At 55.4% G+C, this 57,671-nt stretch carries 48 protein-coding genes and 3 tRNA genes (2 of these 51 only partly in view); 21 read left to right on the top strand and 30 right to left on the bottom strand.

The features are described from left to right. Window positions 1-21, bottom strand: the 5' portion of a protein-coding gene (nrdA, locus tag QZQ97_RS01060) for a class 1a ribonucleoside-diphosphate reductase subunit alpha (RefSeq protein WP_311991862.1). 2,268 nt of this gene lie to the left of the window's left edge; the window shows 21 of its 2,289 coding nt (coding positions 1-21); the start codon lies at window positions 19-21; its stop codon lies beyond the left edge, outside the window. Between the two features lie 428 nt (window positions 22-449). After that, a complete protein-coding gene (gene ubiG / locus QZQ97_RS01065; RefSeq protein ID WP_311991864.1) occupies window positions 450-1,175 on the bottom strand; it encodes a bifunctional 2-polyprenyl-6-hydroxyphenol methylase/3-demethylubiquinol 3-O-methyltransferase UbiG in 726 nt (241 codons plus the stop codon). Window positions 1,176-1,387: 212 nt separating this feature from the next. On the opposite strand from ubiG, the gene gyrA reads away from it, so the two are divergent. Continuing rightward, window positions 1,388-4,039 carry a DNA topoisomerase (ATP-hydrolyzing) subunit A gene (gyrA, locus tag QZQ97_RS01070; protein WP_311991865.1) on the top strand — a complete coding sequence of 884 codons (2,652 nt, stop codon included), beginning with the start codon at window positions 1,388-1,390 and terminating at the stop codon, window positions 4,037-4,039. 170 nt (window positions 4,040-4,209) lie between these two features. Then, the gene (rcsC, locus tag QZQ97_RS01075; RefSeq protein WP_311991866.1) at window positions 4,210-7,080 is read left to right on the top strand and encodes a two-component system sensor histidine kinase RcsC; all 2,871 of its coding nucleotides are present in this window, start codon (window positions 4,210-4,212) and stop codon (window positions 7,078-7,080) included. A gap of 53 nt (window positions 7,081-7,133) precedes the next feature. Here the strand turns inward: rcsC and rcsB are convergent, their stop codons facing one another. From rcsB to QZQ97_RS01090, 3 genes are read right to left on the bottom strand one after another with little or no spacing between them, the layout of a single operon-like run. Further along, on the bottom strand, window positions 7,134-7,784 hold the full coding sequence (gene rcsB / locus QZQ97_RS01080; protein WP_004947156.1) for a response regulator transcription factor RcsB: 651 nt from the start codon (window positions 7,782-7,784) through the stop codon (window positions 7,134-7,136). Then, entirely contained in the window at window positions 7,777-10,479 is a 2,703-nt protein-coding gene (gene rcsD / locus QZQ97_RS01085; RefSeq protein WP_311991867.1) for a phosphotransferase RcsD, read from the bottom strand. The genes rcsB and rcsD overlap by 8 nt, the downstream gene beginning before the upstream one ends. 21 nt (window positions 10,480-10,500) lie before the next feature. Then, entirely contained in the window at window positions 10,501-11,655 is a 1,155-nt protein-coding gene (locus QZQ97_RS01090) for an MFS transporter (protein ID WP_311991868.1), read from the bottom strand. A gap of 815 nt (window positions 11,656-12,470) precedes the next feature. On the opposite strand from QZQ97_RS01090, the gene QZQ97_RS01095 reads away from it, so the two are divergent. Beyond that, window positions 12,471-13,589, top strand: coding sequence for a porin OmpC (locus QZQ97_RS01095; RefSeq protein ID WP_006317923.1), 1,119 nt, complete (start codon window positions 12,471-12,473; stop codon window positions 13,587-13,589). A 153-nt stretch (window positions 13,590-13,742) separates the two neighbouring features. Beyond that, window positions 13,743-14,159, top strand: a complete 417-nt coding sequence (locus tag QZQ97_RS01100) for a VOC family protein (RefSeq protein WP_311991869.1) — start codon at window positions 13,743-13,745, stop codon at window positions 14,157-14,159. On the opposite strand, the gene QZQ97_RS01105 is transcribed toward QZQ97_RS01100, so the two are convergent. Next, window positions 14,153-14,731, bottom strand: coding sequence for a TetR/AcrR family transcriptional regulator (locus QZQ97_RS01105; RefSeq protein ID WP_311991870.1), 579 nt, complete (start codon window positions 14,729-14,731; stop codon window positions 14,153-14,155). The genes QZQ97_RS01100 and QZQ97_RS01105 overlap by 7 nt on opposite strands. Window positions 14,732-14,844: 113 nt before the next feature. On the opposite strand from QZQ97_RS01105, the gene QZQ97_RS01110 reads away from it, so the two are divergent. After that, a complete protein-coding gene (locus QZQ97_RS01110; protein WP_311991871.1) occupies window positions 14,845-15,312 on the top strand; it encodes a nuclear transport factor 2 family protein in 468 nt (155 codons plus the stop codon). A 146-nt stretch (window positions 15,313-15,458) separates the two neighbouring features. Here the strand turns inward: QZQ97_RS01110 and QZQ97_RS01115 are convergent, their stop codons facing one another. Further along, a complete protein-coding gene (locus QZQ97_RS01115) occupies window positions 15,459-15,899 on the bottom strand; it encodes a DUF2946 domain-containing protein (protein WP_311991872.1) in 441 nt (146 codons plus the stop codon). A 166-nt stretch (window positions 15,900-16,065) separates the two neighbouring features. On the opposite strand from QZQ97_RS01115, the gene QZQ97_RS01120 reads away from it, so the two are divergent. The 4 genes from QZQ97_RS01120 to QZQ97_RS01135 all read left to right on the top strand — a co-directional run bounded on the left by QZQ97_RS01120 (window position 16,066) and on the right by QZQ97_RS01135 (window position 18,207). Beyond that, complete coding sequence (locus QZQ97_RS01120) at window positions 16,066-17,484, top strand: PepSY-associated TM helix domain-containing protein (RefSeq protein ID WP_311991873.1); 1,419 nt, start codon at window positions 16,066-16,068, stop codon at window positions 17,482-17,484. 67 nt (window positions 17,485-17,551) lie between these two features. Next, window positions 17,552-17,881 carry an osmotically-inducible lipoprotein OsmE gene (osmE, locus tag QZQ97_RS01125; RefSeq protein WP_006317915.1) on the top strand — a complete coding sequence of 110 codons (330 nt, stop codon included), beginning with the start codon at window positions 17,552-17,554 and terminating at the stop codon, window positions 17,879-17,881. Between the two features lie 156 nt (window positions 17,882-18,037). Then, a tRNA-Ser gene (locus QZQ97_RS01130) sits at window positions 18,038-18,125 on the top strand. A 6-nt stretch (window positions 18,126-18,131) separates the two neighbouring features. Further along, window positions 18,132-18,207, top strand: a tRNA-Thr gene (locus tag QZQ97_RS01135). A 93-nt stretch (window positions 18,208-18,300) separates the two neighbouring features. On the opposite strand, the gene QZQ97_RS01140 is transcribed toward QZQ97_RS01135, so the two are convergent. From QZQ97_RS01140 to QZQ97_RS01155, 4 genes are all read right to left on the bottom strand, one after another. Beyond that, window positions 18,301-18,543 (bottom strand): DinI family protein, encoded by a 243-nt coding sequence (locus QZQ97_RS01140; RefSeq protein WP_006326765.1) that lies wholly within the window; start codon window positions 18,541-18,543, stop codon window positions 18,301-18,303. Between the two features lie 151 nt (window positions 18,544-18,694). Next, window positions 18,695-18,771 (bottom strand) — tRNA-Pro (locus QZQ97_RS01145). Window positions 18,772-18,849: 78 nt separating this feature from the next. Continuing rightward, window positions 18,850-20,631, bottom strand: coding sequence for an LPS biosynthesis-modulating metalloenzyme YejM (gene yejM / locus QZQ97_RS01150; RefSeq protein ID WP_311991874.1), 1,782 nt, complete (start codon window positions 20,629-20,631; stop codon window positions 18,850-18,852). 9 nt (window positions 20,632-20,640) lie between these two features. After that, window positions 20,641-20,868 (bottom strand): YejL family protein, encoded by a 228-nt coding sequence (locus QZQ97_RS01155; RefSeq protein WP_006317912.1) that lies wholly within the window; start codon window positions 20,866-20,868, stop codon window positions 20,641-20,643. A 177-nt stretch (window positions 20,869-21,045) separates the two neighbouring features. Between QZQ97_RS01155 and yejK the strand changes: the two genes are divergently transcribed. Then, window positions 21,046-22,056, top strand: coding sequence for a nucleoid-associated protein YejK (gene yejK, locus QZQ97_RS01160; protein WP_004947114.1), 1,011 nt, complete (start codon window positions 21,046-21,048; stop codon window positions 22,054-22,056). Window positions 22,057-22,140: 84 nt separating this feature from the next. On the opposite strand, the gene rplY is transcribed toward yejK, so the two are convergent. Both rplY and QZQ97_RS01170 read right to left on the bottom strand, forming a co-directional pair. Continuing rightward, window positions 22,141-22,425, bottom strand: a complete 285-nt coding sequence (gene rplY / locus QZQ97_RS01165; RefSeq protein WP_006317910.1) for a 50S ribosomal protein L25 — start codon at window positions 22,423-22,425, stop codon at window positions 22,141-22,143. A 286-nt stretch (window positions 22,426-22,711) separates the two neighbouring features. Next, entirely contained in the window at window positions 22,712-24,469 is a 1,758-nt protein-coding gene (locus QZQ97_RS01170; protein WP_311991875.1) for a DEAD/DEAH box helicase, read from the bottom strand. Window positions 24,470-24,778: 309 nt separating this feature from the next. Here QZQ97_RS01170 and rsuA point away from each other — a divergent pair, with 309 nt between their 5' ends. The 3 genes from rsuA (at window position 24,779) to QZQ97_RS01185 (ending at window position 27,674) form a co-directional block, all read left to right on the top strand. Further along, the gene (gene rsuA, locus QZQ97_RS01175; RefSeq protein ID WP_006317908.1) at window positions 24,779-25,492 is read left to right on the top strand and encodes a 16S rRNA pseudouridine(516) synthase RsuA; all 714 of its coding nucleotides are present in this window, start codon (window positions 24,779-24,781) and stop codon (window positions 25,490-25,492) included. A gap of 30 nt (window positions 25,493-25,522) precedes the next feature. Continuing rightward, window positions 25,523-26,719 carry a Bcr/CflA family multidrug efflux MFS transporter gene (locus tag QZQ97_RS01180; protein WP_311991876.1) on the top strand — a complete coding sequence of 399 codons (1,197 nt, stop codon included), beginning with the start codon at window positions 25,523-25,525 and terminating at the stop codon, window positions 26,717-26,719. A 610-nt stretch (window positions 26,720-27,329) separates the two neighbouring features. Then, window positions 27,330-27,674: a YejG family protein gene (locus tag QZQ97_RS01185; RefSeq protein WP_311991877.1), complete on the top strand. Its 345-nt coding sequence runs from the start codon at window positions 27,330-27,332 to the stop codon at window positions 27,672-27,674. An 8-nt stretch (window positions 27,675-27,682) separates the two neighbouring features. On the opposite strand, the gene yejF is transcribed toward QZQ97_RS01185, so the two are convergent. From yejF to QZQ97_RS01225, 8 genes are all read right to left on the bottom strand, one after another. Then, entirely contained in the window at window positions 27,683-29,275 is a 1,593-nt protein-coding gene (gene yejF, locus QZQ97_RS01190) for a microcin C ABC transporter ATP-binding protein YejF (protein ID WP_311991878.1), read from the bottom strand. Window position 29,276: 1 nt separating this feature from the next. Then, entirely contained in the window at window positions 29,277-30,302 is a 1,026-nt protein-coding gene (locus QZQ97_RS01195) for an ABC transporter permease (RefSeq protein WP_311991879.1), read from the bottom strand. Further along, window positions 30,299-31,393 carry a microcin C ABC transporter permease YejB gene (locus tag QZQ97_RS01200; RefSeq protein ID WP_006317899.1) on the bottom strand — a complete coding sequence of 365 codons (1,095 nt, stop codon included), beginning with the start codon at window positions 31,391-31,393 and terminating at the stop codon, window positions 30,299-30,301. The genes QZQ97_RS01195 and QZQ97_RS01200 overlap by 4 nt, the downstream gene beginning before the upstream one ends. Window positions 31,394-31,403: 10 nt before the next feature. Then, a complete protein-coding gene (locus QZQ97_RS01205; protein WP_311991880.1) occupies window positions 31,404-33,212 on the bottom strand; it encodes an extracellular solute-binding protein in 1,809 nt (602 codons plus the stop codon). An 89-nt stretch (window positions 33,213-33,301) separates the two neighbouring features. Next, entirely contained in the window at window positions 33,302-34,888 is a 1,587-nt protein-coding gene (locus QZQ97_RS01210; protein WP_311991881.1) for a cyclic di-GMP phosphodiesterase, read from the bottom strand. Window positions 34,889-35,146: 258 nt separating this feature from the next. Next, window positions 35,147-35,722 (bottom strand): bifunctional murein DD-endopeptidase/murein LD-carboxypeptidase, encoded by a 576-nt coding sequence (mepS, locus tag QZQ97_RS01215; protein WP_311991882.1) that lies wholly within the window; start codon window positions 35,720-35,722, stop codon window positions 35,147-35,149. A gap of 410 nt (window positions 35,723-36,132) precedes the next feature. After that, the gene (locus tag QZQ97_RS01220; RefSeq protein ID WP_311991883.1) at window positions 36,133-36,843 is read right to left on the bottom strand and encodes a phosphatase PAP2 family protein; all 711 of its coding nucleotides are present in this window, start codon (window positions 36,841-36,843) and stop codon (window positions 36,133-36,135) included. Window positions 36,844-36,894: 51 nt separating this feature from the next. Continuing rightward, a complete protein-coding gene (locus QZQ97_RS01225) occupies window positions 36,895-37,869 on the bottom strand; it encodes a CobW family GTP-binding protein (protein WP_311991884.1) in 975 nt (324 codons plus the stop codon). 313 nt (window positions 37,870-38,182) lie between these two features. On the opposite strand from QZQ97_RS01225, the gene QZQ97_RS01230 reads away from it, so the two are divergent. Then, window positions 38,183-38,491, top strand: coding sequence for a type 1 fimbrial protein (locus QZQ97_RS01230; RefSeq protein ID WP_311991885.1), 309 nt, complete (start codon window positions 38,183-38,185; stop codon window positions 38,489-38,491). Window positions 38,492-38,540: 49 nt separating this feature from the next. On the opposite strand, the gene QZQ97_RS01235 is transcribed toward QZQ97_RS01230, so the two are convergent. Then, complete coding sequence (locus QZQ97_RS01235) at window positions 38,541-40,022, bottom strand: mannitol dehydrogenase family protein (protein WP_311991886.1); 1,482 nt, start codon at window positions 40,020-40,022, stop codon at window positions 38,541-38,543. 335 nt (window positions 40,023-40,357) lie between these two features. On the opposite strand from QZQ97_RS01235, the gene uxuA reads away from it, so the two are divergent. Then, window positions 40,358-41,551 carry a mannonate dehydratase gene (uxuA, locus tag QZQ97_RS01240; RefSeq protein ID WP_311991887.1) on the top strand — a complete coding sequence of 398 codons (1,194 nt, stop codon included), beginning with the start codon at window positions 40,358-40,360 and terminating at the stop codon, window positions 41,549-41,551. Between the two features lie 131 nt (window positions 41,552-41,682). Here uxuA and yeiP read toward each other — a convergent pair whose 3' ends face one another. Together yeiP and mtr are read right to left on the bottom strand one after the other, a co-directional pair. Then, window positions 41,683-42,255: an elongation factor P-like protein YeiP gene (yeiP, locus tag QZQ97_RS01245; RefSeq protein WP_006317872.1), complete on the bottom strand. Its 573-nt coding sequence runs from the start codon at window positions 42,253-42,255 to the stop codon at window positions 41,683-41,685. Window positions 42,256-42,384: 129 nt separating this feature from the next. Then, window positions 42,385-43,629 (bottom strand): tryptophan permease, encoded by a 1,245-nt coding sequence (mtr, locus tag QZQ97_RS01250; protein ID WP_311991888.1) that lies wholly within the window; start codon window positions 43,627-43,629, stop codon window positions 42,385-42,387. Window positions 43,630-43,941: 312 nt separating this feature from the next. Here mtr and QZQ97_RS01255 point away from each other — a divergent pair, with 312 nt between their 5' ends. After that, window positions 43,942-44,196, top strand: a complete 255-nt coding sequence (locus tag QZQ97_RS01255) for a YkgJ family cysteine cluster protein (protein ID WP_004947052.1) — start codon at window positions 43,942-43,944, stop codon at window positions 44,194-44,196. A gap of 6 nt (window positions 44,197-44,202) precedes the next feature. On the opposite strand, the gene QZQ97_RS01260 is transcribed toward QZQ97_RS01255, so the two are convergent. The 4 genes from QZQ97_RS01260 to QZQ97_RS01275 all read right to left on the bottom strand — a co-directional run bounded on the left by QZQ97_RS01260 (window position 44,203) and on the right by QZQ97_RS01275 (window position 49,906). Next, on the bottom strand, window positions 44,203-45,381 hold the full coding sequence (locus QZQ97_RS01260; RefSeq protein WP_311991889.1) for a sugar efflux transporter: 1,179 nt from the start codon (window positions 45,379-45,381) through the stop codon (window positions 44,203-44,205). 165 nt (window positions 45,382-45,546) lie between these two features. Beyond that, on the bottom strand, window positions 45,547-48,027 hold the full coding sequence (gene torA / locus QZQ97_RS01265; protein WP_311991890.1) for a trimethylamine-N-oxide reductase TorA: 2,481 nt from the start codon (window positions 48,025-48,027) through the stop codon (window positions 45,547-45,549). A 12-nt stretch (window positions 48,028-48,039) separates the two neighbouring features. After that, window positions 48,040-49,200 carry a NapC/NirT family cytochrome c gene (locus QZQ97_RS01270; protein ID WP_311991891.1) on the bottom strand — a complete coding sequence of 387 codons (1,161 nt, stop codon included), beginning with the start codon at window positions 49,198-49,200 and terminating at the stop codon, window positions 48,040-48,042. A 259-nt stretch (window positions 49,201-49,459) separates the two neighbouring features. After that, on the bottom strand, window positions 49,460-49,906 hold the full coding sequence (locus tag QZQ97_RS01275) for a nucleotide triphosphate diphosphatase NUDT15 (protein WP_311991892.1): 447 nt from the start codon (window positions 49,904-49,906) through the stop codon (window positions 49,460-49,462). Between the two features lie 247 nt (window positions 49,907-50,153). Here QZQ97_RS01275 and fruB point away from each other — a divergent pair, with 247 nt between their 5' ends. From fruB to fruA, 3 genes are read left to right on the top strand one after another with little or no spacing between them, the layout of a single operon-like run. Next, window positions 50,154-51,287: a fused PTS fructose transporter subunit IIA/HPr protein gene (fruB, locus tag QZQ97_RS01280; RefSeq protein WP_311991893.1), complete on the top strand. Its 1,134-nt coding sequence runs from the start codon at window positions 50,154-50,156 to the stop codon at window positions 51,285-51,287. After that, entirely contained in the window at window positions 51,284-52,225 is a 942-nt protein-coding gene (fruK, locus tag QZQ97_RS01285) for a 1-phosphofructokinase (protein WP_004947035.1), read from the top strand. Before fruB ends, fruK begins: the two co-directional genes overlap by 4 nt. Window positions 52,226-52,236: 11 nt before the next feature. After that, complete coding sequence (fruA, locus tag QZQ97_RS01290; RefSeq protein WP_311991894.1) at window positions 52,237-53,925, top strand: PTS fructose transporter subunit IIBC; 1,689 nt, start codon at window positions 52,237-52,239, stop codon at window positions 53,923-53,925. 61 nt (window positions 53,926-53,986) lie between these two features. Here the strand turns inward: fruA and nfo are convergent, their stop codons facing one another. Together nfo and QZQ97_RS01300 are read right to left on the bottom strand one after the other, a co-directional pair. Further along, window positions 53,987-54,826: a deoxyribonuclease IV gene (nfo, locus tag QZQ97_RS01295; RefSeq protein ID WP_311991895.1), complete on the bottom strand. Its 840-nt coding sequence runs from the start codon at window positions 54,824-54,826 to the stop codon at window positions 53,987-53,989. 108 nt (window positions 54,827-54,934) lie between these two features. Continuing rightward, window positions 54,935-56,014: a YeiH family protein gene (locus tag QZQ97_RS01300; protein ID WP_311991896.1), complete on the bottom strand. Its 1,080-nt coding sequence runs from the start codon at window positions 56,012-56,014 to the stop codon at window positions 54,935-54,937. A 317-nt stretch (window positions 56,015-56,331) separates the two neighbouring features. Between QZQ97_RS01300 and yieE the strand changes: the two genes are divergently transcribed. Further along, window positions 56,332-57,204: a DNA-binding transcriptional regulator YeiE gene (gene yieE / locus QZQ97_RS01305; protein WP_311991897.1), complete on the top strand. Its 873-nt coding sequence runs from the start codon at window positions 56,332-56,334 to the stop codon at window positions 57,202-57,204. A gap of 216 nt (window positions 57,205-57,420) precedes the next feature. Next, on the top strand, window positions 57,421-57,671 hold the 5' end (the start) of the coding sequence (locus QZQ97_RS01310) for an amino acid permease (protein WP_013813770.1). It continues 1,228 nt past the right edge of the window; 251 of the gene's 1,479 nt are visible here — the first part of the coding sequence; the start codon lies at window positions 57,421-57,423; its stop codon lies off the right edge, out of view.

Below are 57,671 nucleotides of genomic sequence, written 5' to 3' on the forward strand. Positions count from 1 at the left end.
TACAAGCAGACTTTGGTTCATGTGGTTGTCCGTATGATTCGCCCGTACAGAAGTGTAGTCGCTCTGTTCAGTATGTAAACACTACATATAGGGGTTGTATGTCGGTGAGGTAACAAGATAGTGAGAAAACAGGGCGTTTGCAAGTGAACAAAACCGGCCTATTTTGTGGATAACTTGGGGGTGAAATTTGGCTTTCGGCTGTGAGTGCGCGCTGTGACTGGGGCGGCAAGCTTGTCAATAAGCGTGATAAGAATTTCCTTAGATCTACAAAAACGTGATCGTTTGCCGCTTTATTAAACGTTAGAAAAAAACGTGATATTGATCTGATTTAATTTTCTTAAAAACCGTTTACAACGGCAATTTTGATCGAAGGTCGCAAATCGGGCATTTATTCGGATGGAGATGCGCACCGGATCCGGCGGAGCCAGTCCCGGTGCGGGCCGGAATATTTATCCTTCGTGTTGAGTATGTACCATATAGTTCACATCAACGTTGCGGCCAAGTTTGAAATGGTCGGTGACGGGATTGTAATGCAGGCCAATCATGTGTTTTTCGCGCAGTGGCGTACCATCGACCCAGCCGAGCAGTTCAGAAGGGCGGATGAACTTCTTATGGTCATGTGTACCCTGAGGCACCATCTTAAGAATATATTCCGCCCCGATCACCGCCATCAGCCAGGCTTTGGTGTTGCGGTTAATGGTGGAAAAGAACACGTGGCCGCCCGGTTTCACCAGGTGAGCGCAGGCGCGCACCACCGAAGCCGGATCGGGAACGTGTTCCAGCATTTCCATGCAGGTCACCACGTCATACCCTTGCGGGTTGGCCTGCGCGTGGCTCTCCACCGTTTCTTGCACATAAGTGACATTCACGCCGCTTTCCAGCGCGTGCAGTCGGGCGACTTGCAGCGGCTCCGTGCCCATGTCCAACCCGGTCACCTGCGCGCCTTCGCGCGCCATGCTTTCCGCCAAAATGCCTCCGCCGCAGCCCACGTCGAGCACCGTTTTGCCAAAAATGCCGCCGGCGCGCTGCAGGATATAGTTCAACCGCAGCGGGTTGATACGGTGCAACGGTTTGAATTCACCTTCCAAATCCCACCAGCGTGAGGCTACTGCCTCGAACTTGGCGATTTCCTGATGGTCAACGTTTTGCGTTTGGTTGGATGATTCTGCATTCATGGGCGTGTTTGGCTCCTTGTTCTCGTTGCGCGGATTATACATGCATCGGCGCAGCGCCGTCTGCGCCGATACATTTTTACCGCACATATATGCACAATTTCAGCGAAACAGCGGCGGTTATTTTCCCGTAAAGCGTGCTTTGTGATATAGTTTTACACCTTTGCCACTATGGCAGCGGGCAGATGAATCATTAGTAGAGGGATAGCAGCTCCATGAGCGACCTTGCCAGAGAAATCACACCGGTAAACATCGAAGACGAGTTGAAAAACTCGTATCTGGATTACGCGATGTCCGTCATTGTCGGACGTGCGCTGCCAGATGTTCGTGATGGACTGAAGCCGGTGCACCGCCGCGTTCTGTACGCGATGAGTGTATTGGGTAACGACTGGAATAAACCATACAAGAAATCGGCCCGTGTCGTCGGGGACGTGATCGGTAAATACCACCCACACGGTGACAGCGCGGTATACGACACCATCGTGCGTATGGCTCAGCCGTTTTCACTGCGCTATATGCTGGTGGACGGTCAGGGTAACTTCGGTTCCGTCGACGGCGACTCCGCCGCGGCGATGCGTTATACCGAAGTGCGCATGTCCAAAATTGCTCACGAATTGCTGGCGGATCTGGAAAAGGAAACCGTCGACTTCGTGCCTAACTATGATGGCACCGAGCAGATCCCGGCCGTCATGCCAACCAAGATCCCGAACCTGCTGGTTAACGGCTCGTCGGGTATCGCTGTGGGCATGGCTACCAACATTCCGCCGCATAACCTGTCTGAGGTTATCAACGGCTGCCTGGCTTACATCGATGATGAAAACATCAGCATCGAAGGCCTGATGGAACACATCCCGGGGCCGGACTTCCCGACTGCGGCGATCATCAACGGCCGCCGTGGCATCGAAGAGGCCTACCGCACCGGGCGCGGTAAAATCTACCTGCGCGCTCGCGCCGAAGTAGAAACCGACGCCAAAACCGGTCGCGAAACCATTATTGTTCACGAAATCCCGTATCAGGTGAACAAAGCGCGTTTGATCGAGAAGATCGCCGAGCTGGTAAAAGAAAAACGCGTGGAAGGTATCAGCGCGCTGCGTGACGAGTCCGACAAAGACGGCATGCGCATCGTGGTTGAAATCAAACGCGATGCGGTCGGTGAAGTGGTACTGAACAATTTGTACTCGCTGACTCAGTTGCAGGTTACCTTCGGTATCAACATGGTGGCATTGCATCAGGGCCAGCCAAAACTGCTGAACCTGAAAGACATTTTGCAGGCGTTTGTCCGCCACCGCCGTGAAGTGGTGACCCGCCGTACCATCTTCGAACTGCGCAAAGCTCGCGATCGCGCCCATATCCTGGAAGCGTTGGCCATCGCGCTGGCAAACATCGATCCGATCATTGAACTGATTCGCCGTGCACCGACGCCTGCGGAAGCTAAAGCCGCGCTGGTTGCGCAAGCCTGGGACCTGGGCAATGTGGGCGCGATGCTGGAACGCGCCGGTGACGACGCAGCCCGCCCTGAGTGGCTGGAGCCGGAGTTTGGCATCCGTGACGGCAAATACTACCTGACCGAGCAGCAAGCTCAGGCGATTCTGGATCTGCGCTTGCAGAAACTGACCGGCCTGGAGCATGAAAAGCTGCTGGACGAATATAAAGAGCTGCTGACTTTCATCGCTGAGCTGATCTTTATTCTGGAAAACCCGGATCGTCTGATGGAAGTGATCCGCGAAGAGCTGATGGCTGTCAAAGAGCTGTACAACGACGGCCGCCGCACCGAGATCACCGCCAACACGTCAGATATCAATATCGAAGATCTGATCAATCAGGAAGACGTGGTCGTTACGCTGTCGCACCAGGGCTACGTGAAGTATCAGCCGCTGAGCGACTATGAAGCGCAACGCCGTGGCGGTAAAGGCAAATCAGCCGCACGTATTAAAGAAGAAGACTTTATCGATCGCCTGCTGGTGGCCAACACCCACGATACGATCCTGTGCTTCTCCAGCCGTGGCCGCCTGTACTGGATGAAGGTGTACCAACTGCCTGAAGCCAGCCGTGGTGCTCGCGGTCGCCCAATCGTCAACTTGCTGCCGCTGGAAGCCAATGAGCGTATCACCGCCATTCTGCCGGTGCGGGAGTATGAAGAAGGGCGTCACGTGTTTATGGCAACCGCCAGCGGCACCGTGAAGAAAACCGCTTTGACCGAGTTTAGCCGCCCGCGCAGTGCCGGCATCATCGCAGTCAACCTCAACGAGGGTGATGAGCTGATTGGTGTTGATCTGACCGACGGCAGCAACGAAGTCATGTTGTTCTCCGCCAACGGTAAAGTGGTGCGCTTCCCGGAAACGCAGGTGCGTTCGATGGGCCGTACCGCCACCGGCGTTCGTGGTATCAATCTGGGCGAAGGCGATGGCGTTATTTCCCTGATTGTCCCGCGTGGTGAAGGCGATATCTTGACCGTGACCCAGAACGGTTATGGCAAACGTACCGCGGTCACCGAATACCCGACCAAGTCGCGCGCGACTCAAGGCGTTATCTCCATTAAGGTGAGTGAGCGCAATGGTCAGGTTGTCGGGGCGGTACAGGTGGAAACCACCGATCAGATCATGATGATCACCGATGCCGGTACGCTGGTGCGTACTCGCGTGTCGGAAGTCAGCGTGGTTGGTCGTAACACCCAGGGTGTTACGCTGATCCGTACTGCGGAAGACGAGAACGTCGTCGGTCTGCAGCGCGTTGCCGAGCCGGTGGAAGATGAAGAGTTGGACAGCCTTGAGCCGGGCGCGGAAGAAGCAGAAGAAGACGCTGCACCGCTGGACGACGCTGACGATGATTCTGAAGCCGCAGATGATGCGGAAGATGATAACGCCTAAGCGGTAAGGGGGCGGCGTGATGCTGACCCCGGATCCTACAGTTGCAAACAGGGCCTGGCAGCGATGCTAGGCCCTTTTTCAGTTCTATGGTTTAATTGCCGTGCCAAAGTCAGCAAGCCCGGCTCGGACGTGAATGCGCTGGCCGTCACTCAATTTTTCATGGTATCCGATTGAAATATTTAGCTTCTTTTCGCACCACGTTAAAAATATCCCGCTATCTGTTCCGGGTGCTGGCGATTATGCTGTGGTCGCTGGGCGCGCTGCTCACGACCTTCTATATCCTGAATATCCTGAACGATAAAGAGACTGACATTCGGCAAGAATACAGCCTGGATTTCGATCAGGCGCAGAGTTACATCCGTCATTCTGCCGATATTATTCGGGATATCAAGTATATGGCGGAAAATCGCCTTAACGGTTCGGTCAGCAGCCTGGATATGTTCAGTGGGATATTCCCCGGCAAGAACAGTACGCCGGAGTTTCTTCCGCTGTATCCGGAATCCAACTGTTCGCTTAACACCACTTACCGCAGTTCGCTCAATTCGCTGAGCGGGCTGATCCAGTATTGGAAAGAGAATTTCGTCGCGGCCTACGATCTCAACCGGGTGTTTTTCATCGGCGGCGACAGCCTGTGCATGGCGGAGTTCGGTGGCGGCAATGCCGTGCCTAACCGCGAGAACGTGTTGAAATCGCTGCACGAGCGCATCCTAAAATACCGCAACGCCAAAAATCAGGATAAAGACAATAACCTGTACTGGATCAGTCCTAGCCAACAGCGGCCGGATATCGGTTATCTGTATGTACTCACACCAATCTATATTGGCAACAAGCTGGAAGCGTTGCTGGGCATCGAGCAGACCATAAGGCTGGAAGATTTCGTCTCGGCGGGCAACCTGCCGATTGGCGTGACCCTGCTGGATGAGAATAATGAACCCATACTGCGTCTGGCGGAAGGGGAACGCTCTGCCGCGACGCTCGGTAGTTACCCGGATGCGCACACCTATTTTGGTTATGATGATAATTACCGCCATCTGATTATGAAGAAGGCACTTCCGCCTTCGTCGCTCAGCATTGTTTATGCCCTGCCGGTAAAGAGTGTGGTCGAGCGCTTCAAGGTGCTGATCCTCAATGCGCTGCTGCTGAACTTGCTGTCGGCCATTGTGCTGTTCAGCCTGGCCTGGCTGTTTGAACGCAAAATGTTCCTGCCGGCGGAGAATAACGCCTTCAGGCTGGAAGAACATGAACAGTTCAACCGCAAGATCGTCGCCTCGGCGCCGGTGGGGATACTTATTTTGCGCATCAGCGACGGCACCAATATTCTGAGCAATGAGCTGGCGCACAATTACATCAATTTGCTGACCCACGAAGACCGTGACCGCATTACGCGCATTATCTGCGAACAGCAGGTGAATTTTGTCGATGTGATGACCAGCAATAACAACAATCTGCAAATCAGCTTCGTTCACTCCCGCTACCGTAACGAGGATGTGGCGATCTGCGTGTTGGTGGACGTCAGCGCACGCGTAAAAATGGAGGAGTCGCTGCAGGAGATGGCGGCGGCGGCGGAACAGGCCAGCCAATCCAAGTCGATGTTCCTCGCGACCGTCAGCCACGAACTGCGTACCCCGTTGTACGGCATCATCGGTAATCTCGATTTATTGCAAACCAAGGCACTGCCGCAGGGTGTTGACCGCCTGGTGAATGCCATGAACAACTCGTCCGGGCTGCTGTTGAAGATCATCAGTGACATTCTGGACTTCTCCAAAATTGAATCCGAGCAGTTGAAGATTGAACCGCGTGAGTTTTCCTGCCTGGAGGTGATCACTCATATTGCAGGCAACTATCTGCCGCTGGTGGTGAAGAAACGGCTGGGGCTTTACTGTTTCATCGAACAAAACGTGCCGGAGCGCATTTCCGGCGATCCCGTGCGGTTGCAGCAGGTTTTGTCCAACCTGCTGAACAACGCGATTAAGTTTACCGACACCGGCTGTATCATTCTGCAAGTCTGCACGCGCGGCAGCTATCTGGAGTTCAGCGTCCGCGATACCGGCGTCGGCATTCCGGAAAAAGAGATTACCCGTCTGTTTGACCCCTTCTTCCAGGTGGGCAGCGGCGTGCAGCGTCACTTCCAGGGGACCGGGCTGGGGCTGGCGATTTGTGAAAAACTGATCAATATGATGGATGGCGATATCGCCGTTGAATCGGAGCCGGGGTTGGGCAGCCTGTTCACCATCCGTATTCCTCTGTTTAACGCTCAGTTCCCGATCCCGCAGGCCAGCGATACCTGGCAAGGGAAAACGCTGTGGCTGAGCATTCGCAACCAGCGGCTGGAAAGCTATCTGATGGAGATCCTGGGCGGCTACGGCGCTACGGTGCTGCGTTATCAGGAGCAGGACACGGTGGCCGGAGAGGTTATGCTCAGCGACTATCCGCTGATGGTCAATTCGCCGCTGTTGGCGCAAATCCAGTTTTCTATCGAGCACATTGGCCCATCGCAGGAAACCCGACCGGGTTACTGGATGCATAGCACCTCAACGCCGCGTGAAACCCTCGCGTTGCTCAACCGGCTGTTTGGCACCAGTACCGAAAGCGGCAGCACTTTGATGCAATTGCCGTTGCCAACCAAGGCCAGTACGGTGGACAACGGCGATATTCATCTGCTGGTGGTGGATGATCATCCGATTAACCGCAGATTGCTTTCCGACCAGCTCAGCTCGCTGGGTTATCAGGTGGTTACCGCCAACGATGGGATAGATGCGCTTGACGTACTGAGTCGTAATACCGTCGATATCGTGCTGACCGACGTCAACATGCCAAACATGGATGGCTATCGCCTGACCCAGCGTCTGCGTCAGCAGCACTTTACCTTGCCGGTGATTGGCGTGACGGCGAATGCCCTGGCAGAGGAAAAACAGCGTTGTATGGAGGCGGGAATGGATAACTGTCTGTCGAAACCGGTCACGCTGGACACTCTGGAACAGACGCTGGCGTACTACAGCCAGCAGGTGCGTCGCATGCGCGCCGAGTCGCAGGACGCCTAGAAAGCAAAAGGGCGCAGCATAAAATGCCGCGCCCTCGGTTAACCCTGAAGGTTTTACTCTTTATCCAGCGGTGCCATGCTGACGGAAGAGAGGTAGTTGAGCAGCGCGATATCGTTCTCGACGCCCAGCTTCATCATCGCCGATTTCTTCTGGCTGCTGATGGTCTTGATGCTGCGGTTGAGTTTCTTGGCGATCTCGGTCACCAGGAAACCTTCGGCGAACAGGCGCAAAACTTCGCTCTCTTTCGGTGACAGACGTTTATCACCGTAGCCGCTGGCGCTGATTCTCTCCAGCAATTTGGAGACGCTTTCCGGCGTGAATTTTTTGCCTTTTTGCAACGCGGCCAGCGCTTTCGGCAGGTCGGTTGGCGCACCCTGTTTCAGCACGATGCCTTCGATATCCAGATCCAACACGGCGCTTAAGATTGCCGGGTTGTTGTTCATGGTCAGAACGATGATCGACAATTGCGGATAATGGCGTTTGATGTATTTGATCAGCGTGATGCCGTCGCCATATTTATCACCCGGCATCGAAAGGTCTGTGATCAGGACGTTCGCGTCCAGTTTGGACAGATTGTTGATCAGTGCTGTTGAGTCTTCAAACTCCCCAACGACATTCACCCATTCAATTTGCTCAAGTGACTTCCGGATGCCAAACAGTACGATAGGATGGTCATCAGCAATAATTACGTTCAGGTTATTCATGTTGTTGGCTACCTTGCTGCAGCAGTCTACTGACGAAAAAATCAATCTGACTGATGTTATTCTCGATCTTGAGCGCATCACCGTCTGCGATGTGCTGTTCTAACGATTCACACAGTTGCTTGCCGGGAAGCAGATTTAACATGGCAAACACGCCTTTCAGGCGGTGTGCTGTCTGTGACAGAGCATCGAAATCACTGCTGCCCGCCTCAGTATACAGTTTTTTGACATCATCGGGTACTGTATCAACGAATAGGCCATAGTAATCACTTGATTTCAATTGTTTTTCATAGAGTTGGATGTCATTGGCAGTCAAAGATAGCGCGATTTCCTCCTGATCCAGCGCGGCCATTTGCTGTTCGATAAGCATTAGCACCGCGTCGATCATTGCGCCACTCAGGTTATAGTTTACCCGAATATAACGCTTTTCAAGCTGTTGCCAACCAGCTTCATCGCCGGCCAGCAGCAGAGTGTAGTCGTCGGCCCTTTGCGGAGTATCGGTCAACAGCACGTCGTAGTCGCGATTAACCTGGCGGTCGTCGGCAATGATGCAACTCGCGCCGTAAGCGTGCAGCAGCGTGGTGACGATGCCGCGTACTTCTTCAGAAGTGACGTCCAGCAGCGCGGTCACGCCGTCGAGCAGTTTCTCCTGCGCTTCGGTGTCCTTTTTCTCCATTTCCATCGGCACACGGATGGTATAGCGGGTACCAATGTCCACCTTGCTGCGAATGTCCAACTGTCCGTTGAGCTTTTTGCACAATTGGTTGCACAGGAAGAAGGTGAGACCAGATCCATGATTAAAGCGATCCACCAGCGTTTGGCTGAGGAACGGATAGTTCAGATTGCTGATTTCTTCGTTGGAAATGCCCGACCCGGTATCATTGATATGGAATACCAGGCGATCCTGGTGTTCCGGCTCATGATCGATCACCAGCGAGATCTTGCCGTAGGCGGTAGTGATGGTGGCGTAGTGCACCAGCAGTGAGATCACCTTGCGCAGCGCATTGGCGTCACCGATATATTGCTGTTCGACGTCAAGATTGACATGGTTGAACAACGACAGACCTTTTTGATTGATGGCCGGCAGGGCCTCCAGCAGCAACTCATCTATCAGAGCGGCAGGGCTGAAAGGCTGGCGAGAAGGCTGCCAGTCTTGCGTTTCCAGGCGGGTAAGCAAGGTTATGTTTTCAATCAATCCCAGTACCGATGCCGATTCCGCGACCAATTGGTTCAGCAGCGTCTGTTGCTGTTCTTCATCCGGCTGGGTGCGCAGCCGATCGGCCAAATCGTGCATCTGGCGCACCGGTTGGTTCAGTTCGATACCCAGGTTATGCAGCATCAGTTTTCGCGCCTGCACGTTTTTATCGTATTCGCGCCGCGCCTGCTGCAGCCTTTTATTCACCATCACTTCTTTGTCCTGATCGTTGAGCAGGAACAGGTAGGTTTCCGGTGACAACTGGCTGCGGAAGATGCGAATTTCGTACACCTCATTGTTGACCGTTGCCTGAATGACGCCGTGATGCTGTTCGGCCATATGGGCGATTTTTTGCAGGCTGAGGTGGGGCAGCAGATGTTGCGCAATCTTATTGCTGGCGATCACCGAATTGCTGGCGAAGCTGTACACCAGCAGGCCGGAAGGCAGGCTGGCAATGATTTCCTGATTCAGCGCGCGTTCGGCCGCCAGTTCAACCGCCATGCTTTCGCTCGGCCGGATGTACTGGCGGCGAATGGAATAAATGCCGATCATCGACAGCGCCAACAACAGCAGATTAATGGCGATCAGCCAGACATTGTTGCGCAGCAGGTCAATCGCCAGATTGAGGGCCGAGACACGGTACACCACTTTCAGCGGCGCATTCGGCAGCGGAGCGCTGAATTCTACCCAACTGGCGCTCAGCGATACGCTGGCGTTGGTCGTCGTTTCCACCGGCAGAGTGCTGTCATCCAAATCGGTTTCATCAGGCAGCAACATAAAGTTGGAGCGCGCCATATTGATTGGAATGATGTCGTTAATCGGCAGATCGAAAGCAATGACCGTAGCCAGGTGTCCCGGTTGGTTAAAGGTGGTGCGAATTGAAAATGAATAGGCGTTCTGGAAGCGCTGCTTACGCAAGCTGGAGAAACTTTCCCGTTCGTCCAGCATGTTGGCCTGTTGCAGCATTTCTGCCCGGCGATCCTCGGCCGATGTTGTCAGGTAGCTTTCTCTAAAACGTGAAGCCAGCTCTTTCAACGGTTGAGTGGTGATCAGGCTCAGGCTGTTATCCTGACCGTTAAGATAATACATGGCGTAGTTTTCAGACTTGGCGCCCCAACGGGTATCCAGGTAATCTGAAATCCTGGCGATCATCGCCAGCGTGCTGTCGTCATGGCTACCGAAAATAACCGCATCGGTTTTTTTGTGCGGTTTTTCTACATAATAAACGTCCGGGCGCAGGCGGGTTTCCTGCAGGCTGGGATCGCTGCTTAAAGAAGAGGTATTGCCGAACTTATCGTAGATCTGGTAGGTGATATAACGATAGCTGTCTATGCGTTTTTGCAGACCGTTAGCGATGCCGTTCAATGCATATTTTTTTTCCGCCAACCAGGCGTTGGTATAGTTGTAGCCATACAGGCCGATGGCAATCGTCAGCAGAACGGTAAATAACAGGAAGAAGCGGGTGATATTGCTCGAGCTAATCGTCAGTTGTTTGTTTTGCATAGTTAACTGCACATTCCTGAATCAACGGGTTACGGCTCTGGCGCTGGCGGTAACCGCCAGGAGTAATACGGCGACGCAGGCAAAAGCCACCGTCAGGCTGGAGAACTGGGCAATGAAGCCGATCAACGCCGGCCCGGCGAGAATGCCGGCATAGCCTACGGTCGTCACTGAGGCGATGGCCAGGTTTGCCGGCATATCCTGTTGGTTGCCTGCCGCGCTGAACAGGATCGGCACCACGTTGGAGGCCCCCAGCCCAACCAGCATAAAGCCGACCAGCGAAACCATCGCGTTGTTGAAGACAATGGCCAGGCTCAGCCCAATAGCCGCGCATAGACTGCCGAGCAACAGTACTTTATATCTGCCCAGGGAGTTCACCACCCGATCGCCATTCAACCTGCCGATGGTCATGGTGATGGAGAACAGTGCATAGCCTAAACCGGCCTGGCTGTGCTCGACGCCGCGCAGGGTGGTGAGGAACAAGGCGCTCCAGTCGAGCATTGAGCCTTCCGCCAGAAACATGATAAAGCACAGGATGCCGATAAACATCACCCAGCCGCGCGGCAGCACGAACATGGGCCCACCTTCTTCGCCGCCGCTTTCACGCAGTAAATTGCGGCTGGCGAGCGTCAGCAGGGCTGCGATGGTCAGCACGGTAATCAGCGTTGCCAGCAAGGGTGACAACCCCAGCCATAGCATCACGCTGACGCCACCGGCACCGGCTATGCCGCCGACGCTGAAGAAACCATGGAAGCCGGACATCATTGCCTTGCCGCTGGCGCGCTCTACCACCACGGCCTGCACATTCATCGCAACGTCGATCATGCCGATAGCTGCGCCGAACAGCAACAGGGCCAGCGCCATGCCGGCTGTGTTATCCATCAGCGCCAGCAAGGGGAGATCAATGCACAATGCCAGGCCGGCGAGCAAGATCACCGGGCGGCAACCCAACCTTCCGGTCAGATAGCCGGTCAACGGCATGGCCAGCATGGAGCCGGCACCGATACACAGCAGCAACAAACCCAGTGATCCATCATCAATACCGATCCGCGCTTTGGCAAAAGGTACCAGCGGCGCCCAGGCGGCCATGCCGAAACCGGCGATAAAAAAGGCCAGACGCGTGGCTATTTGCGCCGGGACGCCGGGTTTTTGCTGTTCATTGCACAGGGTAGAAGTCATGTGGGCATCAGGATCTGTTGTAAAAAGTGCTGGCTGAAAGTAATGGACTGTTTTTATCACAATACGCGATCCGGGTCGAAAGGATTCGCGCTGCTGTTAGGGGGGAAGCCGGTCCGGCGCTCCCGTTATAGAGCATCGGCCATCTTCCGCTGTGGGGCATTTGGGCAGGCCATCAGAATACAGCCTGAGCGCATTCAGTCCTGAATAGAGCGCTATTTAAGCACTTTTTAAGTAATGCGATTAATCAATAGTCAAAATAGGGGCGTTAACGATTTGTGCTGCAGTTAATTAAGGGAATGATATCGACAGGTTATTATTTCTTGGCGAAAAATGCGATTTTCGGATGGTTGTTATGAAAATGTGAAGGAATAAAAAAACCGGCCAGAAGCCGGTCGAAATGTACGAAAATTATCTTACAGATAATGAAGGTAATAATGAAAATAATGATGATAGCGGGGTAATTATAACGCCAGAATGATGAGATGATTTTGGCACAATGTGCTTATTGTTGATGAGTTTTGTATGGCTATCTGCTTTTTCTTATATTTTTGTATAACGATATGATTTTTAATATATTAATGTATTTTTTATCATTACGTGCTGTATTTGTCTTGTCTGTAATGTTTTGTGGAAGTTCGCGCGTATTTACATTTTGAATCATTTATTAATTACAATGAAACACTATCAGATGCTTGGTATCATTTTCTTTCTGGATTAATATAATCCCTGTTACCAGAATGGTAATGCACAGTCGCGCTAATAATGCTCAGAAGGGCAGTGGCCATAGCTCGACATAATTAATGAGGATAATAACGATGAAACTTCGAGTACTCTCTCTGATAGTACCCGCGTTGCTGGTTGCAGGCACAGCAGGCGCGGCGGAAATCTACAACAAAGACGGCAATAAGCTGGATTTGTTCGGTAAAATCGATGGTCTTCACTATTTCTCCGACGACAAAAATTCCGATGGCGACCAGTCTTATATGCGCTTTGGTCTGCGTGGCGAAACCCAGATCAGCGATCAACTGACCGGCTATGGCGAGTGGGAATATCAGGCGAACCTTAACCGTGCGGAAAGTGAAGACAACAATAACTTTACCCGTGTCGGTTTCGCCGGTCTGAAATTTGGCGATTACGGTTCGCTGGATTACGGCCGTAACTACGGCGTGCTGTATGACATCGGCGCATGGACCGACGTTCTGCCGGAGTTCGGTGGTGACACTTACGGTGCGGACAACTTCATGTTCCAGCGCACCAACGGCGTACTGACTTACCGTAATACCGGTTTCTTCGGTTTGGTCGATGGCCTGAACTTTGCCCTGCAATATCAGGGTAAAAATGACAGCGCGACTGAATCCAACAATGGCCGTGACGTGCTGGCACAGAACGGCGACGGCTATGGTATGTCCGCGTCTTACGATCTGGGCTATGGCATCAGCGCGGCGGCCGCTTACTTCTCTTCCGATCGCACTAACGACCAAAATGGCGTGAACGGCAACTATACCGGTATTCTTGGCCGTGGCGATAAAGCTGAAGCCTACAGCGGCGGCCTGAAATATGACGCCAACAACGTTTACCTTGCGGCGATGTACACCCAGTCTTATAACGCCACTCGCTTCGGCAGCAGCGACAGCTCTGTTTACGGCTATGCCAACAAAGCACAGAACGTTGAAGTTGTTGCACAGTACCAGTTTGACTTCGGCCTGCGTCCGTCCGTGGCTTATCTGCAGTCAAGAGGCAAGGACATTGACCGCGGTTACGGCGATCAGGATCTTATGAAGTATGTTGACGTGGGGGCGACCTACTACTTCAACAAAAATATGTCCACCTACGTTGACTACAAAATCAACTTGCTGGATGACAACAACTTCACCAAAGCCGCCGGCATCAACACCGACGATGTCGTTGCAGTGGGCCTGGTTTACCAGTTCTAAGCAACAGACTGTGAATGTGAGCGCGCGGCCTTCGGGCCGCGTTTTTTTTGCCTGCGATTAGGCACAAAGGGTTATTTGCCCGGCACGGATTGCTATTTCAAAGCCGCCTTGTTTACCTAAGCTCTACCTGTATAAATAATTCAGGAGGCTATTATGAAGCTCAGCATAGATCGGGTTATTGAAACGGTCCTGTACGTGCGCGATATCGAACGCGCCGATGCCTTTTACCAACAGGTGTTACAGCTGCCGGCGATGGTGGCCAACGAGCGCTTTCGCGCTTACAACGTGGGCGAACAAAGCGTATTGCTGCTGTTTATCGAGGGCGATTCGCTTAAAGGGGCACGTTATCCGGAGGGGTATATCCCCCCGCACGACGGCAACGGGCCATTGCATATCGGGTTGGCAGTGGCGAAAGAACAGTTGCCGCATTGGGAGCGGCATCTTACGGCGCACAATATAGAGATAGAAGGGCGGATGACCTGGGAACATGGCGGGGAGAGTATTTATTTCCGCGATCCCGACGGCCACCTGTTGGAACTGGTGACGCCGGGGATCTGGGCCAATTACTGATCGGGCCAGGCCAGTGCCAACGCTTCAAGCATTCCACTCAGCAGCAGCAGCGTGTTTTGTGCCTGCTGCTCGATTTGTACTTTGACGATTGCCCCGTCGATCAGCATCCCCAGCATTGCCGCGTGCTGTTCACGCTCCGGGCCGGCGGGTAAATGACGTGCAATTTCCTCAGCCATCTGCCCCTTGTGCTGCCGTGCAATGTTCAGGCTCTCCGGCAGCATATCCGCCAGCTCTACCGCCGTATTGATAAAAGCGCAACCGCGGTAATGCGGATCGTTGAACCATTCCTCAAGACAGGGCACTAAAGCCGACAGCACATCCCCTCGGGTTGCAACATGCCGCGTCAGAGACTGGCTAAACCAGGCTAACCATTGCTCATGGCGGTAGGCCAGAAAGGCTGCAACCAGATCGTTTTTGCTGGGGAAGTGCCGATAAAACGTCACCTTTGTCACGCCAGACTCGTTGATGATGCGATCAATGCCGGTGGCGCGCACCCCTTCACGGTAAAACAGATCGTGCGCCTTCAGCAGGATGCGCTGGCGAGCAGGCAGAGCGTTGGCTGTAACAGACATCAGAACACCTCATAAAATATTTGCCGAATTGATTGTAGACAACTCTGTCTACATGCGCTAGCTTAATTGTGTAGACAGATCTGTCTACGTAACGTTAAACACAGAGGTGAGCAATGAGCATTAAACCCCCGTTACCACCATTTACCCGTGAATCAGCCATCGAGAAAGTCCGTTTGGCGGAGGATGCCTGGAACAGCCGTGATCCTGAACGTGTGTCGCAGGTTTATTCTGTAGATACCCATTGGCGTAATCGGGCGGAGTTCGTTGATGGCAGGGAGGCAGTCTGCGAGTTCTTGCAGCGCAAGTGGGCTAAAGAGCTGGAGTATCGGTTGATTAAGGAACTGTGGGCGTTCGACGGCGCGCGTATCGCAGTGCGGTTTGCCTATGAATGGCGTGATGATTCCGGCAACTGGTACCGCAGCTTTGGCAACGAGAACTGGGAGTTTAACCCGGATGGCCAGATGATAAATCGGCATGCCTGCATCAACGATATGCCGATCCGTGAACAAGATCGCCGATTCCATTGGCCGCTTGGTCGCCGGCCGGATGATATCCCGGCCCTGAGTGATTTTGGCTTCTGAACGCGGTTACTGATAATAGGCCGCAGCTCCATATGACGATTGGGAATAAGGGGGGTATTTCAGTCTGGAGAGTAAAAATTAATTATGCTTTAGGCGGGTTTATTTTAGGCGTAATAAACCCTGCCTTAATAAATAAGACATGTGAATTAAAATGATTGTGTCGAACGAGGAAATAACGGTGGGGCGCGTGTTTGGTAAAATGGGAAAGTGGCCAGAGTAATAACGAGGTAAATAGCTGAAATAATACGGGGCGCACATTGAACAGACAGGGGCGGCGCCGCAGGTATCGGAGCCATCAGCGGCGGGTTGTGGTGCAACAGGCTGCAATAGCCGCAGAGATCAAAACAGGCGCCAGAGGCCATATCCGCCATGTCGTGGCCCGCAGGCGGGCTCTCTTCAGGCATATGGCTCATCATCGCCATATGTTCGTCATGCTCGCCGCCCATCGGCATGTTCATGATCATCTCTTTGTTATTACTATTATTTTTTGAGATATGCGAGGAGATTGACGGTGCGATGAAAATCATCAACATAGCGAACAAGCCCAGCCAGGCTAGTGCGCGCATATGTTGAGTGGACAATTTCACCAGGAATGTATTCCAGAGCCAGAGGGTAAATGAATGATGATGACGGTAATTGTGCCTGCATTGTAACATTAATGAGAATTAAGCTAAACAGCGAAGAAATCTGTTTGTTAAATGAAAATAATTCGGGTAGATTTCGAATTATTCCATTTAAGCACGGATAACCCTTATGTCTGAACGCACCTCTGCGTTGCCTACTGCTGCGCAGAATATTAATCAGCAGGTAACTACCCGCAGTTGGTTTATTCCGTTGATGATGCGGATTCATTTCTATATTGGTCTTTTTGTAGGGCCATTTTTACTTATTGCCGCATTAAGCGGAATATTTTACGCATTGACGCCGCAAATTGAATCCCGCCTGTATGCCCAGCAGTTGTTTAACGACAGCACCGGGCCGACACTGCCGTTAGAAAGGCAGATAACCGCCGCCCAGGCGCTAGCACCGCGACAGGCTTCGCTTTCGGCAGTAAGGCCGTCACCTGGCGAAGGCGAAAATACTCGTGTGTTGTTTAACGTTGCGGGATTACAGGCCTCGGAACGGCTGGCGGTGTTTGTTGATCCGGTTACGGCGCAAACGCATGGCGCGATGACGGTTTATGGCACCAGTGGCATATTACCGCTGCGCACCTGGTTGGATCAATTTCATCGCAGTTTGTTGCTGGGGGATTTTGGCCGCAATTATAGTGAACTGGCCGCTTCCTGGCTGTGGATTGCTGCTCTGGGCGGTTTGATCCTCTGGGGCGCGCGCAAGCGCAAGAACAAGGAAACGCGGTATAGGCGCAAAGGTTTACGTTGGTTACATGAGAAAAGCGGCCTGTTGCTGCTCATCGGCCTGTTGTTCTTTTCCGCCACCGGGCTGACCTGGTCACAGTGGGCCGGTGAGAATATCGGCGTGCTGCGTCAGCAACTGGGTTGGGCGACACCTTCGTTGTCTATGGCACTTGGCGGGCAGAGTGAGCAGCCTGCTGACGAGCATGCCGAACACCGTGGCCACATGATGCACATGCCAATGGCTGAGCCGCCTCAGGACCGTGCCATGTATGACAAAGCGCTGGCAGTCGCGCGTGGGGCAGGCATTGATGCTGCCAGGGTTGAAATCAAGCAACCGGCCTCCGCAGGCCAAGCCTGGGCGGTGATGGAGATCGATCGCAGCTGGCCGACGCAGGTTGACGCCGTGGCAATCGATCCCGCGACGATGGCAATCGTTGATCTGGTCAGATTCGAACAATACCCGCTGGCGGCAAAGTTGACGCGTTGGGGCATCGATCTGCATATGGGTATCTTGTTCGGTCTGGCAAATGAGCTGGTGTTGGTGGCTTTCGCCGCCGGGCTGGTGGCGATGGTATTGATGGGGTATTTGATGTGGTGGCGCGGCCGGCCCACACGGGCAGCGCGTAAACTGCTGCGCTCACCCTTTATGCTGCTGCGCAGAACGCCCAAAGGACCGCTGTTGCTGATTGTCGGCCTCACGCTGCTACTGGGGGCCTGTTTACCGGTAATGGGCGTTAGTCTGTTGGCCTTTTTGCTGTGCGATCTGCTGTGGTTTGTGATGGTACGGCGGAGTGAACCGCACCTATCGACAAAGTGAAATTTGTAGAAAAGCCTTTCCTCTTCTACACTTAGAGAACAACAAATGTACGACAAGAGGACAAACCATGACTAATAAGCTGGTTTTAGCCGTTTGCACCGCAGCGACATTTTCCATTCTTGCCGGCTGTACCGCTTATGACAGGGCCGCCAGTTATGTGAAGGAACCTGTGGTAAGCGATGTAAAGGTAGGGATGACTAAACAGCAGGTACGGGCAATTGCCGGCCCACCGTCAACCTCTGCAACGCTGGTTAATGCGCAGGGGACTTGCGACACTTATGCGGTAGCGCCGCGCGACGGTAAAGTGCAAACTTATTTTGTCAGTTACAGCGACACCGGTCATGTGATGAACAAGGGATATCAAACCTGTTCAGACTACGACTCTCAGCCTAAATAAGCCTTACTGCGCTGAACAATAAAACCTCGCTTTGGCGGGGTTTTTCATTTTTTAACCGCCAGCCGCATGAAGTTTAAGCAAATGCGCTTTTTACTGCATTTTTTTGCATGAAACAGTAGACATTTCATAACGGTATCGCTAATATCTGCGCCCATTGGAAGGATGGCCGAGTGGTTTAAGGCAACGGTCTTGAAAACCGTCGAGTGTAACAGCTCCCAGAGTTCGAATCTCTGTCCTTCCGCCAAATTAAGCCGGCTTAGCTCAGTTGGTAGAGCAACTGACTTGTAATCAGTAGGTCACCAGTTCGATTCCGGTAGCCGGCACCATAAAAGAGGCCCCAGCAGAAATGCTGGGGCTTTTTCTTTTATCTGAATATTCATTAAGTGGCGTGGTTCGGGAACTGTGGCCTACAGGCGCTATCAAATCTCGTTTACCAGCCACTGCTCAGACTCTTCAAACATCTCTTCCAGCATACGGTTCAGTTTCTCGCGATCGCTTTTGCTGGCGTCCGAATTCAGACCGTTGGCTTGCATCGGTTTTACACGCACCTCGGCATCCGGGAATAAGTCGTGGACTCTTTTCTCAAGCTCTGTCCGAATAATTTCGGCTGCGTTAGGCAGCCCGGCAACATTGCGCTTGTCAAACACTAATTCTACAAACATGGCTTACCTGACTTACTGATTTAATATACAGCATTTTGACTCGGTGTTTGGGTGTTGGCAAGAGGGGGCTAGGATTTTATACAGTATAGCAGGCGGGTAGTGCAGACATAAAAAAACCAACCACAAATGGGTTGGTTTTTCTAGGGATTTTTGGTCGGCATGAGAGGATTCGAACCTCCGACCCCCGACACCCCATGACGGTGCGCTACCAAGCTGCGCTACATGCCGACGCTATGGGAAATTATACTACCCTTAACCAAAATCAATGCAAGAGCGGCAGCGCCTGATTGCTTGTATTTTAAGCAGTTAGTTGGCAATGAAGCGTTTAACGTCAGTCAGCACCTGCAACAGCAGGGTAAGCTGCGGTTTCTCGTCTTTTATTTCTTTGTCGTTTTTGTCGTACGCCCGATAAGTGCCATTGCCGTCCAGCACCATGGTTTGTGTTGGCGTAGTGATGATCAACAGGTTGTTATCACCGGTGGCGATCCAGTTATTCCTGCGCTGCGCGGTAAACAGGTCTTCACCTTGCGAGTAGTCATTAGGAGCCGTTTTAACGTGCAGTAAACGCTGCATCAGCGTGCGCATCACATCGTTATGGCCGGTCAGCTTATTGATCGCCTGGGCCGGCGTACCCGGCCAGTGGATAACCAGCGGCACCTGCAACTGTTGTTGGTTGTAACTGCTGCCCGCGCCCCAGTAGCCTTTACCGGTATCATTAAATTCAACACCGTGCTCTGCGGTAATCACCACCACTGTCTTATCCAGAACGCCACGCGCTTTCAGCGTGTCGAGCACTTCGGCAATCTGCGTATCCACTTCCTGTGCGCCGGCGCGGTAACGTTGAATAAAGTCGGCAGGGGCCGGCGTTTTTTCATTGGCCGCAGGTTCAGCGCCACGGAAATTGATATAGGAGAACCACGGAGCCTTGTTGTTCTGATCGTTCAGCCAACGCTGCCATTGCTGTGTGGTTACCGCATCGTTTTGCCTGGCTGGTGCCGGCAGCGAGAAGTCGGTCAAGAGCGCCTGACGGTACAGGCTGGCATTAAAGCCGTCTGACGAGAACAGGCCAAATTGATAACCTTGGGCGCTGAGCGCGTTCACCAGGGCTGAAGGTTTGCGCGCGGCGAGAATGCTGTCCAGATAGGTCGGTGAAATACCGTAAAACAGGCCAAACAAGCCGGTATCCGCATGATTGCCCGAACTGTAGTGATCGCTGAAGCGAACGTTTTCCTGCGCGAAGCGGGCGAGGGCAGGCATATCCTTTGTCATATCCTGGGCGCGAACGCCATCCACGACAATCATCAGCAGGTTATAACCGCTGCCTTTGTCGCTGTAGCTGAGATCGTTGAGCGGGTATTCCACCGCTACGGCCTCCGGATTGCCCTGTTGCACCAGACGGCGCTCGTACTCTTGCGGATCGAGCAGGCCGTGTTTCTCAAGGAATTTACGCGCTGTCATCGGGTAGGAAAGCGGCAGGTTGGCTCGCTGCATGGTGATCGGGCGATAGAAATTGGCATCGGCCCAGATATAAATCAGGTGCGAGGCAAAAAAGGTGCTGATAAAAAGCACGGCCAGCGGCTTGCCAAAATGTTGGCGGTTCAGACTGCGAAGTTTTTGCCAGCTCCAGGTGCCGAACAGCATCTCAACCAGGAAGATGACCGGCACGCAGATGAACATAAGCTGCCAGTCGCGCGCCAGCTCGCTTTGATCCGGATTAACCACCAGCTCCCACACCACCGGGTTAAGATGAAGGTGGAAATGCGTGAACACTTCGCTGTCTACCAGCAACAGTGTTAGCCCTGTAGTGGCCAGCGCGGCAGAAATAAACCGCAGCAGCCGCTGCGACATCACCACAAAGGTGAGCGGGAATATCACCAGCAGGTAGCCGGCGAAAACGATAAAGCTGAAATGCCCCAGCAAGCTGACCAGGGCATAAACCCGGCCCAACAGGGAGGAGGGCCAGTCGGTGACAAACAGGTAGCGGCTACCCAGCCCGAGGGCGAGCAGAATATTGAATAAGGCGAACCAGTGCCCCCAGCTAATCATCTGGGAGACTTTTTCACGATAACGCTGACGGTTTGTCACCATAAGTAATTATTAATGCGCTTTGTCTTCACGAATAGAAGCTTGCAGAGCTTCTGCAAACGATCTCGCCAACGTCTTCCGCTGCGCGGGAGCAACGCTGGTGTTGATCAGATTAGTTACCATGTTGCCCAGCACCATCAGAGAAAGATCGGTGGGAGTATGGTGTTTTTCCAAAACATTGACCAGCTCAGAGAGCAGTTGTTCAACGTGTTCGTCACTGTAACGGGATGATTGTGGCATAAAAATTGCGCTCAAAGCCTGACAAAGTCCCATATCTTACCGTATAGAGCCGTGATTTTCCGCTCTTTTATAGCGTGGTAGGCGTTAAGGTAACGATCGTTTGCCGATCCTGCTTTACAGTTGCAGGGCGAAGCCTTCAGTGCTTGAATACGCGCTCAAAGAACAGGAGGATTTATCATGAGTCTGGATATCGACCAGATCGCTCTGCACCAGTTGGTAAAACGCGATGAACAAACGCTGGACGTGGTGCTGCGCGACTCTCTGCTTCCCACCAATGCGGCGGTGGAAGAGATGATGGAGGAGCTGCATCGTGTCTACAGTGCCAAGAGCAAGGCTTATGGCCTGTTCAATGAAGGCAGTGAGCTGGCGGATGCGCTGCGCACCTGCCGTAAGGACGATAAGGACTTTCTGGCCTTCAGCCGTGCGGCGACAGGCCGTCTGCGTGATGAACTGGGCAAGTACCCGTTTGCCGAAGGCGGCGTGGTGCTTTTTGGCCAGTATCGCTACCTATCGACAGAGTATTTGCTGATCGCGGTGCTCAACAGCCGCAACAGTTCGCGCGTTAACGAAGAGCTGGATATCAACACCACTCATTATCTGGACATCAACCACGCCGATATCGTGGCGCGCATCGATCTGACCGAGTGGGAAACCAACCCGGAGTCCACTCGTTACCTGACCTTCCTGAAAGGCCGGGTGGGCCGCAAGGTGTCCGATTTCTTTATGGATTTCCTGGCGGCGGCCGAAGGGCTGGACACCAAAGCGCAGAACCGGGGGTTGCTGCAGGCGGTTGACGACTATTGCGCCGACGCTCAGTTGGATAAAAATGAGCGCCAGTCGGTGCGCCAGCAGGTTTACAGCTATTGCAACGAACAGCTGCAGGCCGGCGAGGAAATCGAGCTGCAGGAGTTGTCGAAAGAGATCGCGCCGGTGGGCGAGAAAGATTTCCTGCAATTTTCCAGCGAACAGGGCTATCAACTGGAAGACAGCTTCCCGGCCGATCGTGGGACTTTGCGCCAGTTGACCAAGTTCGCCGGCAGCGGCGGCGGTATTAGCATGAACTTTGACGCCATGCTGCTGGGTGAGCGAGTGTTTTGGGATGCGGCAACGGATACGTTGACCATTAAAGGTACGCCGCCGAATTTGCGCGACCAGTTGCAACGCCGTTTGAACGGTGGCAACAAGTAATCGCGCCGAATGGCGGACAATAAAAAACGCCGCAATTGCGGCGTTTTCTACTTCGGCGTCCCGAAAGGTTCGAATTCGTTGCGATTAAACGCGACGGAAGTCGATGTGAGCCAGTTTCGGCTTGAACGGGTGACGCTGTACAGCCTGAACTTTAACTTTGGTTTCTTTACCGTCGATAACCAGAGTTACTGCTTCGCTGTAGAATTCTGGTTTAACTTCCATGTTCTTTACAGAATCATGGTCCAGTTCGATGGAAACTGGAGCTTCTTCGCCACCGTAAACGATAGCTGGGAATTTGTTGGCAACACGCAGGCGGCGGCTCGCACCCTTACCCTGGTCTTTACGTACTTCTACATTGATAGTGAACATTGTTTTTTCTCTTAAAAGAAAATTTACCCTGTTAAGGCGACCCAGTAACAGGTTCGATTTCCCCGTTGCCTTTCAAGCCGCAGCGTTGTTACCTGCACTAACTCACCCCAGTCACTTACCTAAGTAAGCTCCAGAGGATGAGTAAGCTGGGTGCCTAACCGCAACTTGAAATTCATAGGGTATAACCCACTTCAGCACCGGGCGAACCCAGCTAAAGCGGGCGGCATTTTAACGGAAAGCCGTCGACAGGGCAATGGAAACCTCCCGAATCTGTGCGATGCGGGCATCAATACAGCTCGTTGGCACGGCGGAAGCGGCCTTGATAATCGAACACTTTTTCTCGCACCTGCCAGAATTGCCCGCGTTTGCGCGCCACGACAAAATCCGGATGACGCAACAGTGCCTGCTGGGCCAGCACGTCGGCGGCGGTTTGCCAACTGAACGGCACCCCCGGCGCGCGTTGATGCGGTCGCAGGAACAGCATCTCGAAGGCTTTGCGCTGTGCCGGCGTTTGCAGGCGAAAACGTTCGCTGGTGCTGGTACCGTCTTCGTCGTAATAAGTGGCTTTCAGCCATTCGCCTTTTTCATCGCGCCCGTTTTGCAGCTCCATGCCGCCGCAGCGCAGAACCAGCGCGTCTTTCAGTTTCAGCGCCGCTTTCAGCATATCATCGGGATCGACCAGCACTTCCTGGCACTGGTGGCAGCGGCGTGCGGCAATGTCGTTTTCTGCACCGCAGTGTGGGCAACTCTTGAAACGAAAGCGGTAGTCGCACTGTTCACGATGGCCGTCATCGTCTTCCAGCCAGCCCTGGCAGCGGCGGCCGTAGTGCTCGATGATGTCGCCGTTTTCGGTGCATTTTCCCCAGAACAGGTTGGCGAAGCCGCAGCCGGGGCAAAATACCTGTACCGGCTGGCTGTCGCTGTGCGGTTTGCTGACGCCCACCTCCGGCGTAAACAGGTCATGCGGATTGCCGGCGTAATCGAGGATCAGGCAATCCTCTTTGCCGGGAGCCAGCCGCAGCCCACGGCCGACGATTTGCTGATAAAGGCTGACGGATTCGGTGGGGCGCAGAATGGCGATCAGATCGACATGCGGCGCGTCAAAGCCGGTGGTCAGCACCGCCACGTTGACCAGATAGCGCAGCCGCTGTTGTTTGAACGCCTCAATCAACGCATCCCGCTCGGCGGCCGGCGTTTCGGCGCTGACCAGTGCGGCCTCACCGGCCGGCAGCAGGCCGTGGATCTCACGAGCATGCTCAACGGTGGAGGCGAAAATCATCACCCCTTTGCGCGTTTCGGCATATTCGACGATCTGGCTGATGATATGCGGCGTGATGCGATTTTGCTGTTTCAGCTCGCGGTTGAGATCTACCTCACTGAACAGGCCGTTGCTTCGGGCCTCCAGGCGGCTGAAATCGTACTGCACAATCGGCATGTCGAGCCGTTCCGGCGGCACCAGAAAGCCGTTCTTGATCATGTAGCGCAGCGGCAGTTCATAAATGCAGTCGCGAAACAGGCTGCCGGCATCGCCGCGGGTAAAGCCGTGGTAGTGATACTGATAAATCCAGCCCTTGCCCAGCCGATAAGGCGTGGCGGTCAGTCCCAACAACCGTAGCTGCGGGTTGGATTTTTGCAGGTGCTGAATAATTTGCTGATACTGGCTGTCATCGTCGTCGCTGATGCGGTGGCACTCGTCGATAATCAGCAGGGAAAATGCGCCGTCGAACAGCGGCAGATTACGCGCCACGGACTGTACGCTGCCGAACACCACTTTGCCGGCGCTGTCTTTTTGCTGCAGCCCGGCGGCGAAGATATCCGCCTCCAGCCCATAGGCGCAGTATTTGGCGTGGTTTTGCGCTACCAGCTCCTTCACGTGGGCCAGCACCAATACCCGGCCGCGCGCACGCTTCGCCAGTTCGGCGATCACCAGGCTTTTGCCTGCTCCGGTCGGCAGCACAATCACTGCCGGTTGCGAATGCTGGCGGAAATGTTTGATGGTGGCTTCGACCGCTTCCACTTGGTAGGGGCGTAGAGTAAAGGCCATGAATTAACGCCGTTGGTTGAAATGGGCCGCCGGGAACAGGTTTTGCAACCTTTGATCCCACAGAAACAGTGACATTTTACTCCTCTGGCGGCTAAAAAATTTCTATTATTATGCCTTCTGAGCGCATGCGGTGCGAGAAGCGTGGAAATTACCTCTGTCAGGGGGCCGTTTCCGCCGCTATACTCCTGTGACAGTAATCGCTGTTTCCCCCTCTCCGAACCTGCCCTGTTGCACCTGGTGCAACGGCGGGCGTCATATTTTAGCAATACGATCAATGCGATCATAACAACGACAGGCAAAGCAGATTCAATGCGACTGGACAAGTTTTTATCTCAGCAGTTAGGTGTTAGCCGCGCGCTGGTAGCGCGTGAACTTCGGGCAAAGCGCGTCACCGTGGACGGTGAAGTGGTGAAGAGCGGGGCTGTCAAACTGACCCCGGAGCAGGAGGTGGCGTTTGACGGCAACCCGCTGCAACAGCTGAGCGGCCCACGTTATTTTATGCTCAACAAACCTCAGGGTTACGTTTGCTCTACGGACGATCCCGATCACCCGACGGTGCTGTATTTCCTCGATGAGCCGGTCGCTTATAAACTGCATGCCGCCGGTCGGTTGGATATCGACACCACTGGCCTGGTACTGATGACTGACGACGGGCAGTGGTCGCACCGCGTTACCTCACCGAAACATCATTGTGAGAAAACCTATCTGGTCACGCTGGAGCATCCGTTGGCGGAAGATACGGCGCAGCAGTTTGCCGAAGGCGTGCAGTTGCATAATGAGAAAGATCTGACCCGTCCGGCGCAGCTGGAAAAAATTGAAGACACTCTGGTGCGTCTGACCATCAGCGAAGGGCGTTACCATCAGGTGAAACGCATGTTCGCGGCGGTCGGCAACCGGGTTATTGAGCTGCACCGCGAGCGGATTGGCGCCATCGTGATGGATGAAGATTTGGCTCCGGGCGAATATCGTCCGCTGACTGAAGAAGAAATCGCCAGCGTGGGCGCGCCACATTTGCAGGACTAATGGCTGCGGCTGATTAAGGAGTCGTTGAACGTGCAACAGAACCGGTCATCTCACCTCGGTTTGATTTTTATTCTGGGCCTGCTTTCCATGCTGATGCCACTGGCTATCGACATGTATCTGCCCAGTATGCCGGTGATAGCCAAGCAGTTCGGCGTCGAGTCGGGTAGCGTGCAGATGACGCTCAGCGCCTATATGCTCGGTTTTGCCCTGGGGCAGCTATTCTATGGGCCGATGTCGGACAGCATAGGGCGCAAACCGGTGATCCTCTGGGGGACGCTGATCTTCGCCATCGCCGGCGGCGCCTGCGCCATGGCGCAGTCGATCGAGCAATTGATCAACCTGCGTTTCCTGCACGGCCTGTCGGCTGCGGCGGCCAGCGTGGTGATTAATGCCCTGATGCGCGATATGTTCACCAAGGACGAGTTTTCGCGCATGATGTCGTTTGTCATCCTGGTGATGACCATCGCGCCCTTGCTGGCGCCGATGATCGGCGGTGCGCTGCTGCTGTGGTTCAGTTGGCATGCGATTTTCTGGACCATGGGCGCAGCGGCGCTGATCGGTTCGCTGCTGGTCGCGTTCTTTATTAAAGAGACGCTGCCGAAAGAGCGGCGGCAGAAATTCCATCTGCGCACTACCTTGGGCAATTTCGCTTCGCTGTTCCGCCACAAGCGCGTGCTGAGCTATATGTTGGCCAGCGCCTTCTCGTTTGCCGGCATGTTCTCGTTCCTCAGCGCCGGGCCGTTCGTTTACATCGAATTGAATAACGTTTCTCCGCAGCATTTTGGTTACTACTTTGCGTTGAATATCGTGTTTTTGTTCCTGACAACCCTGATCAACAGCCGCAACGTTCGCCGGCGAGGAGCGATCAACATGTTCCGCCTGGGGCTGCTGGTTCAGTTGGCGATGGGGCTGTGGCTGCTGGCGGTAAGCGCCATTGGCCTGGGGTTCTGGGCACTGGTACTCGGCGTGGCGGTTTATCTGGGCTGTATCGCCATGATTTCGTCCAACGCAATGGCAGTGATCCTGGATGATTTCCCGCATATGGCGGGTACGGCGTCCTCGCTGGCCGGTACGCTGCGCTTCAGCATCGGTGCTCTGGTGGGAGCGGTACTGTCGATGGCACCAGGCAAGAGCGCCTGGCCTATGGTCTCCTCCATGGCGCTGTGCAGCATCGTAGCGGTGCTGTTCTATTTGTATGCCAGCCGTCCACGCAATAACGTAGCCTGATCCTCCTGCGATTTTATCCTGCATAACAAAGGCCGGCTTAGCGCTGAGCCTTTGTTATGCCATTTTTCCGAACCTGTCGGCCATCCTTCTGACAACGTGAATTTTGTTGCTAAATATAAGTGCGCTAATTAAATAGGCGGCGAGCAGTCTGTGTGCTTTTTGTTAAAAAAAGCGCAGGGGATACTCAGGTAATTATAGGGCTTCACCGTATTATCTTTGCCTGAACAGGGTCCGTAATTTGTTTTATGATTATTTTAAATCAATGAGTTAATTTGTTTTTAGTCGTCGATTGTCGAAGTTAAATGTTTCTTCAATGTAAAATTATGAAGGGTAAAAAGTAACCGTATTGCAAGAAAAAAGAGTTGAGATCACAACGGGAAAGGGTTACATATAACGCAAAAATGCGAGCTGAGTCGCAAAATGGCGTGAAATGACATTGCGCGGAGCACCAAAACAGCACGACATCAGCAAGCGCAGGGGCTGGTTAACAGGTTGTCACATATTTTACATTTAAATAACATATGTGCGCAGCGGAGTCGGTTCTCAACGGCTATAACTTAGTTACCCTGTCAGGTAAAAACTGTTTCACTTTTCAAACTAGGGATTTCATGTGGATAGTATCCAACTTTCGGTAGTGCATCGCTTGCCGCAAAGTTATCGTTGGCTATCAGGTTTTACCGGCGTCAAGGTTGAACCGATTCCGCTTAGCGGGATAGACGAGGATAACAACCTGATTGGCCTGAAACTGCTCAGCCATGAAGGAGGGGACGCCTGGCAGGTGATGCAACAGCTCAAGCTGTCTTTGCAGGAGATTCAGGTCGATTGCGCCATCGTGGAGTGGGAAGGGGAAGCTTGCCTGTTTGTGCACCGCTGCGATGAAAGCGCCACCTTATGTCGGTTAAAAAACGTAGGTGCCGCCATCGCCGAGCCACTGAGCGCACAATACCCTTTCTGAGCCCGCTACTAGTCTGCCAACTGTAACAGCTGCTGCGTATAAGCGGCGGCTGGCGAGTTAAAGATCGTCTGGCAGTCACCCTGTTCAACCACTTCCCCTTGTCGCAGTACGATTACCTGATGGCACAGCGAGCGCACCACCTGCAAATCATGGCTGATAAACAGATAAGCCAGCCGGTGGCGTTGTTGCAGCGACTTCAGTAGCGTCAGGATTTGCGCCTGCACCGATTTATCCAGCGAGGAGGTCGGCTCATCCAGAATCAGCAGCTGCGGTTGCAGAATCAGCGCCCGCGCGATGGCGATACGCTGGCGCTGGCCACCGGAAAACTCGGTAGGGTAGCGGTGGCGCAAGGCGGGATCCAACCCCACCTCCTGTAAAGCGTCAATCACCCTTTGTTCGCGCTGTTCGGCGCTCAATTTTTGATGAACCTCAAGCCCCTCGGCGATAATTTGCAGCACGCTCAGCCGTGGATTCAGCGCAGAGTAGGGATCCTGAAACACGATTTGTATCCGGCTGCGGTACGGCAGCATCTGCTTCAGGCTGAACTGGTGCAGCGGTTGGCCGTTAAACCAGATGGTGCCACTGGCGGTCAACAAGCGCAGCAGTGCCAGCCCGGTAGTACTTTTACCCGACCCTGACTCCCCCACCAATCCAACGCTTTCTCCAGCCTTCAGCTCAAAACTCAGTCCCTTCAGCGCGTAATGATGGTCAACCGTGCGGCGCAACAAGCCGCGCTTGATCGGGAAGCTGACCTGCAAATTTTCCACTTTCAGCAGCGGTGCCGCGTCCGCCGGCAACGGCAGAGGATCGCCGACATTCTCTGCTGCCAGCAGTTGCCGGGTATAGGGATGTTGCGGTTGGCTGAACAGGCCTGCCCGGCTGTTCTGTTCTACACACTGGCCGTTGCGCATCACCGCCACATTGTCTGCCAGGCGACGGACGATATTCAGGTTATGAGTGATAAACAGCAGCCCCATGCCCATTTCTTGCTTGAGTTCCTTCAGCAGCAGCAGGATCTGCGCCTGAATGGTCACATCGAGCGCGGTGGTCGGTTCGTCGGCAATCAGCAGTTTGGGCTGGGTCAATACTGCCATGGCGATCATGACCCGCTGGCGTTCGCCGCCGGAGAGCTGATGCGGATAGTCTTTCAACCGGCCTTTGGCGTTGCGAATGCCGACGCGATCCAGGCATTGAATAATCTCCCCGCGCGCTACGTCGCGCCGCATGCCACGGTGCAGGGCCAACACTTCCGCCAACTGTTTCTCAATGGTGTGCAATGGATTGAGCGACACCATAGGTTCCTGAAAAATCATCGAAATCTGGTTGCCGCGCACTTTGCGCAATTCGGCTTCCGGCGCATGCAGCAACGAACTTCCGTTGAACCGGATATCCCCACCGGTATAGACCACCGGCGGCGAAGGCAGCAGGCGCAATACCGACAGCGCGGTCACGCTTTTACCCGAGCCGGACTCACCCACCAAGGCCAGCGTTTCCGCTTTTTCTATCTGCAACGACATGCCGTTGACCACCTGATTCAGTTGCTCTCCCTGACGGAAAGCGACGCTGAGATCCTGAATTGAAAGCAGTGGAGTGCTAGCCATATCAATGCGCCTTGCTGGGGTCAAAGGCGTCGCGTATGGCTTCGCCGATAAAAATGAGTAAAGACAGCAGCACCGCCAACACCAGGAACGCAGTGATGCCGAGCCACGGGGCTTGCAGGTTGTTCTTGCCCTGCAGCAACAGTTCACCGAGCGACGGAGAGCCGATCGGCAGGCCGAAGCCCAGGAAATCGAGAGAGGTCAGTGTGGTGATGGAACCACAGAGGATAAAGGGTAAAAAGGTCAGCATCGCCACCATCGCATTGGGCAGCATATGTCGGTACATAATGACCCGATCCGGCACCCCCATCGCGCGTGCAGCGCGAATGTAATCATAATTGCGGGTGCGCAGAAACTCGGCGCGCACCACGCCTACCAGGCTCATCCAGCCAAACAAAATGGTGATGCCGAGCAGCCACCAGAAATTGGGCTGTACGATACTCGACAGTAAAATGATCAGAAACAGCGTCGGCATGCCCGACCACACTTCGATAAAGCGTTGGCCCCACAGGTCAAAACGGCCGCCGTAATACCCTTGCATCGCGCCGACGCAAACGCCAATTACGCTGGAAAACAGCGTCAGCGCCAACCCGAACAGCATTGAAATGCGGAAGCCATACAGCACTCGGGCCAGCACGTCGCTGCCGTTGCCGTCGGTGCCTAACAGGTTATGGCGCGAGGGGGCTGAGGGGAAGGGCACTTCCGTGGCGAAGTTGATGGTGTCGTAACTAAAGCGAATCGGTGGCCAAACCGCCCAGCCGTGACGGTCGATCTGCTGCTTTACGAACGGATCCTGGTAATCGGTGGCGGTATTCAGCTCACCACCAAAGGTGGTCTCGCTGTAATTTATCATGAACGGCAGGTACAGGCGGCCCTCGTAGCGCACCAGCAATGGCCGGTCGTTGGCAATCAGATTGGCGGCCAGGCTGAGAATAAACAACACCAGGAAAATCCACAGCGACCAGTAACCGCGGCGATTGCTGCGAAAACGCGCCCAGCGCGCCTGGTTGATCGGGCTTAAGCGGCTCATTGGCGGGCCTCGAAATCAATGCGCGGATCGACCAGGGTATAGGTGATATCGCTGAGGATATTCAACAGCAGGCCAATCAGGGTAAAAATATACAGCGTGCCGAACATCACCGGGTAGTCGCGCTGCAGGGTGGCATCATACCCCAGCAGCCCCAGCCCATTAAGCGAGAACATCACTTCAATCAGCAGTGAACCGGTGAAAAACATGCTGACGAAAGTAGCTGGGAAGCCGGCGATCACCAGCAGCATGGCATTGCGAAATACGTGACGATAAAGGATCTTGTTCTCGTCCAGTCCCTTGGCGCGCGCGGTCACTACGTATTGCTTGCGGATCTCGTCAAGGAACGAATTTTTGGTCAGCATGGTCAGGGTAGCGAAACCGCCAATCACCGTCGCCAGCACCGGTAGCGTGATGTGCCAGAGATAATCGGCAATTTTGCCGTACCACGACAGGCTATCGAAATTACTGGAGACCAGGCCGCGCAACGGGAACCAATCCAGATAGCTGCCGCCGGCGAACAGCACGATCATCAAAATGGCGAACAGGAAGGCCGGAATGGCGTAGCCGATGATAATCAGGGTGCTGCTCCAGGTATCGAAGGCGCTGCCGTTATGCACCGCTTTGCGAATACCGAGCGGGATCGACACCAGATAGATAATCAGCGTGCTCCACAGGCCCAGGGTGATGGAAACCGGCAGGCTATGGCCCACCAGTTGCATCACCGACGCACCGCGGAACAGACTGTCGCCAAAGTCGAGACGCATGTAATTCCACAGCATGGTGAAATAGCGCTCATGCAGCGGTTTGTCGAAACCATAGCGTTTGGTGATTTCGGCAATCACTTCCGGATCCAGCCCGCGCGAACCCCGGTACTGGCTATCCGTCGCGCTGCCGACGCCGATCCGCGCGTGCCCCAGGCCTTCACCTGCGCCACCGCCGCCGAACCCGCTGCTCTGGCCCATCTCGATGTTGGCAATTGCCTGATCGACCGGGCCGCCGGGCGCGATCTGCACGATGAAAAAGTTAATGGTGATGATCGCCCACAGGGTGGGGATAATCAGCAACAGTCTGCGAATCAGATAAGCCGCCATCGCCGACCCCTTATTGTTGTTGGGCCGGCAAACGTGCCGCCTTGTTGACGTCAAACCACCAGTTGTCGAAGCCAATAACGTAAGCCGGACGGATCGCAGGCGTGGAGAACTTGTCCCAGTAGGCATAGCGATCGTGGTTGGAATACCACATCGGCAGCATGAACCTATTCCAGGTCAGCACTCTATCCAGCGCACGGCCCAGCGGCAGCAGGGCTTTTTCGTCGCCCTGATGCCGCAGGATGTTGCGCACCAGGCTGTCGACGGCCGGATCGGTGACGCGGGGAGTATTCCAGCTGGAATTGATGTATTCGGAGTCCCAGATCGTCTGGAGCGAAGAACTCGGGAATGGCATTGCCAGATAGACCGTCGGCATCATGTCGAAATCGCCGTCACGCATGCGTTTGGTGAATTGAGTGACGTCAATTTCACGGATCTGCATCTCGATCCCCAGCCGTTTGAGGTTGTGCTGGAATGGCAAGACGTACTGGAAGTTGCTGCCGCTCAGCAGCATCAGCTCGAAGGTAAAGGGCTTGCCGGTTTTGCTGTTCACCAGTTGCTGGTTTTTCACTTCCCAACCGGCCTGCTTAAGCAACTGAGTGGCTTTCAGCAGGTTCTGGCGATCGCTGCCGCTGCCGTCGGAGGAGGGCGGCTGGTAGATGCTGGTGAACACTTCCGGTGGCACCTTGTCCTTCAGTGGCGCCAGCAGCGCCAGTTCGGCAGCATCCGGGTAGCCGCTGGCGGCGTAGGGGGTATTCTGGAAATAGCTGTTGGTACGTTGATAAGCGTTGTAATACAGCGCCTTGTTCATCCAGTCGAAATCGAAGGCCAGCGTGATCGCCTCGCGCACGCGCCGATCGGCAAACAGAGGACGTTTCATATTGAATGCCATCCAGCGGGTATTTTGCGCCGACTGGTTGGTTTCATCCTGTTTGACTATATAGTTGCGGGCGAAGTTGCCGCCCTGATATTGGGTGGCCCAGCTTTTGGGCGAACCTTCAATGCGGAAGTCGTAGGCACCGGCCTTGAAGGCCTCCAGCGCCACTTTGTCATCCAGATAGTAGTCGTAGCGGAGGCTGTCGAAGTTGAAGCGGCCGCGGTTGACCGGCAGGTTGGCCGCCCAGTAGTCGCGTACCCGTTGATAGGTAATATATTGGCCGAGGCGGTAACTGCCGACTTTATACGGGCCGCTGCCAAGCGGCGGCGCGGCCAGCGGCTCGTTCAGCTTATGATCTTTCCAGAAACTCTCCGGCAGCACCGGCAACCCGAACAGCCCAAGCAGTTTGTCTTTATCCGGCTGCGGGAACTCGATGCGCACCGTCAGGCGGGAGATGGCCTTTACCTTAATGCCTTTGTACGCCACGCGAAACTGCGGCACGCCTTCGGTCATAAACTTGTTAAAGGTGAACGCTACGTCGGCGGCGGTGATAGGGCTGCCATCGTGGAAGCGGGCGCGGGCGTTAATATCCAGCTCTACCCAGCGCATATCGGCCGGGAAGCGGGCGGATTCGGCAATCAGCGGGTAATAACTGCCTATTTCGTCGTCCGAGGTGGTGAACAGCGAGTCGTACAGCGCGTCGGTGCGTTCGCCGGCCACGCCGCGCGAGGCGTAACGGTTAAAGTTATCGTAAGTGCCGATCGCCGCCAACCGCACGTCGCCGCCTTTCGGCGCGGCCGGATTGACGTAGTCGTAATGGCTGAAGTCGGTGGCGTATTTCGGCTCACCGAGCAGGGCGAAAGCGTAGCTTTCATTGAGGGTTTCGGCCTGCAGGCCAAAACTCAGTGCTGAGAGCACCAGGGCAGCAAAAACGCGCACGGACATCTTGACGGTAAGCTCCTGCTGATAAGTCGGTTAAGTCTGCGGCCAGCATAGCATTCACTGCCGCGCCGCAGGGTGAAGTAATGTAAAGATCAGGCTTTTTGCGCCTGATAATCAACGACCTGCTGGCTATTGCAGAATGTCACGAAGTTGTCGATGCTCAACGGCTTGCTGAAATAATACCCCTGCATAAAGTTAACGTCCCGTTCCTGCAGGAAGTGCAATTGTTCTGCGGTTTCCACGCCTTCCGCCACGGTTTGCATTTTCAGCTTTTTAGCCAGTGAGATCACCGCGTCCAGCACCGGCGCGGTAACCGTATCCTGGCCGATGGTATTGACGAAACCACGGTCTATTTTCAGGTAGTCCATGGTAAAGCGCTCCAGATAAATCAGCGCGCTGTGGCCGGTGCCGAAATCGTCGACGGCGATTTCAATGCCTTGCTGGTGCAGCCAGTCAAACTCGGCCAACGCGTTGGCCTCTTCCACCATGCCGCGCTCGGTGATCTCAAAGACCAGCGTAAAGTAGTCGCCGGGCAGCTGCGCCAGCAGTTCGTACACGTCCTGATGGAAGGATGGCGCACTAAGATGGGAAGGGGAGATATTCAGCCCCAATTTGGCGCCTTTTGGCAACACCGTCGCCAACCTTGGCGCGTCATCGGCAATCAGGCGAAACAGGTGGCGCGTTAGCGGCACAATCAGTCCTTCGCTTTCGGCGTAGGGGATAAACAGGTCTGGTGGGATACGCCCTTCAATCGGATGCTGCCAGCGGATCAACGCTTCCAGCCCGGCGACGGCATCTTTGCGGGTATGAAACACCGGCTGGTATTCGATAAAGAATTCATTGCGTTTGATGCCGCGCATCAACGCACGCTCGGGGCTTTGGCGCAGCAACAGCATGTAGTAGCACAGGATGCCGATCATCAATGACAGCACCAGGCTGCCCAGCAGGGTCAGGCGGATATCGTTGGGCGTCAGCGTTTCGTTATAAAACAGAATCGTCATCGGCGTGCCGGGGATGGCTAAGCGGTCGGCCTGGTCGTTCGGCAATTGGCCGACCGGCAACAGGTTCGGGCTGAAGGTGGTCAGGGCGCGATCGCCCAGAATAATGGCAATGCCCGGTGTGCGGGCGTCACGTGAAGCGAACAGCAGATACGGCATCAGGTTGATATCCAGGGTCGCCAATACACCGGTGTTTTCCTCTCCGGGGTGACGTAACCAGACGGCTACCGCGGGTTTTCCCGGCACAAGTGGCGTGCCCTGCTGCAATTTGAGATCCCGCGTCTGGCGCGGATCGATTTCCGGATAAATATTTTTCAGTGCCAGCATCATGCTGCCGGTAGCCGAGGAGCAATAGGCAAAACCGTTTTTCACCAGCAGAAAGCTACGCACTCCGGAATTAAACGCCGCCTGATAGGTAATATCCGGCTGGCTGGAAGCGCAGGGACGTTCCGTCAACGGCATCAGTTGCTGCATGATTTCCGTCAGACTATCCAGATTTTCGAGGGTGAATTTTTCCGTGCGTTGTTCGACCGTGCGTTGATATTGCGTGCGTTGGTGATTAATCAGGAGGAGCGTAATGCCTGTAAACAGGATAAAAAATACCAGAGCTACAATGCTGCTTTTAGCCAGGCTGCGTCGTCTGTGCGAAACATGGCGTGCAAATGCCCTTTTCAAGCCCATAAACCTTTGCCCCCTGAGCGCGGCGTATCAATCTGTTTTTGTTATCACGTGATCGCCTAATATATCCCAATGGCGGTGTTACAGTCATTATTCATCGTTTATTTACGCAAGCTAATCCGCTGATAAACGTTTAACTAGTGTGTTTGATGATAATAGGTGAGTTTTTTATCAGAGTAACGTTTCGGATAAAAAAAACGCTGCCCGGAGGCAGCGTTTTATTGCTCGTTTGGTATTCAGGACAATCAGGAGTTTGCGCCGTCAGCTGCTGGTCAGCACTCTGCGGGCTTCGCGATAACGTTTATTCCAGTAGTTATCGCTCAATTTCGAAATCATCACGCCGCTGCTGGTAGAGGCATGAACGAACTGATCGTTACCTAAATAGATGCCGACGTGGCGCCCGGTAGAGCCGGCGCGAAACAGCACCAGATCGCCAGGACGCAGTTTGGTACGTACGATTTTCTTGCCGAGGTCTTCCTGTTCATAGGTAGAACGCGGTAAATCCATACCAAACTGTTCGCGGAAGGTGCGCTGTACAAACGCCGAGCAATCAATGCCGCGTTTGGTTTCGCCGCCTAAACGGTAGCGAACGCCTTTCCAGTCTGCATACTGATCCATAATTTTTGACTTAACGTCAACGTTACGGACCATTGCTTCGAATTCATCCTGAGAGGCTTGCAGTAAAAGACCGTTTTTGTCATTAACTGCATGCATCTCAGTTTGTGCGTTATTCAAGTTCGAAGTGTGAGTCGAGCTGCATGCGGAGAGCATTACCGCTGCGGCAATTGCAGGTACTACCCGCAAAAAATATCTCAGAAACGGTTGAGATTTGACCATTGTTGTTGTTTTCCCTTGAAGTCCTTAACGACGAAAGTCGCTACCTGAAAAATGCCAAACGAAATGAGCCTAATCTGCACCTGCTGCCCCGACAATCGCTTACCGCTGAAAACGTGCTGGAACGCACATTTTTCATGGATTTAATGCTGAAACGGGGTAAACCAGGCACAAACGCATCCGAGGTTACCGCAACGAATAAGGGATTGCGAGCCTTTTTCCGTCCTTTTTTATATGAATTTGTGATGTAACATAATGTAAAACTTCATATAAAAAATGCTGATTGTCCGTTGCGTTGGTTTTACGTGAAATCAGGTGACGAAAGCGTTAACGCAATGATGTAGAAATAAACAAAAAGCGGCGATGAAATAATCAGGAGGCGAGCGGGCCTCCTGTGGGGTCATAGCGATTTGTTATGGCTGGTCGGGGCGGTGTTTACCGGGCAACATCAGGTTCAATCCGTCAATCAGCCTGTCGCTGAGTGGGGTCATCAGACACCAACTGGCGCCAACCAACACCACAGACAGGGAGCCGACGGCGATATCGGTGAACCAGTGAGCGCCAATCATCACGCGCGGCAGCGAGAAAATCAGAGTGATCAGCAGCGCCACGGCAAAGGCTCGGCGGTTAAAATAACGCAGCATAAAACAGGTAAAAATCATCAGCATCATGCCGTGGTCGCCGGGGAAGCTGTCGCTGGAGGCATCTTTGGTGGGGATACCGGTCAGCGTACTGACTCGGTTGATATTCTCGAAGCTGAGCGACGGGCTGGGGTGTTTCACCGGCAACAGGTGCCCAAGCTGGTTCAGCACTACGGCGGTCAGCAACATGACAACGCCGGTGATCAGCAAACGGCGGCGGCCGGCGGCATCCTGCTTGAGATAAAAATACAGGTACAGCAGCCCCATGGCGATCAGTGAAATCACGTCAAAGGCGCGATTATTGGTGATCGCCACCAAATGCAGAAAACCGGGGTCGGTTGCCAGATGGCGGTTGAAGAAAAAGAAAATCGCTGAGTCCACAGTAAACCAGTAACCGTGATGAGCCGGCAGGAACCAGGACAGAAACAGCGCAATGCCCAGTAAATTGAAGAAAACGATGAAGGGTAAATTGCGGCGAGTCATGACATAACCTGTTGTAAGTCTGAAAATAAAATGATGCTAACGGTAAAGATCTTAACTTAAACGAATATTAAACAGCTGAGATTGCAGGGCGTTCCAGTCAGCATTTTCGCTGTGGATCAGTTCAATGCGGCTATCCAGCGGTGCGACAGGGCGCGTTTCGATATTAAGATCCTGCCCCTGGCGGTTAATCAGCAATGTGCCTTCCGCAATGCGGACCACGCCTTTGGCGCGTTCGACCGGTGCCAGCCGCACCCACTCCATTATGCCGATGGTATCGAATACCGTGTCCGCATCAAAAATCCAGCCGCAGCTGGTAAACCCTTGGCCCTGATTGAGCGCCCGTCGCCAACGCGAAGTTTCCGGCAGCCGTAATGCGGCCAGGCCCTGAGTTTTGGCATGGCTATGATGCTGCTGCGCATCCGGTAATTCTGTGCGATTCGTGCGAGGCAGGTTGAGCCAATCCACATTCGCCCGGCCTTGTTCTATGGGATAAAGCGGCCGCTGGCCGGGATCTTGCGCCGTCCATTGCTGCAAAGCCAATAGGTCCTGCGGTTGATAGGTGTCACTTTTACTGGCCAAAATAATGTCGGCTGCCGCCAACTGATCGCGAAAGTTTTCATTTTCGCGGTAGCGCGGCTCGCTGAGTTGGCGGGCGTCCAGCAGGCACAGCGTGGCCTGAAGATCGATCCAGCCTGCGTAGCTGTCTTGCGTCAGCAACGACAGGATTTGCTTCGGATGGCCCAGGCCGGTGGGCTCGATGAGCAACCGATCGGGTTTGCTTTGCTGCAACAGCATATTCAATCCGACCTGCATCGGCAGGCCGTTTACGCAGCACATGCAACCGCCGGGGATCTCCTTCAGCACTGCGCCGCTGTCTGCCAGCAGCGCGCCGTCGATGCCAATTTCACCGAATTCATTCACCAGCACCGCCCAGCGCTCATGTTCCGGCTTGTTGGCCAGCAGATGACGGATGGTGGTGGTTTTGCCGCTGCCGAGAAAACCGGTGATCAGGTTAGTTTTGGTCATTGATGATTCCTGAGGTTGATAAAGTTCATGGGGCAATCATTAATCCGTGATGCCGGGTTGTGTGCGGGTGTTTAATCTGCGCCATGTCACAAATTCAATACGTTAAGATGCGTTATTTAAACGGCGAAATCCATGTTTGGCGTTCGGAAAATTCCCAACAAAAACCCTGTATTAGACAGAGGTCCTGGCGGTTAGTGGTTTGTTTTTACTCTGTTAATGTCCCGATTACCCACCTAAAAAACATCCTTACCTTGCGATTATTCCTAAGAAGATCCTCTATGTTTAAATTGAATTAACAAAAAGTGAGGTTGCCATGAATATCTCTCGGTTATTTTTGATCGCAGGAATGTTGTTTTCATGGACGGCGGCAGGTCATGCCGAAACCATTGGCGGGGTTATTCATTTTGTCGGTTCGGTCGTAGAAAGCCCCTGCTCGGTGGATGTTGCCGGTTCAACGGCCAATACGCAATGTTATCGCAATGGGCAGCACTATCAAGGACAACAGACCTTGTCGCACTTCGATGCTTCACGCAAAGAGCTTCCACTGAATTTAGGCACGACGGAAATGCAGTGGGTGGATCAGCAGAAAAAACTGGCCGTCATGACCGTGGTTTATCGTTAAGGTGTTCGACTATGCCGGGCGCAGGTTGCCCGGCATAGTTATTATATCCTTAGGCCAGTTGAGTCGAAACCCACTCTTTCACCGTTTGACGCGCCCCGCGATCGCGCAGCGACAGGTAAGCGCGGGTTACCGCCGCCACGAATTCACCCTCGGCCGGCAGTTGTTCGCCGAAAACGGTCTTCAGCTCCAATAGCGCCTTAACCCGCTGCTCATCATCCGGCGTTGCGGCCACCTTTTGCTGCAACGCAGGCAGCAGCGGATCGCGGATGTCGATAGGCTGGCCGGCGTCATCTGCGCCGCTGACATAGCGCATCCAGGCGGCGACGCCCAACGCCAGGCCGGCATAACTGCCGCCGTGTTGCAGATGCCAGCGAACCGAATCCAGCATGCGTTGCGGCAGTTTTTGCGTACCGTCCATGGCGATTTGCCAGGTGCGATGTTGCAGCGCAGGGTTGCTGTAGCGCTCAATCAGTTGTGCGGCATAAGCGGCCAGATCGATGCCGCTGACGCTGAGTGTCGGCGCCTGCTCGGCCAGCATCAGGTGGTGGGCGGCGCGGCGATAAGACTCGTCGGTCATGCAGTCATTTATGTATTGATAGCCGCCCAGATAACCGAGATAGGCCAGGAACGAATGGCTGCCGTTCAGCATGCGCAGCTTCATCTGTTCAAACGGCAGCACGTCGTCGACCAACTGTGCCCCGGCCAGTTCCCAGGCCGGGCGACCGGCGACGAAATTATCTTCCACCACCCATTGAATGAAGGGTTCGCAAGCGATGGCGCACTCATCGTGGACGCCGCCGAGTGCGGCGGCAATGTCATCCAGCGTTTCCGGCGTGGCGGCAGGAACAATGCGGTCGACCATGGTGCTGGGGAAGCTGGCCTGCCGGGCTATCCATTCGGCCAGTGCGCCGTCGCGCTCCTGCGCCAACCCGATTATTGCATTACGCAGCACATGGCCGTTTTCCGGAATGTTATCGCAGGAGAGCAGGGTGAAGGCGGGCAGGCCACGTTCAAGGCGCAGGCGAAGCGCCTCCACCAGAATGCCGGGTACGGTGGCCGGCTGACCAGGATTGGCCAGATCGGCGCGGATCGCCTCATGTTGCAGATCCAACTTTCCGCTGCCCGGTTCGATACAGTAGCCTTTTTCGGTAATGGTCATCGACACTATTGCCACCTGAGGCTCCGCCAGCTTTTCCAGCACGGCACCGATCCCTTCCAGCTTGCGATGCACGCTTTCATTCACTGCGCCTATCACGATCGCCTGATTCCCCGTCGCACCTTTCTCCAGCACGCTGTACAGATGATCCTGCAGCCGCAGGCTCTGGAACAATGGCACGCCGCCGGACAGGCTGATTTCGCAAATACCCCAGTCGCCGCCCTGGCGGTTCAGCACCCGATCGGTAAGCAGCGCCTGGTGGGCGCGGTGGAAAGCGCCAAATCCGATATGCACCATACGGCTTTGCAATGCGCTGCGATCGTAGCGCGGCTGCTGGACTGCATCAGGCAGCGGCGAGTTGGCGATAGTCTTCATTCAAGGCTCCAAAGCTGAGTAAAAGGTGCTGGCCGGTAACTTTCCAAAAGCTATCAGACCAGTTTTGCAGACGACAGGTGAGGCTGTTCCCAGCCATTATCGTACTGGCTCTCTACCGCCAGTGTAAGGCTGTCGGCGCATCAATAAAATTGGTCAGTCCAAAATAAGCCAGATTCGTGAAGTGGATCAACCCACTGCGATTTCTGTTTTGACAGCAGGGCATGAAGGAGTAAGGTAAAAGATAAGTGATATCTATCTCATTTGGTATAACAAGATTGTCAGGTTTGAGCGATCTTGATCACCGCAACCTCCGGCGATTTTTACAAGGATAAACAATGGAACAAACATGGCGTTGGTACGGGCCGAACGATCCTGTCTCTCTTGACGATGTGCGCCAGGCCGGCGCAACCGGCGTTGTCACCGCACTGCACCACATTCCCAATGGCGAAATCTGGCCGATCGACGAGATCAAGGCGCGTCAGGCGCTGTTGGCGGAGAAAGGCCTGGTGTGGTCGGTGGTGGAAAGCATTCCGGTGCATGAAGAGATCAAAACCCACAGCGGCAATTACCCGCTGCATATTGCCAATTACCAGCAGTCGCTGCGTAATCTGGCGGCCTGTGGCATCGATACCGTGTGCTACAACTTTATGCCGATCCTCGACTGGACACGGACCGATCTGGAGTACCTGTTGCCTGACGGTTCGAAAGCGCTGCGTTTCGATCACATTGCCTTTGCCGCCTTTGATCTGCACATCCTGCAACGCGCCGGCGCGCAACAGGATTATACACCGGAAGAACAAACGCAGGCGGCGGCCCATTTCGCTGCCATGAGCGAAGCGGAAAAAAATAAATTGACCGGCAATATCATCGCGGGGCTGCCGGGTGCCGAAGAGGGATACACGCTCGATCAGTTCCGTGCCCGTCTCGCGGAGTACGACGCGATCGACAAGGCGCAGCTACGCGAAAATATGGCGGTGTTCCTGCGCGCCATTGTGCCGGTGGCGGAAGAGGTCGGCGTGCGCCTGGCGGTGCATCCTGACGATCCGCCGCGGCCGATCCTCGGCCTGCCGCGCATCGTGTCCACCATTGAGGACATGCAGTGGCTGAAACAGACCGTCGACAGCCTTTATAACGGCTTTACTATGTGTACCGGTTCCTACGGCGTGCGTGCGGATAATGACCTGGTGCGAATGATCGATACCTTCGGCGATCGCATCCATTTCACCCACCTGCGCGCCACCTGTCGCGAAGAGAACCCGAAGAGTTTCCATGAGGGTGCCCATCTGCAGGGGGACGTGGATATGGTTGCGGTGATTGAGGCGATCCTCAGCGAGGAGCAGCGGCGTCATCAGGCGGGCGATCGCCGGCCGATCCCGATGCGTCCCGATCACGGGCACCAGATGCTGGATGATTTGAAGAAAAAAACCAATCCGGGCTACTCGGCGATTGGTCGGCTGAAAGGGTTGGCGGAGCTGCGCGGCGTCGAGCTGGCGCTTAAGCGCCGTTTCTTCCCTGAATTGCCGTCGTAAAGCGGGAATAAAGCCCAATGGATTTCACGCTGCAGCCAGGCGGCAAGGCACCAATCCCCAGGAACTTACATCGGTAAGTGACTGGGGTGAGGGCCAGTAGCCAACAACGCTGCAGCGTGAAAGACGAAGGGCTAGTCTGCGCGGCTCATATAGCGGCGCTCCGCAATATGAATGCGGATTTTGTCACCGGCGCTGAGGTATTCCGGCACATGAATGGTCAGGCCGGTCGCCATGGTGGCCGGCTTGTTGCGGGCGCTGGCGGAGGCACCTTTGATGCCCGGCGCGGTGTCGACAATTTCCATATCCACGGTCTGCGGCAGTTCCAGCGCCAGCACCTGGCCTTCCAGCGTCAGCACCTGCATGCCCGGCAGGCCGGCTTCAGGAATAAACAGCAACTCGTCTTCGATCTGGTCTTTCTTGAAGATGTACGGGGTGAAATCCTCGTCATCCATGAACACGTATTCTTCCCCGTCGATATAAGAGAAGTTGACCTTGCGGCGCGACAGCGTGATGGTGTCCAGAATATCGTCGCCCTTAAAGCGCTCTTCTACTTTCAACCCGGTACGGACGTCGGAGAAACGCATTTTGTATAAGGTACTGGCGCCGCGCGCGCTTGGGCTTTGCACATCGATGTCTTTTACCAGCAGCAGTTTGCCGTTGTAATTGATCGCCATGCCGCGCTTAATTTCGTTAGCCTTTGCCATATAAAGTAACCTGCAATGAAGAGTTTTTGAGAAGTTGCGACAAGTTACTCGCGCCGCCGATTTCAGGCAAGCAGATCGCGCAAAAACAGTGACGGAAAGGGGATGACGAACGCCATCCCCTGAGCGGATTTACTGGAATACCGGCAGCAGGCCGAGCAACGCCAGCAGATGGGCGACGGCGTTGATAACCCCGAACAGAATGATGAACAGGATCATGCCGTGGCCACCAGGCGCGCGATACTGCGCCTGCGGGAAACGGCGGCGGCTGGCGCGCGCCATCATTGCCGGTACGATCACCGCCCAAACGGTGGCCGCCAGTCCGGCGAAGCCGATGGCGTACAGGAAGCCGTTCGGGAACAGCAGGGCGGCCAGCGTTGGCGGCGCGAAAGTCACCAGCGCGGTTTTGCTGCGACCGGCAGTGTCATCGCTGAATTTAAAGAAGTCCGCCAGATAATCGAACAGGCCAAGAGATACCCCAAGGAATGAACTGGCCAGCGCCATATAAGAGAAGGCGTTCAGCAACTGGCCAACGGCCTGGCTGCTGGAGACGTTGCCCATTTGTTTGAGCAGGCTGCCGATGTTGCCGCCCTCGGCAATCACCTGTTTGAAGGCGTCGCGGGCGATGTTGCCCTGAATCACATACTGCCACAGGATATAAATCGCCAGCGCCAGCAGCGTGCCGTACACCAGGCTGCGCACCACCGCGCGGCTGTCTTTTTGGTAGTACTTCACCAGCCCCGGCACGTTGCCGTGGTAGCCGAACGACGTCAGCAGATAGGGCAACGCCGCCAGTGCATAAGGCAGGTAGCTGGCCTGGTCATCGCCGCGGTTGAACAGCACCGTCGGTTGCACGTGGGTAAACATATCGCCCACCGACATCACAAAGGTGATCACCATCCCGCCGATCAGAATGGTGCTCAGGCGATCGACGGCGCGGGTAGACAACCAAACGATAAACGCGACCACGATGGCAAACACCAGCCCGGCGGTAGTTTGGCCTACGCCGACGATGCCTTCCAGCGTATGGGCGATGATCGAACCGCCGGCGGAAATGTAGGCGTAGGTGAGGATGTACAGCACAAAGGTAATGGAAATCCCGTTAATGGCGTTCCAGCCTTTGCCCAGCAGATCTTTGACGATGGTATGGAAGCTGGCGCCGCTTGGGTAATGCAGCGTGGCCTCCAGGATCATCAGGCCGGAAATCAGCATGCAGGCCCAGGTATAAATCAACAGCGCCACGGAGCCGCTGAACCACACGCCAGAAGTGACGATGGGAATGGAGAACATGCCGGCGCCGACGGCGGTGCCTGCAATGATCATCGCGCCGCCGAGTACCGAAGGGCGGGCTAGCTTCTGGATGGTGTCCGTGGACATTTTTGCTCCTGAGTGGCCGCGTCGGCCGTGGGTTCTTTTGTACTAGCTCAATGGTACATGTGGGATTGACGCATGTAAAGCCGTCAATATGCCTGTTTCATGCATTTATTAGCGTTAATTGGCCCATTTGTGGCGTATTTTTGGCCTGCGTGCGTGCGTGCGTGCGTGCGTGCGTGCGTGCGAGTGGTCGGTTCGTGGCGATGGTGGTGGGGTGTAAAGATTGGCGGGCAAAGCCGGATTATGCTGGCGGCGGATGAGCCGTGCTGATATTGTCGCGCTTCAATTCCGCCAGCCCACCGGGAGACTTCGCTGATGGACTGTCGTGCCGACTGTGGCGCCTGTTGTATCGCGCCTTCAATATCCAGCCCCATCCCCGGCATGCCCAACGGCAAGCCCGCCAATACCCGCTGCATTCATCTGAGTGAACAACTGCGCTGCGGCCTGTTTCACTCGCCGCTGCGGCCAAAAGTGTGCGGTAGCCTGCAGGCCAGTCGCGAGATGTGTCATGACCATCGTGACCAGGCATTGATCTACCTGATCAAGCTGGAAGCGGATACCGCGCCTTAAACACCGCTAAGCGTCTTTAAGCTTCCACAGGCACAGCACCGCGCCGACAACCATCGCCAGCGCGGAATAAAACACCGCGTGATAGCTCCAGATCTCCGCCACCGCGCCGGCGACAGTACCGGCAATAATCCAGCCCACGCGCGTGGTGTTGGTAAACAAGGTGGTGGCTGCACCCGCTTGTCCGGGCATCAAATCCTGGAAATAGAGCATGCCGATTCCCGCCAACACGCCGATAAACGCCGCGTTAAGCAGTTGCAGGGCAATCAATTGCCAGGTGCCGGTGATAAACAACAGCCCGAAATAAAACAGTAGACCCGCCGCCACCGCGCAGCGCATCAAGAAGCGTTTGCCGAAGCGTTTGGCCACCATACCGGCAACCAGCATGGTCGGTATCTCCAGCCCGGCCGCCGTCCCCATCAGTATCCCAGCCAGCTTTTCCGACAGTTGCAGCTCATGCACCATATACAACGGCATATTAATCAAATACATGCCATTTGCGGTCCACATAAAGGTGCAGGCCATAAACAACAGCAGCGTATCGCGGCGGTTCTGGCGTGGCGCCTCTAGTGCGGCATGGGTTGTCACCTGCGTTTTGCGCATCGACGGCAGCATTTTCCATACCAGTACGCCGCACAGGATAAATGCAGCCGCTGCCGCCAAATACATCACCTTAAAGCCAAAACCCAATGCCAGCGCGAAGGCGATAGGTGGGCCGATTACCCAGGCGAGGGAAACCTGGGCGCGCAGAATCGAACTGAACATCACCGCCTCACGGCCGGTGCGATCGGCGTGTTCGCGCGCCAGGGCAAACATTTGCGGGTTGGCGGTGGAGCCGAAACTGGTCAGCATCACGCCCACGATCAGCAGCAGGTAATAATTGCGGTTCCAGGCAAACAGTACGCAACCCAGCGCGCCGAGCATGCAGCAGAGGAAAATCAGCGATTTGCGGTCGCCTTTTTGATCGGAGCGGCGGGCGAGAAACTGGCTGACCAGGATGCCGATGACGGCGCTGCCGGTGAAAAACAGGCCCACCATCGAAGGCCGCACCTGCACTTCCGTCGCCAGAAACAGGCTGAGCGTGGGCGTCTGTAAAGCACCGGCAATCCCGGTGAGAAAAGCCACGACGAGAAAGGCCAGCGAAGTGAGATCGGGCGAGCGTCGCGTTACCGCAGTAGATGTAGGCATAGAGGTCAGCAAAGGGTCAGAATAAGCAGGTCGGGTGAATGATACGCCCATTTTTCAAGAAAGAACAAAAAAAACAAAAAGCAGTTTCATTCTGCTTGACAGTTAAAAGCGATTATCCGCATAAGCTTAAAAAAGGGCGGCGTGGCCGCCGCCCAGGTTGGTGGTTTACGCGCCAGCCGGCACGTCGTGCGCGGTGTTTTTCAGCACCTCGCCCTGATACTTCTCGATCTGAAGCTGTGCCATTTGCCCGCAGTTACCCTGAGCCAGGCTGGAGGAGCCGACGTCGAAGGTCAGGCAGTTGACGTTGCCGTTCTTGCACAGCGAACCCGGTTGTGACGGATCGGCCGGATCGAACCAGGCACCTTCGCTGATGCGCACCACGCCAGGGCGCACGTCTTCGCTCACCACCGCACCCACCAGGATCTGGCCGCGATCGTTAAAGGCCCGCACCAGATCGCCATTGGCGATGCCACGCGGTTGGGCATCCTGCGGGTGGATCACAATCGCTTCCCGATCGGCTACCGCGTATTTCTTGCGCAGTGGTGTGTTGTCGAGCTGCGAATGCAGGCGGTTGATCGGGTGCGCGGTGTTCAGCGACAGCGGGTATTTCACTGCTTCCGGGCCGCGATACCATTCATGCGGCGGCATCCAGGTCGGAATGCCTGGGCAATCCTGATACTTCATTTTGGCAATGGCGTCGGAGTAGATCTCGATTTTACCGGATGGCGTCCCCAGTGGATTGAGCAGCGGGTTTTCGCGATAGTCGGCGAAACGCACCCATTGGGTATTGGCCTCCGGCACCGGGAAGCGCACGTAGTTGTTGGACTGCCAGAACATGTCGAACGGCGGCAGGGCCACCCGGGCGGCGCGCGCCTGGGTTTTCATGTCGTCGTACATGCCTTTGAGCCACTGGGTTTCATCTTTGCCTTCGGTAAAGGCATCCTGAACTCCCAACCTGGCGGCCATCGCCGCGAAGATATCGAAATCGCTGCGCGACTCATGCTGCGGCGGCACGCATTGGTGCATCGGGAACACGTACAGCTGCGAATAATCGCCGCCCATTTCCAGATCGTTGCGCTCATAGCTGGTGGTGGCCGGCAGCACGATATCGGCGTGCTTGGCGGTGGCGGTCCAGTATGGTTCATTCACCACTATGGTATCCGGCCGCTGCCAGGCCTTGACCAGGTTATTGGTGTCCTGATGCTGGTGGAAGGTGTTGCCGCCCGCCACGTACACCATTTTCACCTCAGGATAGGTAACCTGCGCGCCATTGAAGTTAATGGTCTTGCCGGGGTTGGCCAGGCATTCGGCAATGCGCGCCACCGGAATGGGCGAAGGGGAGTTCTTCGGTGAACTGCCGGCGGAAATGCCGGCAATAATGCCGCCTTTCGCTGTCGGGCTGCCGCCGGAGGAGTAGTGATAGCTGAAACCAAAGCCGCCGCCCGGTAGGCCAACCTGGCCGAGCATTGCCGCTACCGTGACCAACAGCCAGTGCTGCTGTTCGCCATGATGCTGACGCTGAATGCCCCAGCCGCCCATGATCATGGTGCGGTTTTTTGCCATGTCGCGTGCCAGTTGGCGCAGGACTTCGGCGTCTACGCCGCAAATGTCCGCCGCCCATTCGGCGGTTTTCGGCGTGCCGTCGCCTTCGCCCAGCAGATAGGCCTGGAACTTGTCAAAACCGACGGTGTAGGTTTTCAGGAAATCCGGGTTATGCAGTTTCTCGGCCAGCAACGTATGGGCGATACCGATCAGCATGGCGCCGTCCGTATAAGGACGTGGGGCGATCCACTGTGCGCCGACAAATTTTGCGCTGTCGTTATGCACCGGATCGATGCTGATGACGCGGGTGCCTTTTTTCTTCAATGCCTCAAAACCGGTCTGGCCGTAGTGATCCGGCACGTTCCAGCTGTTTTTCAGCGTGATCATCGGGTTACAGCCCCACATCACCACCAGTTGGCTGTTTTCAATCACGTTGGGCCAGGCGGTTTGCTGTTCGTAAACCTCCATCGAACCCACTACGTGCGACATGATCACCTGCGCGGCACCGGTAGAATAGTCACCGGCATACCCGAGGAAGCCGCCGGTCAGGTTCATCAGGCGTTGCAGCAGCGTGCGGCTGTTGTGCAACATGCCGACGCTTTTCCAGCCATAGGAACCGGCGTAGATCGACTGCGGGCCGTGGTCTTTCTGTAAACGGGTGATTTCGTTGCAGACCAGCTCAATCGCCTTGTCCCAACTGACGCGTACCCATTCGTCGCGCCCGCGCAGTTCAGTGCGGCTACCGGGGCCGCCTTCCAGCCAGCTTTTACGCACCATGGGGTATTTGACGCGGTTTTCGGCATGCACCTGGAAGGGGGCCATGGTGATCAATTCGTTCGGATAAGGATCGTCTTTCACCGGCTGTACGCCGACCATTTTGCCGTCCTGTACGATGGCTTCGAAAGCGCCCCAGTGCGCGCCGGTCAGAATCCCTTTTTGCGCCTGGCGCAATACCACAAATTGCGGCAGCGCCTGGCTGATGGCTTGCGCCAACGCAGATTTGGGCCACAGTCCCGCCAGCAGAGGTGCGGCGGCCAGCGCGGTGGCGCCGGTCAGGAAGCGGCGGCGGCTCATTTTTAACGCTTGTCGTTGATGGTTGCTCATTGCGCTTCTCCCTTAAAGCTTGGCCGGTGCGGCAGGTTGCATGTCGCTGGCGTGTTTCTGCACGTACTGCGTCAGAACGCGCAGTTGCTCCTGGGTCAGCGAGGTGCGCGGAGCCATGCCTTTAATCACGCCGATCCACTGGTTGGCATTGAAGCGATCGAGGGCGGTCAGGCCGTGACAGCCGGTACAGTTGGCCGACATCATATCCGCCGTGTAGCGCCAGATTTTTTGCTGATCGTCGATCAGTTGCTTGCGCGGCAGCCAGACCTGCAGTGAAACCTGATGCCACACCAGACCGGTTTCGGCGTCGGTCAGCGTTTTACCGATTTTCAATAGCTTACGGGCGTCTTCACCCAACAGCACGCTGAGGATGCGTTTACCCTGCGCGGCATAGAACACCTCGCTCACGCCGTCTTGTTGCCAGCCGGAGACGTTGGCCAGCACTTTGTCGCCGTCCTGTTTCACCACCTGAACTTCGGTGGAGGGCATCAGGTTGCCGGCGTTGTGGCTGTCGTCTTGCTTCAGGAAGAACGGCTCGGTGGCGATGGTGTATAGCGTGGTGGCCGTTGGCGAGGTTTCTGCGGCCGCCTTCGCCAGTTCGGCAGCGCCGGCCTGAGTTTCACCGCTCATGTCCGGCAGAATATGCGCCACACCTTTATGACAGTCGATGCAGGTTTCGCCCTGTTTGATGGCGACCGGGTGCTGAATGCGCGCTTCGGGCCGCTGGGCGGTGATGTCCATGGCGTCAAAACTGTGGCACGAGCGGCAGGTGGCGGAGTCGTTTTCTTTCAACGTTTTCCACACCGATTGGGCCATCGCCAGCTTGTGCGCCTCGTATTTTTCCGGCGTGTCGATAGTGCCGACCATTTCGCCATAAATGTCTTTGACCGCGCGGATTTTGGTCCACAGATAATCGAGCGGCTCGTGCGGGACGTGGCAGTCGGCGCATTCGGCGCGGATGCCTTTGGTGTTCTGGAAGTGAACGCTGCCCTGATATTCAGCCAGCGGCTGTTGCATGGTGTGGCAGGAAACGCAGAAGGTGGTGTCGCTGGTTTTATGGAATACGGTGGCGGTCCCCGCCAATAGCGCAGCGCCGAGGATAATGCCGAGCAGCAGCAGCCATAGCCATCCCCAGCGGCGCCTGGTTGCCCAGCCAGTTAGCTTTTTGTTCATATTGAACCCACTTATAATTATGAAATACCAAGGAAAACCTTTCCCAAAAAAGGTGTTGGCCAAAGGCCAATTAACCGGATTAAGTATAAGGTTTATCGGTAAAAACATCTAACACTATAGGGTTATTTTTAGTGGAAAAAAGGCCATTTGAGGGATTTTTCAGCGTTATATTTTGTATTATATAACGCGTTTTTACAGGGAATTATGACTTTGTAAACGCCATCACGGACAGGGGGCGAAAACCCTGAATGGGGAATGGTTATTTTTTCGGCAATGGCAATAATGAGGCTGTCGGTAAATAGAATTGGCCGGTCAGCCACAGATCAATGGCGTTGCGGCTGGCTTCAAAATGCGGCTCCGGCAGCGCGTCAGGTAAACACCAGCGCCATTCCAAGCATTTTTCCGGTTCTTTCCGTTCCGCCTCACCGCCAGGATGCTGCGTCAGCAAGCATACCGACACCGTGTGTTTCCCTTCGGCGCGCCAGGTCTGCAGATTGTTACTGATACCAATAAAACGCGGCGGGGCGATGATCAACCCGGTTTCTTCGGCGATCTCACGTTGTGCGCACTGTTCAAACGTCTCGCCGGCATCCAGATGCCCACCGGGAATTGACCAGAAAGGGGCGTGTTTACCGCAGCGTTTTCCCAGCAAGATCTCTCCCTGCGCATTAACGATAATGACGCCTACGCCCGCGACTACAGTCATGCTTCTCTCCGTCAGCAAAGTTTCAGCACAGTATGTCATTTTCGCGCCTCTGCGGATAACCCATAGGTCAAAGTGTGCGTAAGGTCAAAAATTTATCACATCAAAATTGAGAAAACTTGCTTTCGGTCGGGGCTGCTCACACACTGATTGAAACGTTTCAGCGTTATCGGCGCAATGATTGCGTGTCGGTGACGCTCCTTTTTCTCAATGAAGCTGAAACGATTCAATTCAGCAGGAGAGGAGAATCATGTTCCAGTTATCACCGCAAGACATTCACCTGGGCGCTGCCGCCGGCAGCAAGCAGGACGCTATCCGTCAGGTAGCCGCAGCGTTAACCGAGGCCGGTTGCGTCAGCGCCGCTTACGTAGACGGCATGCTGCAGCGTGAGCTGCAAACCTCCACCTACCTGGGCAACGGCATTGCCATTCCGCACGGCACTACCGATACCCGAGATCTGGTGCTGAATACCGGTGTACAGGTGTTCCAGTTCCCTCAGGGCATCGAATGGGGCGAAGGCCAAACTGCGTATGTGGTGATCGGCATTGCCGCCCGTTCCGATGAACACCTGGCGCTGCTGCGTCAGTTAACGCACGTCCTGAGCGACGACAGCGTGGCCGATCAGATGGCGAAAACCACCTCATCGGAAGAGCTGCGCAGCCTGCTGATGGGCGAAAAGCAGGCGGCTGAATTCCAGTTCGACGCTTCGCTGATCGCACTCGACGTAGCCGCAGACAACCTGATGACGCTGCAAGCGCTGAACGCGGGCCGCCTGCAGAAAATCGGCGCGGTCAACGCACAGTTCGTCAGCGACGTCATTACCCGTCGGCCGCTGAATCTGGGGCAGGGCATCTGGTTGAGCGACAGCACCGAAGGCAATCTGACCAGCGCGGCGACCCTGAGCCGCCCGGCGCAGACGTTTGACGAAGACGGCGAACAAGTGGCGCTGTTGCTGACGCTGTCCGTGGCTGACCAGCAACCGCTGGCGGTGCTGAACTACCTGGGCGACCTGCTGCTGGCGAACAAGGCTGAACGCCTGCTGAACGCCGATGCCGCCACCGTGCTGGCATTGCTGACCAGCGAGGTGGAAGAAGAAAGCACCACGCTGAGCGCAGAGTACGTGATCCGCAATGAACACGGCCTGCATGCCCGTCCCGGCACCGCGCTGGTTAACGTGATCAAGCAGTTCAACAGTGAAATTACCGTCACTAACCTGGATGGCAGTGGCAAACCGGCCAACGGACGCAGCCTGATGAAGGTCGTGGCGTTGGGCGTGAAAAAAGGACATCACCTGCGCTTTACCGCCAAGGGTGAAGATGCTGAAACGGCGCTGAAGGCGATCGGTGAAGCGATTAACGAAGGACTGGGCGAGGGCGCAGCATGACCAGAAGAGTAGCCACTATAACCCTGAATCCGGCTTACGATTTGGTGGGCTTTTGCCCGGAGATCGAGCGCGGTGAAGTGAACCTGGTGAAAACCGCTGGCCTGCACGCTGCCGGTAAAGGGATTAACGTCGCCAAAGTGCTGAAAGATTTGGGGATTGATGTAACGGTGGGCGGTTTCCTGGGGAAAGACAACCAGGACGGTTTCCAGCTGCTGTTCAGCGATTTGGGCATCGCCAACCGCTTCCAGGTGGTGCCGGGCCGAACCCGCATTAACGTCAAGCTGACGGAAAAAGACGGCGAAGTGACCGATTTCAACTTCTCCGGTTTTGAAGTGACATCGCAGGATTGGGACCGTTTCGTGACCGATTCTCTGAGTTGGCTGGGCCAGTTCGACATGGTTGCGGTGAGCGGCAGCCTGCCGGCCGGCGTTGATCCCGATGCCTTTACCGACTGGATGATCCGCCTGCGCGCACAGTGCCCGTGCATCATTTTTGACAGCAGCCGCGAAGCGCTGGTCGCTGGATTGAAAGCGGCGCCATGGCTGGTGAAACCGAACCGCCGCGAGCTGGAAATCTGGGCCGGTCGCCCGTTGCCGCAGTTGGAGGACGTGGTTGAGGCCGCGCATGCGCTGCGCGATCAGGGCATTGCCCACGTAGTGATTTCTCTCGGTGCCGAAGGCGCGCTGTGGGTTAACGCCTCCGGCGCCTGGATTGCCAAGCCGCCGGCCTGCGAAGTCGTCAGCACCGTGGGCGCCGGCGATTCGATGGTTGGCGGCCTGATTTATGGCCTGCTGATGCGCGAATCCAGTGAACACACTCTGCGTTTGGCCACCGCCGTGGCTGCGCTGGCGGTAAGCCAGAGCAACGTTGGCGTGACCGACCGTCCACAGTTGGCCGCGATGATGGCGCGTGTCGATCTGAAACCTTTTAACCAATAGCAGGAGGCGTAATGAAAACGCTGCTGATGATAGACAGTTCGTTGGGGCAGGCCCGTGGCCACCTGGCGAAACGCATGCTCGGCGCTGCTGCGGCGAAAACCGGCCTGACGCTGGTTGAGTCGCCTGCCGAGGCCGAACTGGTGGTGGTAGCGGGGCAGACTGTGCCTGCCGACGCCGCGCTGAACGGCAAACGGGTTTATGTGGGCGATGTGGAGTTGGCGGTACGCGAGCCGGAAGCCTTCCTCGCACTGGCAAAAGCCGAGGCGAAAGCCTGGCAGACGCCGGCGGCGGTTGCCGTGCCGGCAACGGCGACCGGTCAAAAACGCATTGTGGCGATCACCGCTTGCCCAACCGGCGTGGCGCATACCTTTATGGCAGCCGAAGCCATTGAAAGCGAAGCTAAAAAACGCGGCTGGTGGGTGAAGGTGGAAACCCGCGGCTCCGTGGGGGCCGGCAATGCCATTACGCCTGAAGAAGTGGCGGCAGCCGATCTGGTCATTGTGGCGGCCGACATTGAAGTGGATCTGGACAAGTTCGCCGGTAAGCCGATGTACCGCACCTCTACCGGTCTGGCGCTGAAGAAAACCGCGCAGGAACTGGACAAGGCGCAGGCCGAAGCCGAGATTTTCCAACCGCAAAAAAGCGGCAGCCCGGCCACAGCCGGCAAGAAGAAAGAGAGCGCAGGACCGTATCGTCACCTGTTGACCGGCGTGTCGTATATGCTGCCGATGGTGGTGGCTGGCGGTTTGTGTATCGCGTTGTCGTTCGTGTTCGGTATCAAGGCGTTTGAAGTCAAGGGCACGCTGGCGGCGGCGCTGATGCAGATAGGCGGCGGTTCAGCCTTCGCGCTGATGGTGCCGGTGCTGGCCGGTTTTATCGCCTTCTCCATCGCTGACCGTCCGGGCCTGACGCCGGGTCTGATCGGCGGCATGTTGGCGGTGAGCACCGGTGCCGGTTTCCTCGGCGGTATCATTGCCGGTTTCCTGGCGGGTTACGTTGCCAAATTTATCAGTACCAAACTGCGTTTGCCGCAGAGTATGGAAGCGCTGAAGCCGATTCTGATCATCCCGCTGGTCGCCAGCCTGGTCGTCGGTCTGATCATGATTTACATCGTCGGTACGCCGGTGGCGAAAATCATGGAAGGCCTGACCCACTGGCTGCAATCGCTGGGTACCGCCAACGCGGTGCTGCTGGGTGCGATCCTCGGTGCCATGATGTGTACCGATATGGGTGGCCCGGTAAACAAAGCGGCTTACGCCTTTGGCGTAGCGCTGCTGAGTTCTTCGGTGTATGCCCCGATGGCCGCCATTATGGCCGCCGGTATGGTGCCACCGCTGGCGATGGGATTGGCGACGCTGCTGGCGCGCCGCAAGTTCGAGAAGTCCGAGCAGGAAGGCGGTAAAGCGGCGCTGGTGTTGGGCCTGTGCTTTATCTCTGAAGGCGCGATTCCGTTCGCCGCCCGTGATCCGATGCGTGTGCTGCCATGCTGCATCGCCGGCGGCGCGCTGACCGGTGCGCTGTCGATGGCCTTTGGCGCCAAGCTGATGGCACCGCACGGTGGCCTGTTCGTGCTGCTGATCCCGGGCGCCATCACGCCGGTGCTGCTGTATCTGGTGGCGATCATCGCCGGTACGTTGCTGGCGGGCGTGTCTTATGCGTTGCTGAAACGTGCTGACGTCCCTGCGGCCACCGTGGCTTAACGCCAACCGCAGGCAATAAAAAACCGGAGCGACCAGGCTCCGGTTTTTTCGTTTTTAAGGCTTACTGTTGCGCTTTCAGCCAGGCGATTTCTTCTGCCCAGATATCGGGGTTCACGGTTTCCAGAATCAGCGGGATATTGTCGAAGCGCGAGTCGCTCATGATGTAACTGAAGACCGTTTTGCCGATATTGCCTTCGCCCAGGCTGTGATGGCGATCGACGCGGCTGCCGAACGCGCTCTTGGCGTCGTTCAGGTGCATGCCGCGCAGGTAGTTGAAGCCCACCACGTCACCCAGCGCTTTGAAGGTCTGCTCGCAGGTTTCCTCGGTACGCAGATCGTAACCGGCGGCAAAGGCATGGCAGGTATCGATACACACGCCGACACGGCTTTTGTCTTCCACGCCGTCAATGATCGCCGCCAGATGTTCGAACCTGAAACCCAGATTGCTGCCCTGACCGGCGGTGTTTTCAATCACGGCGGTCACGCCGACGGTTTTATCCAGCACGATGTTGATGGATTCGGCGATGCGCGCCAAACATTTGTCCTCATCAATCTGCATCAGGTGGCTGCCAGGGTGGAAGTTCAGCAGCGTCAACCCGAGCTGTTCGCAGCGCTGCATTTCGTCCAGAAACGCTTCGCGAGATTTCTCCAGCGCTTCGGCCACCGGGTGACCGAGATTAATCAGATAGCTGTCGTGCGGCAGGATTTGCCCCGGGCCGTAACCATACTGCGCGCAGGCGCTTTTGAATTTATCAATCACCTCTGCCGGCAGCGGCGCGGCCTTCCATTGACGCTGATTTTTGGTGAACAGGGCGAATGCGGTCGCCTCTAATTCGTGCGCGCGGATAACCGCCTGATCCACGCCGCCTGACGCGCTGACATGTGCACCGACAAACTTCATTTTCATTCTCCTGTGTAATCGGCGTCATTATGGCATTGATAGCGGCAGGATTGAATGGCGACAAAAAGGCCCGCGATAAATCGCGGGCCAGGGAAAGCTCAATGCTCATCAGAAGAAATGTTGCACCAGCAGGTTCATCGCACCGCCGCCGACAATCAGCCAGATAAACAGCAGGGTGGCCAGCAGAATGGGTTTGACGCCCGCTTCGCGCACTGCGCTGATGTGGGTGGTCAATCCCAGCGCCGCCATCGCCATCGCCAGCATCCAGGTGTCGGCGGTAATCAGGTGTTTCACCCAGGTGGCCGGGATCAGGTTGAACGAGTTCAGTCCGGCGACGGCGATAAACAGCACCGCGAACCACGGAATGGTGATGGCAGATTTATCCGCCTTGCTCCCGGCATCGCGGCTGCGGCTGATATAACCGGAAAGCAGCAGCAAGAACGGCGCCAGCATCATCACGCGGATCATTTTGGCGATCACTGCGGCGTTCTCGGCATCCGGCCCGACGGCATGCCCGGCGGCCACAACCTGCGCCACCTCATGAATGGTTGAACCGGCGTAGATACCAAAGGTTTCCTGGCTCAGCGGCAGCCACTGGTAATGTTCATTCAACTGAAACAGCCACGGGTAGGCGAAGATCGCCAGCGTACCGAACACCACCACGGTACTCACCGCTACCGCCACCTTGCTGGAATCGGCCTTCAATACCGGTTCGGTCGCCATCACCGCCGCTGCGCCGCAGATGCTGCTGCCGGCGCCGATCAACATCGCCGTCTGGCTGTCGATACCGAACACTTTTTTGCCCAGCCAGCAGGCAAGCAGGAAGGTGGTGCTCAGGGTTAGCGCATCGATGATGATACCGGTAGCGCCGACGTCGGCAATTTGCTGAAACGTCAGGCGGAAGCCGTAAAGAATGATGCCCAACCGCAGCAGACGCTGTTTGGCGAGCTGAACGCCGCTGTGGCAGCTCGGTTGCAGCCACGGATACAGCGTATTACCCACCAGAATGCCGAACAGAATCGCCAGCGTCAGCGCACCCAGCCCCAGGCCGGCAACCCATGGGATATCGCCTGCCCAGATGGCCAGGGCGGTGAGTGCGCCGGCCAGCAACAGCCCCGGTGCCAGCCGAGGTAAACCGTGCAGGGGAAAGTGTCGTGATGGAAAAGCAGGTGTGGTATCGGTCGCCATAAGTCAGCCCTTTTAATCGAATTCCTTGGGCACAAGACTACGTTTTGGCAGCATAAAAGTGAAATTGATTATATATTTATAACCTATCTGAATAAGTGGTAATCCTCGCCATTTTTCAGGTCGCGCCGTTGTTGGTTGCAATCTGAAAACTAGTGGGTTGAGAAAGTCGCGGGCGAGGTGCGCCGTCATGCCGATTTCTGCAAACGTGGTAATCTTAATGGATAGACACCCTGTGCGTCGCTGCCGGACAGCGGCGCAGATTTAGCATTAATTTCAGTGGCTTTACGGTCAGGCCGCTTTTCAATACCGAGATGGTTATGCATATCACCTTACGTCAACTGGAAGTCTTTACCGAAGTGCTGAAAAGCGGTTCGACCACGCAGGCCTCGGTAGTCCTGGCGTTATCACAATCGGCGGTCAGTGCCGCGCTGGCTGACCTGGAAGGGCAGTTGAGCGTGCAACTGTTCGATCGCGTCGGCAAGCGCCTGGTTATCAATGAACATGGCCGGCTGCTGTACCCGAAGGCGCTGGCGCTGCTGGAGCAGGCGGGGGAGATCGAACAGTTGTTCCGCCATGACGGCGGTGCGTTGCGCATCGCCGCCAGCAGCACCATCGGCAACTATATGCTGCCGGAAATGATCGCCCGTTACCGCCATGATTTCCCGGCCACGCCGCTGGAGCTGAACGTCGGCAACAGCCAGGACGTGATTGGTGCGGTGGCGGATTTTCGCGTCGATTTGGGGCTGATTGAGGGGCCCTGCCATATGCCGGCGCTGGTCACCCAGCCGTGGCTGGAGGATGAGTTGGTGGTGTTTGCCGCGCCGGAAAACCCGCTGGCCCGGCAGCCGCTGACGCTGGAACTGCTGGCCAATGCGCCCTGGATCCTGCGTGAGCGCGGGTCGGGCACGCGAGAGGTGCTGGATCACCTGTTGCTGGCGCACCTGCCGCACTTCCAACTGGTGATGGAGTTGGGCAACTCGGAGGCGATCAAACACGCGGTGCGTCACGGTATCGGCATCAGTTGCCTGTCGCGGCGGGTAATTGAAGAACAGCTGGCGAGCGGTGTGCTGGTGGAGCTAAAAATTCCGCTGCCGCCGTTGATGCGCACCTTGTATCTGATCCACCATCGGCAAAAACACATCTCCAACGCCCTGCAGCGTTTCCTCAGCTACTGTACGTTGCCGACCTGAGGCGGCGCGCTGCGCCAATAACGTCTCTGCACGAGGAAATGAAGCATAAAAATCTGCACCCTGTCACATTAATGACAGTAAGTAATGAAAATTAGGCTGCCGCTAATAATTAGCGCTGAGTTATGAAGCTATCTTATATCAGCGCAATGTTACTAGTTCGCCGGTGGGTATTTGTTACAATCCGCCCTCATTTTTTGACGAGCAGATAGGGTAAGAATGGCTCAGCAGGATATAAAAACATCGGGGCAGCAAGCACCCGGATTGCGCCGCGAGCTGAAAGCGCGGCACTTAACCATGATCGCTATTGGTGGCTCCATCGGCACCGGCCTGTTCGTCGCCTCCGGCGCCACGGTTTCTCAGGCCGGCCCGGGCGGGGCTTTGCTGTCTTATGCATTGATCGGGCTGATGGTCTACTTCCTGATGACCAGCCTGGGCGAACTGGCGGCCTTTATGCCGGTGTCCGGTTC

The organism is Serratia sp. root2 (genome assembly GCF_031931805.1).
Taxonomy (GTDB): Bacteria; Pseudomonadota; Gammaproteobacteria; order Enterobacterales; family Enterobacteriaceae; genus Serratia; species Serratia inhibens.

Bases quoted from the DNA above. Each gene is read 5' to 3' on its own strand.
- ubiG (WP_311991864.1), bottom strand. From the start codon at position 1,175: ATGAATGCAGAATCATCCAACCAAACGCAAAACGTTGACCATCAGGAA.
- gyrA (WP_311991865.1), top strand. From the start codon at position 1,388: ATGAGCGACCTTGCCAGAGAAATCACACCGGTAAACATCGAAGACGAG.
- rcsB (WP_004947156.1), bottom strand. From the start codon at position 7,784: ATGAATAACCTGAACGTAATTATTGCTGATGACCATCCTATCGTACTG.
- rcsD (WP_311991867.1), bottom strand. From the start codon at position 10,479: ATGCAAAACAAACAACTGACGATTAGCTCGAGCAATATCACCCGCTTC.
- QZQ97_RS01090 (WP_311991868.1), bottom strand. From the start codon at position 11,655: ATGACTTCTACCCTGTGCAATGAACAGCAAAAACCCGGCGTCCCGGCG.
- QZQ97_RS01095 (WP_006317923.1), top strand. From the start codon at position 12,471: ATGAAACTTCGAGTACTCTCTCTGATAGTACCCGCGTTGCTGGTTGCA.
- QZQ97_RS01100 (WP_311991869.1), top strand. From the start codon at position 13,743: ATGAAGCTCAGCATAGATCGGGTTATTGAAACGGTCCTGTACGTGCGC.
- QZQ97_RS01105 (WP_311991870.1), bottom strand. From the start codon at position 14,731: ATGTCTGTTACAGCCAACGCTCTGCCTGCTCGCCAGCGCATCCTGCTG.
- QZQ97_RS01110 (WP_311991871.1), top strand. From the start codon at position 14,845: ATGAGCATTAAACCCCCGTTACCACCATTTACCCGTGAATCAGCCATC.
- QZQ97_RS01120 (WP_311991873.1), top strand. From the start codon at position 16,066: ATGTCTGAACGCACCTCTGCGTTGCCTACTGCTGCGCAGAATATTAAT.
- osmE (WP_006317915.1), top strand. From the start codon at position 17,552: ATGACTAATAAGCTGGTTTTAGCCGTTTGCACCGCAGCGACATTTTCC.
- QZQ97_RS01140 (WP_006326765.1), bottom strand. From the start codon at position 18,543: ATGTTTGTAGAATTAGTGTTTGACAAGCGCAATGTTGCCGGGCTGCCT.
- yejM (WP_311991874.1), bottom strand. From the start codon at position 20,631: ATGGTGACAAACCGTCAGCGTTATCGTGAAAAAGTCTCCCAGATGATT.
- QZQ97_RS01155 (WP_006317912.1), bottom strand. From the start codon at position 20,868: ATGCCACAATCATCCCGTTACAGTGACGAACACGTTGAACAACTGCTC.
- yejK (WP_004947114.1), top strand. From the start codon at position 21,046: ATGAGTCTGGATATCGACCAGATCGCTCTGCACCAGTTGGTAAAACGC.
- rplY (WP_006317910.1), bottom strand. From the start codon at position 22,425: ATGTTCACTATCAATGTAGAAGTACGTAAAGACCAGGGTAAGGGTGCG.
- QZQ97_RS01170 (WP_311991875.1), bottom strand. From the start codon at position 24,469: ATGGCCTTTACTCTACGCCCCTACCAAGTGGAAGCGGTCGAAGCCACC.
- rsuA (WP_006317908.1), top strand. From the start codon at position 24,779: ATGCGACTGGACAAGTTTTTATCTCAGCAGTTAGGTGTTAGCCGCGCG.
- yejF (WP_311991878.1), bottom strand. From the start codon at position 29,275: ATGGCTAGCACTCCACTGCTTTCAATTCAGGATCTCAGCGTCGCTTTC.
- QZQ97_RS01195 (WP_311991879.1), bottom strand. From the start codon at position 30,302: ATGAGCCGCTTAAGCCCGATCAACCAGGCGCGCTGGGCGCGTTTTCGC.
- QZQ97_RS01200 (WP_006317899.1), bottom strand. From the start codon at position 31,393: ATGGCGGCTTATCTGATTCGCAGACTGTTGCTGATTATCCCCACCCTG.
- QZQ97_RS01205 (WP_311991880.1), bottom strand. From the start codon at position 33,212: ATGTCCGTGCGCGTTTTTGCTGCCCTGGTGCTCTCAGCACTGAGTTTT.
- QZQ97_RS01210 (WP_311991881.1), bottom strand. From the start codon at position 34,888: ATGGGCTTGAAAAGGGCATTTGCACGCCATGTTTCGCACAGACGACGC.
- mepS (WP_311991882.1), bottom strand. From the start codon at position 35,722: ATGGTCAAATCTCAACCGTTTCTGAGATATTTTTTGCGGGTAGTACCT.
- QZQ97_RS01220 (WP_311991883.1), bottom strand. From the start codon at position 36,843: ATGACTCGCCGCAATTTACCCTTCATCGTTTTCTTCAATTTACTGGGC.
- QZQ97_RS01225 (WP_311991884.1), bottom strand. From the start codon at position 37,869: ATGACCAAAACTAACCTGATCACCGGTTTTCTCGGCAGCGGCAAAACC.
- QZQ97_RS01230 (WP_311991885.1), top strand. From the start codon at position 38,183: ATGAATATCTCTCGGTTATTTTTGATCGCAGGAATGTTGTTTTCATGG.
- QZQ97_RS01235 (WP_311991886.1), bottom strand. From the start codon at position 40,022: ATGAAGACTATCGCCAACTCGCCGCTGCCTGATGCAGTCCAGCAGCCG.
- uxuA (WP_311991887.1), top strand. From the start codon at position 40,358: ATGGAACAAACATGGCGTTGGTACGGGCCGAACGATCCTGTCTCTCTT.
- yeiP (WP_006317872.1), bottom strand. From the start codon at position 42,255: ATGGCAAAGGCTAACGAAATTAAGCGCGGCATGGCGATCAATTACAAC.
- mtr (WP_311991888.1), bottom strand. From the start codon at position 43,629: ATGTCCACGGACACCATCCAGAAGCTAGCCCGCCCTTCGGTACTCGGC.
- QZQ97_RS01255 (WP_004947052.1), top strand. From the start codon at position 43,942: ATGGACTGTCGTGCCGACTGTGGCGCCTGTTGTATCGCGCCTTCAATA.
- QZQ97_RS01260 (WP_311991889.1), bottom strand. From the start codon at position 45,381: ATGCCTACATCTACTGCGGTAACGCGACGCTCGCCCGATCTCACTTCG.
- torA (WP_311991890.1), bottom strand. From the start codon at position 48,027: ATGAGCAACCATCAACGACAAGCGTTAAAAATGAGCCGCCGCCGCTTC.
- QZQ97_RS01270 (WP_311991891.1), bottom strand. From the start codon at position 49,200: ATGAACAAAAAGCTAACTGGCTGGGCAACCAGGCGCCGCTGGGGATGG.
- QZQ97_RS01275 (WP_311991892.1), bottom strand. From the start codon at position 49,906: ATGACTGTAGTCGCGGGCGTAGGCGTCATTATCGTTAATGCGCAGGGA.
- fruB (WP_311991893.1), top strand. From the start codon at position 50,154: ATGTTCCAGTTATCACCGCAAGACATTCACCTGGGCGCTGCCGCCGGC.
- fruK (WP_004947035.1), top strand. From the start codon at position 51,284: ATGACCAGAAGAGTAGCCACTATAACCCTGAATCCGGCTTACGATTTG.
- fruA (WP_311991894.1), top strand. From the start codon at position 52,237: ATGAAAACGCTGCTGATGATAGACAGTTCGTTGGGGCAGGCCCGTGGC.
- nfo (WP_311991895.1), bottom strand. From the start codon at position 54,826: ATGAAGTTTGTCGGTGCACATGTCAGCGCGTCAGGCGGCGTGGATCAG.
- QZQ97_RS01300 (WP_311991896.1), bottom strand. From the start codon at position 56,014: ATGGCGACCGATACCACACCTGCTTTTCCATCACGACACTTTCCCCTG.
- yieE (WP_311991897.1), top strand. From the start codon at position 56,332: ATGCATATCACCTTACGTCAACTGGAAGTCTTTACCGAAGTGCTGAAA.